The organism is Methanoregula sp. (genome assembly GCA_041645435.1).
Taxonomy (GTDB): domain Archaea; phylum Halobacteriota; class Methanomicrobia; order Methanomicrobiales; family Methanospirillaceae; genus Methanoregula.
Genome location: JBAZQB010000008.1, coordinates 1 through 57,671, shown reverse-complemented (window position 1 = coordinate 57,671; position 57,671 = coordinate 1). Strand labels below are relative to the sequence as shown.

The 57,671-nt window shown below is 52.6% G+C and carries 58 protein-coding genes and 1 tRNA gene (1 of these 59 running past the window's edge); 26 read left to right on the top strand and 33 right to left on the bottom strand.

The window, feature by feature from the left end:
- The 4 genes from WC593_14390 to WC593_14375 all read left to right on the top strand — a co-directional run.
- On the top strand, positions 1-402 hold the end of the coding sequence (locus WC593_14390) for a hypothetical protein (protein ID MFA4826337.1). Its footprint begins 606 nt before the window's first position; the window shows 402 of its 1,008 coding nt (coding positions 607-1,008); its start codon lies beyond the left edge, outside the window; the stop codon is at positions 400-402.
- 404 nt (positions 403-806) lie between these two features.
- A complete protein-coding gene (locus tag WC593_14385; protein MFA4826336.1) occupies positions 807-2,468 on the top strand; it encodes a PEGA domain-containing protein in 1,662 nt (553 codons plus the stop codon).
- A gap of 310 nt (positions 2,469-2,778) precedes the next feature.
- Positions 2,779-3,006, top strand: a complete 228-nt coding sequence (locus tag WC593_14380) for a hypothetical protein (GenBank protein ID MFA4826335.1) — start codon at positions 2,779-2,781, stop codon at positions 3,004-3,006.
- Between the two features lie 317 nt (positions 3,007-3,323).
- Positions 3,324-3,971, top strand: a complete 648-nt coding sequence (locus WC593_14375; GenBank protein ID MFA4826334.1) for a pre-peptidase C-terminal domain-containing protein — start codon at positions 3,324-3,326, stop codon at positions 3,969-3,971.
- Positions 3,972-5,161: 1,190 nt separating this feature from the next.
- On the opposite strand, the gene WC593_14370 is transcribed toward WC593_14375, so the two are convergent.
- Entirely contained in the window at positions 5,162-5,653 is a 492-nt protein-coding gene (locus tag WC593_14370; GenBank protein MFA4826333.1) for a hypothetical protein, read from the bottom strand.
- 211 nt (positions 5,654-5,864) lie between these two features.
- Between WC593_14370 and WC593_14365 the strand changes: the two genes are divergently transcribed.
- Positions 5,865-6,017, top strand: coding sequence for a hypothetical protein (locus WC593_14365; GenBank protein MFA4826332.1), 153 nt, complete (start codon positions 5,865-5,867; stop codon positions 6,015-6,017).
- 21 nt (positions 6,018-6,038) lie between these two features.
- Here WC593_14365 and WC593_14360 read toward each other — a convergent pair whose 3' ends face one another.
- The 3 genes from WC593_14360 to WC593_14350 all read right to left on the bottom strand — a co-directional run bounded on the left by WC593_14360 (position 6,039) and on the right by WC593_14350 (position 8,469).
- Positions 6,039-7,442, bottom strand: coding sequence for a hypothetical protein (locus tag WC593_14360; GenBank protein MFA4826331.1), 1,404 nt, complete (start codon positions 7,440-7,442; stop codon positions 6,039-6,041).
- Between the two features lie 12 nt (positions 7,443-7,454).
- Positions 7,455-7,955, bottom strand: coding sequence for a hypothetical protein (locus WC593_14355; GenBank protein MFA4826330.1), 501 nt, complete (start codon positions 7,953-7,955; stop codon positions 7,455-7,457).
- 106 nt (positions 7,956-8,061) lie between these two features.
- Positions 8,062-8,469: a hypothetical protein gene (locus WC593_14350; protein MFA4826329.1), complete on the bottom strand. Its 408-nt coding sequence runs from the start codon at positions 8,467-8,469 to the stop codon at positions 8,062-8,064.
- A 250-nt stretch (positions 8,470-8,719) separates the two neighbouring features.
- Between WC593_14350 and WC593_14345 the strand changes: the two genes are divergently transcribed.
- The 4 genes from WC593_14345 (at position 8,720) to WC593_14330 (ending at position 14,010) form a co-directional block, all read left to right on the top strand.
- A complete protein-coding gene (locus WC593_14345; protein MFA4826328.1) occupies positions 8,720-10,717 on the top strand; it encodes a zinc-ribbon domain-containing protein in 1,998 nt (665 codons plus the stop codon).
- Between the two features lie 178 nt (positions 10,718-10,895).
- Positions 10,896-12,008, top strand: a complete 1,113-nt coding sequence (locus WC593_14340) for a hypothetical protein (GenBank protein MFA4826327.1) — start codon at positions 10,896-10,898, stop codon at positions 12,006-12,008.
- Positions 12,009-12,391: 383 nt separating this feature from the next.
- A complete protein-coding gene (locus WC593_14335; protein ID MFA4826326.1) occupies positions 12,392-12,877 on the top strand; it encodes a TrkA C-terminal domain-containing protein in 486 nt (161 codons plus the stop codon).
- Complete coding sequence (locus WC593_14330; protein ID MFA4826325.1) at positions 12,877-14,010, top strand: cation:proton antiporter; 1,134 nt, start codon at positions 12,877-12,879, stop codon at positions 14,008-14,010. Before WC593_14335 ends, WC593_14330 begins: the two co-directional genes overlap by 1 nt.
- Positions 14,011-14,028: 18 nt before the next feature.
- On the opposite strand, the gene WC593_14325 is transcribed toward WC593_14330, so the two are convergent.
- From WC593_14325 to WC593_14285, 9 genes are all read right to left on the bottom strand, one after another.
- Positions 14,029-14,682 (bottom strand): DUF2284 domain-containing protein, encoded by a 654-nt coding sequence (locus tag WC593_14325; protein ID MFA4826324.1) that lies wholly within the window; start codon positions 14,680-14,682, stop codon positions 14,029-14,031.
- 107 nt (positions 14,683-14,789) lie between these two features.
- Entirely contained in the window at positions 14,790-15,230 is a 441-nt protein-coding gene (locus WC593_14320; protein MFA4826323.1) for an adenylyltransferase/cytidyltransferase family protein, read from the bottom strand.
- 2 nt (positions 15,231-15,232) lie between these two features.
- Positions 15,233-15,604 carry a Mov34/MPN/PAD-1 family protein gene (locus WC593_14315; GenBank protein ID MFA4826322.1) on the bottom strand — a complete coding sequence of 124 codons (372 nt, stop codon included), beginning with the start codon at positions 15,602-15,604 and terminating at the stop codon, positions 15,233-15,235.
- 90 nt (positions 15,605-15,694) lie between these two features.
- On the bottom strand, positions 15,695-16,513 hold the full coding sequence (gene budA, locus WC593_14310; protein ID MFA4826321.1) for an acetolactate decarboxylase: 819 nt from the start codon (positions 16,511-16,513) through the stop codon (positions 15,695-15,697).
- A 20-nt stretch (positions 16,514-16,533) separates the two neighbouring features.
- The gene (locus tag WC593_14305; protein ID MFA4826320.1) at positions 16,534-16,815 is read right to left on the bottom strand and encodes a peptidylprolyl isomerase; all 282 of its coding nucleotides are present in this window, start codon (positions 16,813-16,815) and stop codon (positions 16,534-16,536) included.
- 355 nt (positions 16,816-17,170) lie between these two features.
- The gene (locus tag WC593_14300; GenBank protein ID MFA4826319.1) at positions 17,171-18,613 is read right to left on the bottom strand and encodes an MATE family efflux transporter; all 1,443 of its coding nucleotides are present in this window, start codon (positions 18,611-18,613) and stop codon (positions 17,171-17,173) included.
- Positions 18,614-18,626: 13 nt separating this feature from the next.
- The gene (locus WC593_14295; GenBank protein MFA4826318.1) at positions 18,627-19,826 is read right to left on the bottom strand and encodes an ABC transporter permease; all 1,200 of its coding nucleotides are present in this window, start codon (positions 19,824-19,826) and stop codon (positions 18,627-18,629) included.
- Positions 19,823-20,488: an ABC transporter ATP-binding protein gene (locus WC593_14290; protein ID MFA4826317.1), complete on the bottom strand. Its 666-nt coding sequence runs from the start codon at positions 20,486-20,488 to the stop codon at positions 19,823-19,825. The genes WC593_14295 and WC593_14290 overlap by 4 nt, the downstream gene beginning before the upstream one ends.
- A 13-nt stretch (positions 20,489-20,501) precedes the next feature.
- Complete coding sequence (locus tag WC593_14285; protein MFA4826316.1) at positions 20,502-21,767, bottom strand: LPXTG cell wall anchor domain-containing protein; 1,266 nt, start codon at positions 21,765-21,767, stop codon at positions 20,502-20,504.
- Between the two features lie 132 nt (positions 21,768-21,899).
- Between WC593_14285 and WC593_14280 the strand changes: the two genes are divergently transcribed.
- On the top strand, positions 21,900-22,754 hold the full coding sequence (locus WC593_14280; protein MFA4826315.1) for a helix-turn-helix domain-containing protein: 855 nt from the start codon (positions 21,900-21,902) through the stop codon (positions 22,752-22,754).
- 99 nt (positions 22,755-22,853) lie between these two features.
- On the opposite strand, the gene WC593_14275 is transcribed toward WC593_14280, so the two are convergent.
- On the bottom strand, positions 22,854-24,266 hold the full coding sequence (locus tag WC593_14275) for a dihydropteroate synthase-like protein (protein ID MFA4826314.1): 1,413 nt from the start codon (positions 24,264-24,266) through the stop codon (positions 22,854-22,856).
- A 41-nt stretch (positions 24,267-24,307) separates the two neighbouring features.
- On the opposite strand from WC593_14275, the gene WC593_14270 reads away from it, so the two are divergent.
- Both WC593_14270 and truA read left to right on the top strand, forming a co-directional pair.
- Positions 24,308-24,985 carry a PHP domain-containing protein gene (locus tag WC593_14270; protein MFA4826313.1) on the top strand — a complete coding sequence of 226 codons (678 nt, stop codon included), beginning with the start codon at positions 24,308-24,310 and terminating at the stop codon, positions 24,983-24,985.
- Positions 24,940-25,776, top strand: coding sequence for a tRNA pseudouridine(38-40) synthase TruA (truA, locus tag WC593_14265; protein MFA4826312.1), 837 nt, complete (start codon positions 24,940-24,942; stop codon positions 25,774-25,776). Before WC593_14270 ends, truA begins: the two co-directional genes overlap by 46 nt.
- Positions 25,777-25,833: 57 nt before the next feature.
- Here truA and WC593_14260 read toward each other — a convergent pair whose 3' ends face one another.
- The 5 genes from WC593_14260 to WC593_14240 all read right to left on the bottom strand — a co-directional run bounded on the left by WC593_14260 (position 25,834) and on the right by WC593_14240 (position 29,251).
- Positions 25,834-27,045 (bottom strand): NADP-dependent malic enzyme, encoded by a 1,212-nt coding sequence (locus tag WC593_14260; protein ID MFA4826311.1) that lies wholly within the window; start codon positions 27,043-27,045, stop codon positions 25,834-25,836.
- A 68-nt stretch (positions 27,046-27,113) separates the two neighbouring features.
- Positions 27,114-27,542 carry an arsenate reductase ArsC gene (locus tag WC593_14255; GenBank protein MFA4826310.1) on the bottom strand — a complete coding sequence of 143 codons (429 nt, stop codon included), beginning with the start codon at positions 27,540-27,542 and terminating at the stop codon, positions 27,114-27,116.
- Entirely contained in the window at positions 27,539-27,877 is a 339-nt protein-coding gene (gene hgcB / locus WC593_14250; protein MFA4826309.1) for a mercury methylation ferredoxin HgcB, read from the bottom strand. Before hgcB ends, WC593_14255 begins: the two co-directional genes overlap by 4 nt.
- Positions 27,877-28,941 (bottom strand): mercury methylation corrinoid protein HgcA, encoded by a 1,065-nt coding sequence (gene hgcA, locus WC593_14245; GenBank protein MFA4826308.1) that lies wholly within the window; start codon positions 28,939-28,941, stop codon positions 27,877-27,879. Before hgcA ends, hgcB begins: the two co-directional genes overlap by 1 nt.
- Positions 28,942-28,957: 16 nt before the next feature.
- Positions 28,958-29,251: an HgcAB-associated protein gene (locus tag WC593_14240; protein ID MFA4826307.1), complete on the bottom strand. Its 294-nt coding sequence runs from the start codon at positions 29,249-29,251 to the stop codon at positions 28,958-28,960.
- A 172-nt stretch (positions 29,252-29,423) separates the two neighbouring features.
- Here WC593_14240 and WC593_14235 point away from each other — a divergent pair, with 172 nt between their 5' ends.
- On the top strand, positions 29,424-29,915 hold the full coding sequence (locus WC593_14235) for a YkgJ family cysteine cluster protein (protein MFA4826306.1): 492 nt from the start codon (positions 29,424-29,426) through the stop codon (positions 29,913-29,915).
- A gap of 10 nt (positions 29,916-29,925) precedes the next feature.
- Here WC593_14235 and WC593_14230 read toward each other — a convergent pair whose 3' ends face one another.
- Genes WC593_14230 through trpE form a run of 8 tightly spaced genes read right to left on the bottom strand, consistent with a single transcriptional unit; the run spans position 29,926 to position 37,090 of the window.
- Positions 29,926-30,597: a DUF333 domain-containing protein gene (locus tag WC593_14230; GenBank protein ID MFA4826305.1), complete on the bottom strand. Its 672-nt coding sequence runs from the start codon at positions 30,595-30,597 to the stop codon at positions 29,926-29,928.
- Positions 30,598-30,655: 58 nt separating this feature from the next.
- Positions 30,656-31,462 carry a tryptophan synthase subunit alpha gene (trpA, locus tag WC593_14225; GenBank protein MFA4826304.1) on the bottom strand — a complete coding sequence of 269 codons (807 nt, stop codon included), beginning with the start codon at positions 31,460-31,462 and terminating at the stop codon, positions 30,656-30,658.
- Positions 31,462-32,634 (bottom strand): tryptophan synthase subunit beta, encoded by a 1,173-nt coding sequence (gene trpB, locus WC593_14220; GenBank protein MFA4826303.1) that lies wholly within the window; start codon positions 32,632-32,634, stop codon positions 31,462-31,464. The genes trpA and trpB overlap by 1 nt, the downstream gene beginning before the upstream one ends.
- Positions 32,631-33,212 (bottom strand): phosphoribosylanthranilate isomerase, encoded by a 582-nt coding sequence (locus tag WC593_14215; protein MFA4826302.1) that lies wholly within the window; start codon positions 33,210-33,212, stop codon positions 32,631-32,633. The genes trpB and WC593_14215 overlap by 4 nt, the downstream gene beginning before the upstream one ends.
- A complete protein-coding gene (locus tag WC593_14210) occupies positions 33,203-33,958 on the bottom strand; it encodes an indole-3-glycerol phosphate synthase TrpC (protein MFA4826301.1) in 756 nt (251 codons plus the stop codon). Before WC593_14210 ends, WC593_14215 begins: the two co-directional genes overlap by 10 nt.
- Complete coding sequence (trpD, locus tag WC593_14205) at positions 33,955-34,974, bottom strand: anthranilate phosphoribosyltransferase (GenBank protein MFA4826300.1); 1,020 nt, start codon at positions 34,972-34,974, stop codon at positions 33,955-33,957. Before trpD ends, WC593_14210 begins: the two co-directional genes overlap by 4 nt.
- Positions 34,971-35,552: an aminodeoxychorismate/anthranilate synthase component II gene (locus WC593_14200; GenBank protein ID MFA4826299.1), complete on the bottom strand. Its 582-nt coding sequence runs from the start codon at positions 35,550-35,552 to the stop codon at positions 34,971-34,973. Before WC593_14200 ends, trpD begins: the two co-directional genes overlap by 4 nt.
- The gene (gene trpE / locus WC593_14195; GenBank protein ID MFA4826298.1) at positions 35,549-37,090 is read right to left on the bottom strand and encodes an anthranilate synthase component I; all 1,542 of its coding nucleotides are present in this window, start codon (positions 37,088-37,090) and stop codon (positions 35,549-35,551) included. The genes WC593_14200 and trpE overlap by 4 nt, the downstream gene beginning before the upstream one ends.
- Before the next feature lie 481 nt (positions 37,091-37,571).
- Between trpE and WC593_14190 the strand changes: the two genes are divergently transcribed.
- From WC593_14190 to WC593_14180, 3 genes are all read left to right on the top strand, one after another.
- On the top strand, positions 37,572-39,728 hold the full coding sequence (locus tag WC593_14190; protein ID MFA4826297.1) for a CHASE4 domain-containing protein: 2,157 nt from the start codon (positions 37,572-37,574) through the stop codon (positions 39,726-39,728).
- A gap of 485 nt (positions 39,729-40,213) precedes the next feature.
- Positions 40,214-40,735, top strand: a complete 522-nt coding sequence (locus tag WC593_14185) for a hypothetical protein (GenBank protein ID MFA4826296.1) — start codon at positions 40,214-40,216, stop codon at positions 40,733-40,735.
- Between the two features lie 128 nt (positions 40,736-40,863).
- The gene (locus tag WC593_14180) at positions 40,864-41,694 is read left to right on the top strand and encodes a hypothetical protein (protein MFA4826295.1); all 831 of its coding nucleotides are present in this window, start codon (positions 40,864-40,866) and stop codon (positions 41,692-41,694) included.
- Positions 41,695-41,779: 85 nt separating this feature from the next.
- Here WC593_14180 and WC593_14175 read toward each other — a convergent pair whose 3' ends face one another.
- A complete protein-coding gene (locus tag WC593_14175; GenBank protein MFA4826294.1) occupies positions 41,780-42,151 on the bottom strand; it encodes a hypothetical protein in 372 nt (123 codons plus the stop codon).
- A gap of 108 nt (positions 42,152-42,259) precedes the next feature.
- On the opposite strand from WC593_14175, the gene WC593_14170 reads away from it, so the two are divergent.
- A complete protein-coding gene (locus WC593_14170; GenBank protein MFA4826293.1) occupies positions 42,260-42,859 on the top strand; it encodes a hypothetical protein in 600 nt (199 codons plus the stop codon).
- A gap of 8 nt (positions 42,860-42,867) precedes the next feature.
- On the opposite strand, the gene WC593_14165 is transcribed toward WC593_14170, so the two are convergent.
- The gene (locus WC593_14165) at positions 42,868-43,101 is read right to left on the bottom strand and encodes a hypothetical protein (GenBank protein ID MFA4826292.1); all 234 of its coding nucleotides are present in this window, start codon (positions 43,099-43,101) and stop codon (positions 42,868-42,870) included.
- A gap of 138 nt (positions 43,102-43,239) precedes the next feature.
- The gene (locus tag WC593_14160; protein MFA4826291.1) at positions 43,240-44,370 is read right to left on the bottom strand and encodes a TIGR04084 family radical SAM/SPASM domain-containing protein; all 1,131 of its coding nucleotides are present in this window, start codon (positions 44,368-44,370) and stop codon (positions 43,240-43,242) included.
- 120 nt (positions 44,371-44,490) lie between these two features.
- Between WC593_14160 and WC593_14155 the strand changes: the two genes are divergently transcribed.
- From WC593_14155 to WC593_14120, 8 genes are all read left to right on the top strand, one after another.
- Positions 44,491-45,306 carry a methyltransferase domain-containing protein gene (locus tag WC593_14155; GenBank protein MFA4826290.1) on the top strand — a complete coding sequence of 272 codons (816 nt, stop codon included), beginning with the start codon at positions 44,491-44,493 and terminating at the stop codon, positions 45,304-45,306.
- Positions 45,307-45,359: 53 nt separating this feature from the next.
- The gene (gene ftsA, locus WC593_14150) at positions 45,360-46,721 is read left to right on the top strand and encodes a coenzyme F390 synthetase (GenBank protein ID MFA4826289.1); all 1,362 of its coding nucleotides are present in this window, start codon (positions 45,360-45,362) and stop codon (positions 46,719-46,721) included.
- A gap of 16 nt (positions 46,722-46,737) precedes the next feature.
- Complete coding sequence (locus WC593_14145) at positions 46,738-47,397, top strand: hypothetical protein (GenBank protein MFA4826288.1); 660 nt, start codon at positions 46,738-46,740, stop codon at positions 47,395-47,397.
- Positions 47,398-47,638: 241 nt separating this feature from the next.
- Complete coding sequence (locus tag WC593_14140) at positions 47,639-48,157, top strand: hypothetical protein (GenBank protein ID MFA4826287.1); 519 nt, start codon at positions 47,639-47,641, stop codon at positions 48,155-48,157.
- Positions 48,158-48,447: 290 nt separating this feature from the next.
- On the top strand, positions 48,448-48,663 hold the full coding sequence (locus WC593_14135) for a hypothetical protein (GenBank protein ID MFA4826286.1): 216 nt from the start codon (positions 48,448-48,450) through the stop codon (positions 48,661-48,663).
- A 183-nt stretch (positions 48,664-48,846) separates the two neighbouring features.
- A complete protein-coding gene (locus WC593_14130; GenBank protein MFA4826285.1) occupies positions 48,847-51,003 on the top strand; it encodes a tetratricopeptide repeat protein in 2,157 nt (718 codons plus the stop codon).
- A gap of 5 nt (positions 51,004-51,008) precedes the next feature.
- On the top strand, positions 51,009-51,707 hold the full coding sequence (locus WC593_14125) for a hypothetical protein (protein MFA4826284.1): 699 nt from the start codon (positions 51,009-51,011) through the stop codon (positions 51,705-51,707).
- Between the two features lie 82 nt (positions 51,708-51,789).
- Entirely contained in the window at positions 51,790-53,532 is a 1,743-nt protein-coding gene (locus tag WC593_14120) for a bifunctional metallophosphatase/5'-nucleotidase (protein MFA4826283.1), read from the top strand.
- Positions 53,533-53,582: 50 nt separating this feature from the next.
- Here WC593_14120 and WC593_14115 read toward each other — a convergent pair whose 3' ends face one another.
- Together WC593_14115 and WC593_14110 are read right to left on the bottom strand one after the other, a co-directional pair.
- The gene (locus WC593_14115; protein ID MFA4826282.1) at positions 53,583-54,362 is read right to left on the bottom strand and encodes a class I SAM-dependent methyltransferase; all 780 of its coding nucleotides are present in this window, start codon (positions 54,360-54,362) and stop codon (positions 53,583-53,585) included.
- Between the two features lie 154 nt (positions 54,363-54,516).
- Positions 54,517-55,398 (bottom strand): MBL fold metallo-hydrolase, encoded by an 882-nt coding sequence (locus WC593_14110; GenBank protein ID MFA4826281.1) that lies wholly within the window; start codon positions 55,396-55,398, stop codon positions 54,517-54,519.
- A 127-nt stretch (positions 55,399-55,525) separates the two neighbouring features.
- Here WC593_14110 and WC593_14105 point away from each other — a divergent pair, with 127 nt between their 5' ends.
- Complete coding sequence (locus WC593_14105; protein ID MFA4826280.1) at positions 55,526-57,229, top strand: solute carrier family 23 protein; 1,704 nt, start codon at positions 55,526-55,528, stop codon at positions 57,227-57,229.
- 335 nt (positions 57,230-57,564) lie between these two features.
- Here WC593_14105 and WC593_14100 read toward each other — a convergent pair.
- Positions 57,565-57,638, bottom strand: a tRNA-Val gene (locus WC593_14100).
- Positions 57,639-57,671 lie beyond the last annotated feature (33 nt).

Sequence of the window (57,671 nt, the reverse complement as noted above, 5' to 3'; positions counted from 1 at the left end):
ATCGTGATGTTTGCCGCACTTTTCGCTGCCTATGGGTCTGAGACCGGATGGAGCGGGATTTACTATACCTTCGGGGTCATGCCGGAATATATTTCGGGAAAGGTCACCCCATTTCCCACCTATGCGCCGGATTCCCCGCTTTCCTTTGCGGCAAATGCCATGGCAAGTGTTGCCGTCGTCCTGCCAACGCTGGTCTTTGCCATCGCCAGCCTGATCCGGCGCGGTTTGCGGACCCCGTTTGAAATTGTCCTCGGGCTCTTCTTAGTCCTGCTCTTAGGGACGCTTCTGATCCGGCAGTATCTCCACTACTGGATTCTTCTTCTGCCCTTTTTAGTCCTGTTTGCCTGCAGGGAATTTGCTGATGATAAAAACGGGAACCCGGGAGAGGGTTCAAAGATCTGATTCCTGCAGGCAGGCACTTTGCCGCAAAGAGGCTCTGTTGAAATCCTTTTTTCGTTTATTCTCCGCATCTGCTCGGAGGGTGACCCCCTCTCTCCCCCAAAGGGGGAGGCAGCCCAAGGGGAGTATCCCCTTGATCCCCCGGAGTCATCAACTTTATGGGGTTTATCGCAATATAGGGGGATGCCCGAGCGGCGGGGGCGGAAGCACGATGGGCAAAGAGCCCCCAAGAGCGAATGCTTGTCTGTCATTGGTGTTTCAACAAAGCCCGTAAAAGGTGTTTTTCCGATACCCGATGGCGTATGGCACAGGTAAACGACTTCGCAGCAAATTATCCAAAGATATAAGAATTGGTGTGCAAATGTCACATCTAACGGAGTGTTTGATACATGCAGGGTACATGGTTCATGAAGAATCCGGTGAAAACGGTTCTGTGCATTCTCCTGTTTCTCGTGATCGTCCAGGGAGTTCAGGCAGCAGAAACGTATCTGTATGTTGCGAAATGGGGATCCATGGGAACCGGGGATGGGCAGTTTTTAAGTCCCGAAGCAGTGGCAATCGATAGAAGCGGCAACATATATGTCACCGATCCACAGAACAACCGTGTTTCAAAGTTTACTCCTGAAGGACAGTATATTCTTGGCTGGGGTTCGAAAGGGCTCCTGGCTGGACAATTCAACGAGTCAAATGGTATTGCCGTGGATGCAAACGGTAATGTGTATGTCACGGACCGCTACAACCACCGGGTCCAGAAATTCTCCTCAACGGGCACATACCTGACGGCATGGGGATCGTATGGTACAGGAAATGGTCAGTTCAATGATCCATTCGCTGTGGCTGTGGATTCCCAGGGCAATGTATATGTGACCGATCACTACAACCACCGGGTCCAGAAATTCTCTCCGACCGGACAGTTCATCACTGCATGGGGCAGCTTTGGTACCGGCGATGGTCAGTTCAGTATTCCTCTTGGTATCGCAGTGGATGCGTCTGACAATGTGTATGTTGTGGACTACAATACCTACCGTGTCCAGAAATTCACGTCATCCGGCCAGTTCATTACCCGATGGGAAGGACCCGCTTATGGAGGACAGGGGCTGAAGGGATTCATCGGTATCGCCGTGGATGCAACCGGCAATGTGTATATATCAGAGATCTGGGATTCGCATGTGTACAAGTATTCTCCCGCAGGAGTCCTTCTGACCCGGTTTGGAACTCCCGGGAAAGGAGATGGACAATTTTCAAATCCGATCTCTGATATTGCCGTGGATTCGAGCGGCAATGTGTATCTGATTGACCGCAACAACGCCAGAGTCCAGAAGTTTTCCTCATCACCGCTTCCCGCTTCCCTGGCTATCTCATCCGATCCAACGGGTGCTCAGGTCTCGTCAGACGGAGTTTACAAGGGAATCACTCCGGTTACCGTGACAAATATCGTACCGGGTACGCATACCTACACGTTTTCGAAATCCGGGTATGTAACGCAAAGCACGGTGTATACGTCGGCCTCGGGAGAAGCCGGAAGTATGTCTACCCGGTTAAAAAAATCTGATGAAGTCCTGCCTGCACAGATCACTATCACTTCCGATCCTACCGGTGCTGCAGTGTTGCTGGATGACGTGTATAAGGGAATCACTCCGATAACTGTGACAAATATCGTACCGGGTACGTATACCTATACGTTCTCGAAATCCGGGTATGTAACGCAAAGCACGGTGTATACGTCGGCCTCGGGAGAATCTGCATCCATGCATACTACGCTCAAAGTGAATACTCCGCTTGATACTGTCGTATTCGTCAATTCTGTTCCCGATGGCGCGAACGTGTATATTGATGATGTGTATAAGGGAGTCACCCCCACCAGTTTACACTTGAAACAGGGCACCTATATTCTGAAGCTCACTAATGAGAATTATGCGGATGATGAATCGCTGCTACACATTGGTTCTGCCGATCCAATCCAGGTTACCAGGACACTTTCTGGTCCAGAACCGACTCCCGGGTTTGAAGGGTTCCTCGCGGTAATCTCGCTTATTGCCGTAGTGCTGTTTGCCAGAAAATTCAGGTAATCCTTTTCCCCATCCTTTTTTGATCTATACATGAACCGGTGAGTGTCCATACCCCCGTTGGTGTGAATCGATCGTATGAAAACGCGATCCCTGTTTTTAATTCCGGGTAAATCGTTAATTACTTGTATTGTATACAATTCAGTATCAGCGTGAGGGTATCCGGATGTATTGCGAGCACTGCGGTGAAAAGATTCCTGAATATTCCCGGTTCTGTGAGCAGTGTGGAAAACCCGTTACAAGCCGTAGCGCCCCGAGTCCGCAAAGTCCTGCCCCGTACCCAATGTATGGTTCTTACTCCCCGTCTTCAAAAATGGCAAAAACCGGAAAAAATTCCGACTACTCCCGCATCGCACTCTGGATCCGGGAGCGGTATGGATCACGCCTTGCACCCGGTATGGATGCCAGCCAGTTGCGGGGCGAACTTGAAACGGTATTTAAGAGCGAACAGGCACGCGGAATTCCGGTAAAGGCATTGAAGGGATTCCGTTCCTACATCGATCAGCAGCAATACGCGAACCTGATCCAGCCGCGTCGCTGATGTGCTGGTGTGTGTTCCGGGTCAGAAATACACGAGCACACACGGTCCCAATCTCTTTTACGATCGATATCTTCACCGTTAACGGTGAGTGTGGGGTTCAGGAACCCGGGGTAACGAAGGAACCCCGATATCGTGTTCTTTTAAAACCGGTTAGCATCGCGGGCCGTTTACGCACCGATGGAATACGGGCCATTGACCTGACCCGCATTGACAGATAAGGCACATAGAAGCGTTCTACCGGGGAGACTCATGTCCATTTATCGGCTGAATCAAAAGATTAATTATTATTGACAGGCTGTTAACTGTAATCACCGGGGGTGTACATTATCGTCGTATGCCAGAATTGCGGGAACATCACTCCGGAAGGGAAATTCTGTGAACATTGCGGGGCGTCACTTCAAATCGTACCGGTACAAGCGCCCCCTTACGGATATCCGCAGCCGGTAATTCAGCCACAGCCCCTGCCGGCAAAGCAGGGGATGTCGGCACTTAAAAAGATCCTTCTCATTGGCGTGATTTTATTTTGTATTTTCCTTATCCTTGGGGTTATCGGGTATCTGGAAAGTCCCGTCCCAGCCCCGCCCCCAAAACCCGTAACGGTTACCCCGACTCCGAAACTCACTGCGACCCCGGCCACAACGGGAACGTATTCTCACACCCCCTCTGAAACAATTAACGGGTATGTTGATTCCAAGGGGTCATACCGGATTACTACCAATATCCGTGATCCCTCCACCGTGTTGTATTCCATCAGGTTAGTTGGTCCAAAAAATGCAGATCTGGACCTGTATGTTAAAAAAACAACGCTCCCCTCCACAAGTGATTATGATTTCCGGTCAGCGGGTTCCGGTTCCAATGAACAGATCAGTATTTCTTACCCGGCTGTCGGGAGTTATAACATTTTAGTACATTCAACCAGTGGCGGCGGTAATTTTGTCCTTTATATTGATTACAAATATTCCTGATGTCGCCACTTCGCTGTTGTTATCCCCGGCGTCAAATTTTTTCAGGTAAGAGATAACGACGAGGAACAAACCGGAAAGGTGACAGGTGGCCCGAAAACGGGTATTTTAAAAACAGGGGGGGAAATCCGATTCACGGGGGACAGGTCATTGGAGTGCCGATCCTCGATCCAAAAGGTACCATTAGGGATCATTTTAAACCGATTTTCCGGGTTATTTTGTCCAAAATCGCTTAAAACTCGCTTATTTCTAAAACCCCGTGCCAGAACTCCTGTTTTTTGAGAATATATTCAGATTTTGGAGATCCGCTGAAAACTGAATGAGCCCATTTAAGGCGTCTTTTTGCAAAATGAGCCTGTTTTGAAACAGGGGGAGTCTCATGTCCTGCTCTGGTGTGAGAAGAGGTACGGACAGGTGACACCCTCTGGTACCGAAGGCCGGGATACCGGACCCTGCCGGGTGTGGGATATGCGGATCCGGTGAATTATCCCGACCGGTCACCGGAAAACAGGTTTTTTTAAAACCGTGATGTTCATTCGATTCACTGAGGATAGGTCACCTGATTGCCGATCCTCGATCCAAAAGGTACCATTAGGGATCATTTCAATCCGATTTAATGGGCTATTTTGTCAAAAATCTCTTAAAAATCGCACATTTCCAAAACCCCGTGCCAGAACTCCTGTTTTTTGAGAATATATTCAGATTTTGGAGATCCGCTGAAAATTGAATACGCTCATTTAAGGCGTATTTTTGCAAAATGAGCCTGTTTTGAAATAGGGGGAGTCTCATGTCCTGCTCTGGTGTGAGAAGAGGTACGGACAGGTGACACCCTCTGGTACCGAAGGCCGGGATACCGGACCCTGCCGGGTGTGGGATATGCGGATCCGGTGAATTATCCCGACCGGTCACCGGAAAACAGGTTTTTTTAAAACCGTGATGTTCATTCGATTCACTGAGGATAGGTCACCTGATTGCCGATCCTCGATCCAAAAGGTACCATTAGGGATCATTTCAATCCGATTTAATGGGCTATTTTGTCAAAAATCTCTTAAAAATCGCACATTTCCAAAACCCCGTGCCAGAACTCCTGTTTTTTGAGAATATATTCAGATTTTGGAGATCCGCTGAAAATTGAATACGCTCATTTAAGGCGTATTTTGGCAAACGGAGCCTGTTTCAAAAACGAGGGAGTCTCATGTCCTGCCCTGGTGTGAGGAGAGATACGGACAGATGATACCTCCTGGTACCGACGGAAGTACACCCCGCCAGGGACCCGGGATACCCGGCCCTGCCGGGTGTGGGATATGCGGATCCGGCGAATCTGTCACGGTACCGGGCAGGAGCGATCCATCGCGCCGGACTTCTGCGACAGCTTCAGCGGTGATCCGGAAGAACTGCCATGTGCCGTGCGGTGAGAGCGTCCAGAGTTCCCGTGCGGAAGCTGCACTCTCCGGCAGCGTGCGGAGCTCGCGGATTGTCGCACTGCACAGCTGCCGGATCTCCGGTGGTTCAGTCACGTTCGAACGGGTACGCCGGACTTTGACAAACCATGTGCAGAACCCGGAGAAGATTACAATGTCAAACGGGAGCCCGGCATTCTCCGGCACTTCCCATACCCCGCCCCGGCTCTTTGCCATCTCAATCGCTTCCTTCACCGCTTTTACCGGTGGCCGCCCCCGGGTCATGGGACCTCACCTGCCCGGTGGTCTTCTTTTCTGGAGTGTTTGTGGATCATTGCAGTATTGAAAGGAGGATCAGGCGGGTATTTAAAAAACCATGAACCCGCGGGTTATACGAATCGGTTTTTGAGGGAAATCTGGCTGGAGAATTGTTATTTTGGGAGGAAAATTTTGGGCGCGGCTGAAAATTTTTAAAATGGGAATACGGCAATAGGAAATGTGGAGTAATATCAAGAAGACTTTCCAAGTCTCGAGCAAGGATTCTGTTGTGCAGAGTACCAACCTGATGAGTTCCTGCGATGCCGATGGCAAATGCAGCGGGGATGTATCAATCGAAGATAGTGTTGTTATGCGATCGAATAGTGGATGAAAAAAGATTCAAACCTCCGGCTCACCGCATGAACACCATGCCGACCCCTTCAACAAACTTGATCCTGCCCACTTTCTCCCGCTCAAGTTCGTAAAACGCCAGCTGGATGATGAACCGCTCCTCTTTGGTCTTCTCAAACATCTTCTCGAATTCGAGATACTCGACAGACTCAAAGTCCGCCCGGATCACGGTTTTTATCGTATCGACCCGCTCCCGGTCAAACTCATGCCGGAAATAATCAATATAACTCAGGATCCGGTTATCGTTCTTGTTGTAGTAGACCTCCCCAAGAACTGAGTCAATGAGACAGATGGCAACATTCCTGCTGGCGTATGCAGCGCCCGTAACCCACGCGATCACGTCGTCAGCCCACCCCGTCGGGGATGCAATCCCGAGCACATGATAGTAATCCCCTGCCTCGGCCTCCTGGATGAAGGGATGGAGAACGCCCATAAGCGTTGTCAGCGTGACTGCACGGGTATCAAATCCCAGGTCAGCATAGTCACTGATGTTGCAGTACGAGAAGGCTTCTGCAACCACTTTCCTGTGTGACTTCCCAAGGTAGGCGAGATCCTTGTGCTCGATCGCGTACACTGAACCGGCATTTGCCGGAATTACCGTGTCAGCAGCATCTTTGACCGGCGCTGCTGTAGCCTGACCGGCGTCATAATGGTAATGATCCTTCCAGTCAGTCACCGTATAGGTCTTGCTCTCATGCGGGGAAAAGATCTTGACGGGAAATGCGTTCATCTTCATATCGAACCGTGCAAGAAAGTCAAGCTCGCTCGTCCGCGCGTTCTCTGCGGACACATACCGGGTTCTCTTCCGCCCGATCACATCTTCCACAAGGGAGAATGATTCAGCGAGCTCGGCTTTCTTGTTGAAGATGAGGGTTTTTTCTTCCACCAGCGAGTCGCGTTTCTTCTTTAAGCTCTCCCTGAGCCCCGCAATCTCTTTTAATTCCCCCTCGGCAAGCCACTTCACTTCCATGTGGAGTGCCGAGTGGTACTGGTCCCGCTGCCGGGTGAGGTCTGCCTCCCGGGTATTGAGGGTCTCGACTTCGGTATCGATATTTTTCATCTGCCCGTCCAGCAGCTCGACAAGACCGGCATATTTCTTCTGGAGCTCCTCGCGTTCAGCAGCAAGTGCGTCCAGTGCCTTTTTTGCTTCTTCGGGTGTTAACTCGCCTTTGAGCAATCTTACGCGCAGCTGGTGAATCCGTATCCGGTACTCGTTGTTCTGGGCATTGATCGTATCGTATTCGATAAATTTCCCGGTCAGCTGTTTGAGCCGTTCTTCGGTGATGGTTGCAACGCGCGACCGTTCATCCCGGGAGAGGCGCGTCTGCTCGATGATCTGTTTTGCCACTTCAAAGACATCGCCCATCGCCCCTTCATCCTTGAAAAACAGTGGTTCTTTTGCCATACCTCTTCCCCCTCACCGTTTCATGAAATAATCGAGCCGGTCAGAGAAGGTATTCTTCATGAGATCGAGCTCCTTTTTCAGCTTCCTCACCTGCATGACAATATCGGAGGTCTCCCCTTTGAGGACATGATCGTAGATGAGCTCCGATGTCTTGGTGATCACTTCGAGCTGGGTGACGAGCTGCCGGTCGAACTCGATCATGTGATCGATATCCTCGTCAGAGACCCCATCCTGCTTGAAGAGGGGTGACTGCCCGAACGGGGCGGCTTCGATCTCGACAACGAACAGGTCGATAGCCTTGAGAATATCCTTGATGTGGTCGACGACCTCCCGTCTCCCGTCCCGGTACGCGAGATCGCTCACTTCTTTTAAATTCACCGCAGCCTTTCTCAGCTCGCGTGCAAGTTTCTCCCGCACCGAGCGGTCAGTGTTCAGCCGGCTCTTCTTGGCACGATAATCATACCCGGGAACCAGCTTCCCCAAAAACTCAATAACCGATGTTGTAGTCACCATGCAGAATCATTCCCTCGCTAGTGGCGGAATATGTTTTTTCAAGTATTAAAATGGGATCGATTACGAAGAGGCGCAGGCGCACCAAAAAGGGAAAAAAGGGAAAAAATTAGTAATACATGGGAGAACTTCCCATGATCATTGCAAAAATAAAGAGGAAGAATACAATCACGAGAATGATCTCTACGACAATGAACCCGAGTACGGTACCCGTGCTCGATGCGATGTAGGGAATTTCGCCCGTGTTCATCTTCTGGGCAGTCGTGTAGGCGTCATATACTCCATAGATCCAGACGATGATTGGAAGGATGGGAATGAATGAAGTAATGACCAATCCGATAAGAAATCCGATGCCTTTGCCGATCTGGCCGTTATACACCTGCCCGGACCCTATGAAAAAGAACGACAGGATCGCAGCTGCAGTGGTATTCTTATCCTGTTTTACTACACCGGGTTGCTGGGTATACACCGGCTGCTGGGCCGGGGGAGCCTGCTGGAACGTCTGGGTGGTTCCCACGGATGCACCGCAGTGTTCACAGAATTTGCCTTCGGGAGTATTTTTTCCACAATTCGGACAGATGACGATAGTTCACACCACCTTTGGTTAACGTAAATCTACCCACAGGAATGTAATTAATCTTTTGATTCTGCCTGTTACAGAGGATTAACAAAAAATCTGACCCGATATTTTACCGGCTGGAACGATCCCGTCCTCATCTTTAAATAACAGTTCGTATTTAAGTAAGATACAGGGATGGGCATCTCATATGTTTGATACTATTAAATGCCGCTCATGCGGGGCAGAAAATAAAAAAAACAGCAAGTTCTGTGCACAATGCGGGCAGTTGATGGCCGGTCAGCTATGCAGCAAGTGCGGCCAGCCGGTGAGAGCCGGAGCTACATTCTGTTCCGGTTGCGGTGCTAAGGTTGAAGCGCCGGGCATATACGCAAGCGCCACGTATCCGGAAGAATTCCCTGACTTAAGCAAGTCCAATGTCTGGCAGAGGCGCCCGGGCGATCTGGCGCACCGGTTTGAAGCTGCCGACCTCAACTCCTACTTTGCCGGTTTAACAAAGAAGATCACGGTCATGCAGGGCACCAAGGCGATCTTCTTGCAGGGGGGAAAATACCAGGGAGACCTGCCCCCGGGAACCTATACTGCCGACAGCCTTTTGGAATTTTTAAAAACCCTGAACTTTTATGAAAAGACCACCATCATTCTTGTCGACGATGGGGATATACCGGTTGATTTCTCCATAGGGGGCCTCAGGACCTCGGAGAATTTTGACGCCGGGGTCAGGGGCAAGATGGTGGTCAAAGTCGACAAACCCATTCTTCTCTTTGACAACCTGATGAAATCCCGTCCGCACCTTGAGATTATCGATCTGCTCTCCAATATCAGAAATGAACTCCTGAATGTCCTGCAATCAAAGATTAAGGGCTATTCATTCGAGGACCTGTACGGGAATCTCGAACTTAAGAAAGAGCTGCAACAGGACTTCGAGTTCAACCTGACAACAACGCTCTCCCGCTGGGGTCTCCAGCTCGTCCATCTCCCCTACTTTGACTACGATGAATCCTACTGGCAGGATCTCATCCAGCAGCGCGGTGCGCTCTCACGGGAACTGATCGAGAAGCGGGAAAAGATCAAGCGTGAGGCGGATATCGGGCTCCTCGACTATGAACAATCCGTCGCCACCAAGGTAAAAGACACCGAGATCAAGCGTGCCGACCAGATGGTCGACCGTGAGCGGGAGATGATCGAACGCAAGCGGTTCGATGAGATCACAAAGATGATCCGGGAACGGCTCACCGATGACAAGATGAACGAGTTCAAGAATGCTGAAGATTTCGAAAAATATCTTTACAGCATCGACAAGGACCGGGTGATCCGCACCAACGACATGACGGATTTAAAGATCCTGTTCGAGAACAACCGGCAGGACAACGCCTATGCCCGGAAGCTCATGATCGAGAGTATCACCCAGCGACACGTGCTCGATATGAAAGGGGAAGTGATCGAGGAAGATGTCAAAGGACGCCGGGTTGTTGATGATTATGATCTGGAGAAGCGCGGGAAAGTCAGCGGGCAGGACATAAAAGAGGCTGAAGCAGGGATCGAACTTCTGCGCAAGATGAAAGCCACAAAGCGGGAAGATGTAACCGGCTACCAGGCACTCGAACTCGAAAAAGCACAGAAAGCTGCAGAGATCGAAGCACAACGCCTCAAAGCCCGTTCCGGAGCTACGGATGAGGCACAGATCTCCATGGCGGAGGGTAAACAGGCAGAGCAGCTCACCGAACTTGCAAGGATGAAACAGGCAAAAACCCTGACCGAAGAGCAGCTGATGGCCCTATCGGCCAAGGACAGTGCTGCGGTTGCCGCAGCCCTCAAGGAAAAATACGGTTCGGACCAGGTCAAGGCAATGTATGAGCAGCGGATGAAGGACCAGGAAGCCTATGTCCAGCGCATGCAGTCGATGGAGGAACGCGCCATGGATCGCATGGAGCGCGTGCATACCAAGTCGCTCGAAGAGATGGGACAGACCGCGTCAACCCGGGCCACATCGGGATCTTCCCAGGGCACAACCGTTGTTGCCGGTGGAGGATTTGGCGCACCGGTAATTGTTGGACCCGGAGCACCCGCCGCCCCTGCCCCAATTCCAAAGCCTGAAAAGAAGGTTATCCTGTGCAGAAAATGCAATGCCGAGCTCGAACCAACCGAGCGGTTCTGTAATACCTGCGGCGAGAAAGTTCAGCCTTAATTCTCCTCTTTTTTTTAAAGTTAAGGACCGTTCTCTTGATCGTACCTGATACCCTGCAGGTTCCGGTAATTTACGGAGTGAAACGAAAACCGGGAGCGTGAAAAAGAAAGGTATTATATTACTATAAAATGATAGACCAGTTAATCACGCTTTATCATCAGAGAATGGGTGAATGTGTATGAAATTACGAAGTATGAGTCTTGGAATCCTGCTGTTCCTCATTATCGGAATTCAGATCGCTGCTGCGGTCACGGTATCGGACCCTGTCATAAATCCGTCGGGAGATCTTACCGCAGGAGCAAATGTCAGCGCATCTTTTAAGATCGATATGACGCCTTCAGGAAGCGATACGTTTCCCAAGGATAACACGCTTCAGATCTTTACGGATCTGAACAATGCGGAATGGACCGTTACCATGATCAGGGATGGTGTCGAACAGACGATACCGCAGGAATTCGGGCGTAGTGTCTATCTCTCCGGCTGGGTCCTGTCCTATCCGTCAACCGTAAGAGAGTCTCTCCGGATATCCCTCGAAGGCTCTGTACCCTCGGTGACAAAATCGACGAACAAAGCCATTGTCCTCGTTCAGCAACTTGACGGGAACAACGCGATAATACCCGCATCAATAGTCACCCGCGAGCGGCTGATCGTCAATCCAACGGATTTGACCCAGAATATTGCCGTGCGGGAAGCAGATTTGAGGAATTACCGCACGCTTATCGATGCTCAGGCCTTTATGGGAATCAACACCACTGCCGCTGAACAGAAGTACTCAGCTGCACAGGCAGCCATCCAGTCAGCAAAGACTGCAGATTTTGCCACCGCCCAGGCATCTCTCAACACAGCAACAGGCCAGATAGATGAAGGAGAGAAACTCCTTGACAAGGCATCGGCTGAAAAAGAGCTGGAAAATGCACAGGCCCCCATCATAAAGACCAACGAACTTATCCTGTTCTTCACCGTCAACAAGAGTATTACGAGTGACCCACGCCTGGCGATTGTTATTGCAAAGAAGGAGAGTGCAGAGCAATATCTTTCATCGGCAAAAGATCTCCACCAGATGGGCAACTATGCGTTCTCCCGGGTGAAAGCAAAAGAGGCATTTGACAAAGGCAACGAGTCATTGAATGATGCCATCAACTTCAAACTTGCGCTGACAAAAACCGGCAGCGGTGGCGGTGCAGGCTGGCTGAATACGACAACCCTGATCATCGCAGGGGTAATCATTGTAATAATTGCAGTTGCCGGGTATATGATCCTGCGGAATAAAAACCGCTGGGAAGATTATTAAATTCATTTTTCACCCGGGGAAATTTTTTTTACATTTCCCCCGATAGATTTTTTTAGGGCGGGGGTGGTTCTTGTGCGGATTTCACTTTCACCCCGCCCGGTCCGGGGCTTATATGCACATTGTTTCAACTAGGTAAGTGGGAAGGACGAAATCCGCTAAAAAGTGTCAGGTGCCGGAAAACGGCTCGTACTTCGCACCTCCCAACCTCTCAGAACCTCAAAAGAAACCCCCTCCAATACCCGGAGGCGGATTATTAAAAAAACCCCTGGAATTAAAAAAATCCCCCTCTCTTTTCTTTTGATTTATCCGGGCGCATTCATCAAGCCAGGGCATTCCCTCACACAATCATAATATATTTTAGGAACGTTTTTCTAATGTCTGCTATGGCACTCCGCTCTCTGAATCTTCCCGGTGTTGGAACTAAATACGAATTTGAGACTGACAAGGGTGATACGGTCGCCATTTTTTTCACCAAAACCGGCGCTGTCCAGATGTACACCCTCCAGAAAGGCTGCAGGACTCCCAGTGCAGCGGAGATGTCACCGGTTGAAGCGCGGAGGCTGGGAAATATCCTTACGGGGGCGATTATTGAAGCTGACCAGGAGAGCGTTGAGATCGCCTTCTCCGCACTTGCCGATCTCCGGATTACCATCCACACGTTCTTTGTCACTGCCGCTGTGGTGGGAAAGACGATTGAAGATCTCCAGATCCGGGCAAAGACCGGTGCGACCGTGATCGCGGTCTGCCGGCATGACCGGAATATCATCAACCCGCCGCCCACGTTTGTGTTTGAAGAGGGCGATGCGGCACTGGTTATTGGTGAGAGTGACCAGATCAAAAAGTTCGAGCGCGAAATTATGGTGAATTAATGGAAAGTCTCATAGTTGCGCTCTTTGTCTGCCTGGTCCTTGCTCTCGTGACCAAGTATCTTTCGATCCCCGCCATTCCGTTCTATATCCTTGCGGGGGTCCTGTTAGGAAAGGCTGGCGGGGGGATGCTGACGAACAATGAGATCAGTCAGTTCTTCTCTGAGATGGGGCTGATCTTCTTATTGTTCTTCATGGGACTTGGCCTGAAACCGGAACGGATCGCATCGAACCGGACCGCGGTCCTGACCAGCGGGATCATCGATCTCAATGTCAACATGATCATCGGGTTTGCTGCAGCGTACCTGCTCGGCTTTTCGTTCACGGAATCGCTCATCATCGCGTCAGCTTTCTATATCTCGAGCACCGCGATGGCACTCACGTCATTGATCGAGAACCGGAAGCTGATGCTTCGTGAGTCCGACACCGTCATCTGGCTCATGGTGTTCGAAGATCTCGTGCTGATCATTTTCCTTGCGCTCCTCTCTGCCGGCAACCAGAACCTGATCATCTTCTTTGCAAAGATTCTCGCAGTCCTCGGCATACTCTATGCACTCGCCCATTATGGCAAGGAATTTCTCATCTCTATTCTCGACAGGGATGACGAACTCCCCATCCTCTTTACGTTTGCTGCGGTACTTACCACCGCTTCCTTCTCGATGTACCTGGGTGTGCCCGAGACAATGATGGTGATCGCGCTGGGGGTTGCATTCGCAACAACGGATCCGGATGCTTTCGAGCAGCATGCCCGCCCGTTCAAGGATGTATTTTTAGTGGTCTTCTTTGTCTTCTTCGGGGTTACCGTGGATTTCTCCGGCGGGGCCAACTGGTTTGTTATCGGGGCGATCAGCATTCTTGCCGTGGCCAGCAAGCTGATATCCGGCCTGCTCACGGGAATATTCATTCACGATTCCGCCCTCTCCGGTCTTGAAATATGGGCGAACACCATAGCGAGGGGAGAGTTTTCGATTGCGCTTGCGGTGCTCTATGGATCCCCGCTGGTGGGCACGACGATTGCAGCGATGGTGATCGTGACTTCCATTGTCGGATCATTCATGGCAAAATACAGCGGCATACTGCGTCGCGGGCTCGTGAGTCACAGCAGGCACAAGGCATTAACGCGGCGGCCGCACTGATCTTTTCTCTCCCTTCTCTCAGTCAAGGAGCAGAAGGGCGATCGAGTGGATTTTTCCGTGCATAATCTTCCCATACTCTTTATTTTTGCAGGGTATCGTCTCCAGCATCCAGCCCACATTTTTTGCCGTGCCAAACACGTCGATGCCCGCAGCCTCCATGCTCGGGCGCACGAGATCCATATGCCGGCACTTTCGCCTCAGGCTTTCGTCCACGATCCCCGGTGATTCTTCTGCCACACAGTGCTGGTGCTCGCACCAGATGCAGGGATACCCGCCAAACCCGAACGCCTTGTAAAAACCATCATAGAACGCAGTCTTCTCAAGATCATGGACCGTTCCGTTCACCCACAGGATGAGATCCCGGAACCAGTCATGGAAGTCGTCCGGAATATCATCGGGGCCGAAATCCCCGTGGCCGGGCACACCGTCAAACCTCAGGAGCAGTCCCTTTTTGTATTCATTGACCATGCACTGTGTCTGGTCGGGAGAGGGTGCGTACGGTGGGCAGCCAAAATGTTTCCCGTACCCCTTACACCCGTACCGGCACTTGAAGCGCACCCACTGTGCCACAACGATCTGTTCCGGGGAAATTTCGGTAACCTGCACTCCCTTTGCTGCGGCAAGATCCCTGAGTTTTTCTATCTCCTGTCCGACATCCGGTATCACCTGCATCACTCCATGGGAGTGAATCCCGGTGTGAGACCATAAACATTTGTGCCAGCTGGCTGTTGATGAAAAAGGATGATATCCGGCTTTTTTTTTAGCGGGACTACGAGGAATCACTTGCCGGGTGCCGGGGGATCTCCCCGTTTTGCAACAATCTGCTGCACAACGACCCGGGAACTGCAGAGAGCCCCGTCAGCATATTTTCCAATGCGCACAATTTCGGGAGCGAGGTTCCGTGCCGAAAGCTGCTCGCGGAGTTTTTCCTCGTCAAACATCTGGTCGTACCCGATCGTGATCACCGCCGGCTGGATCTCTTCAATCGGGCGGAACATATCCGTTTTGTCGCCAAGAATTGCATGATCGACCGGTTTTAAGGACGCCACCATCACACACCGCTGGTCATCCGGAAGGATCGGTTTTGGCTTGTGCTTCACGTTGATATCGCGGGCTACGATCACCCAGAGTTCGTCACCGAGTTTTTTTGATTCTTCTAAGTAGAACAGGTGTCCCGGGTGCAGGATGTCAAAGGTACCGGTGGCGACAACGCGGCGGATACTCATGCAATCACCTCGAGCTTGCACGGTTCACCGTCAGCACTGAAGCATTGCCAGTCGCTTGAGCGGTACGGGTGACCGATGATCAGGTGGAACCGCCCGGCCCGCGGGAAGAAATGAACGTCTGCATCAGAAGGGTGAAGCACGCCGTTCGGGTGGCTGTGGGCACTTCCCGCAAGGTGGGTGTCCAGCGGCATCATATCAAAGAAGACCGACGCAGAATCTTCACCGGTAATCGTGCCCGGAACCATGTTGAGTTCCTCGATCACCCCGTTGTTCTCCTTAAGAAGGGCCACGAACTCGTTGGGGTGGGAGTCACGTCCCAGTTCGAGGAGCAGTAAGAGAAGTTCTTTTTTGATTCCGCGTATGATCATGGTTGGTGCCTGGTGTGCCGGATGAGCGTTGTACCAATCATATGCGTGCTGCTGGTCAAAAAAATGCTCGTAAAAAAAAGAAGATCCGGACTACGATTCGATCTTTGCGAGCTCCTTACTCAGGTCCTGCGAGAGATCGACTCCGGTGAATGCACCGCTGGTCGGCAGCGGCATTGCAAATGCCGGGGTGACGTCATACTCCACCGTTGCGTTTACCGGTACCGAGAAATCCAGGATATGGCCGCCCGTGCGCCGGTCCCCGCTGATGAAATGCAGGTGGTAGCCCGCGACATTGAGACCTTTGAAAAATGCCGGGGTATAGAACCCGACTACCGTGCCTTTGGTATTTGCATACGTGTAGACCGACTGGTTCTTTGCCGCTTCCGTGAGCGTGGGGTAGGGTTTCTGCTGTGCAGGTATCGCCCGCACCTTTACGGAAGGAAATGTGCCCTCCATCCGTACCGCGTAGATCATGTTCTGTGTGGGTAACCGGGCGCTCATCTCCGTTGAGAATTCAGAGAAATTCATGGGCCGGCCGGTGCTCACGGAAAAGTCGCGGTTGAAGTGAGTCACCGTGGCAAAGGGTGTGGTGGCGTTGTCCATGACCGCGTATACCCCGCCGTCAGATTTGGCCTGGTATACCTTTCCGTCAATCACGATCATCTCACCATCAAGGGCATCGAACGTACCGATCCCGAAGTCCCCGTGCTTTTTCATCTCCCCGACCGGCTGGACGCCATCGTACACTCCCTGCATCAGGGCGTCAATGGTCGAGACCTGGTAGAGGGTTTCTTGATCTTCAGGTTTTCCTGAAGCGGCCGGCAGTTTGGAAAAGGTCGTGTAGACCGCTGCGCCGCAGAAAACGAGCACTATCGCAAGACCAATGCCCAGAAGAAATTTTGTGTCCATGACCGTATGCCTAAAAAAAATTATTTCTTGCCGGTCACTTTGATGACGTGGAAGCCGAACTGGGTCTTGACCGGGCCGACGACCTTGCCAACTTCCTCGGTAAACGCGATCTGTTCAAACTCGGGAACCATCATGCCCTTGCCGAACCAGCCGAGGTCTCCCCCTTTCTTTCCGGATGGGCAGGATGAGAACCGCTTGGCAACGGCAGCAAAATCTTCGCCGTCAGCGAGTCGTTTCATGATCTTGTTTGCTTCATCTTCGGTCTTTACAAGGATATGGGATGCACGTGCCTGTTGTGCCATACTTAGAAATGTGGGGGTAATGTGATAAAAGGGTTGATGATAATCTGAGTCAAGGAATTTCGTCCCCGGTACCGGCATATGACAGAGAGGGTAAAAACAGGTTCATTTGTTGTATTGTCAGACCCCACAAGGCAGGGTTTTAGCCAGGATTGCCCGCAGGAACAACGTGATCCGGTCGTCCTGCTGTCCCGGGCCGGGTGTTTGTTGTTCTTAACCTTGTGAGGGGTCCTCATCCTGATTCTATACCAGTTGCCAGTATCCCCGGGTATAACGTTCCAGAATCCTTTTTTTAGATTTAACGGTACTGTTTCATGTGTATTCCCTCAACATTTTTGATCCTGCGGGTCGTCTTTTTTCAAGTGGTTTCCGGTTCCCCCTTTTGGAGGGGAGTTTCTTCCCCATTCAAGCGGTCCAGTTGTGAAAGGTACATTCGCGCCCAGGCAAATGCCAGCAAACCTCCGAGTATTTCACCAGCAACCAGCCCCCACCAGACTCCCTGTTCTCCCATACCTAGAGGGATTGCGAGCATGTACGCAAAAACTGCGGCAAACACAAGACTCCTCATGAACGTGAGAAACAGGGAGGTTGGTCCTTTACCGACTCCCTGAAATACGGAAGACGAAATCAGACCCAGCGGGACAAATGGATAAAACAGGCACATGACACCGATGAATGCGGCAATACCCGGGTAGAGGTGGGCGCTTTCCTGTGAATAAGAGAAGATGGAGGCAATCGGATATGCAAACACCCAGGTTAAGAGACTGACGCAGAGAGCAAGAGCAATCCCAAGGAGGATCGAAAACGTGTGTGCAACCCGGATCTTCTCATAATGCCGGGCTCCATATGCCGCACCGACAACCGATACGACCGACATACCTATTGCAACAATGGGAACGATTCCGTATGATACAACCCTGAATCCGACGGAAAAGACCGCTACAGCGTCAGTGTTGGCTACAATAACGAGGATCAGATTGAGAATTATACACAGTACCGACATCAGCATGTACTCAACACTGGCCGGGATTCCCACGTTCAGGATATCTGAAACCATGCTTCGACACGGGGTGAAAACCTGCCTGGAGAAGCATACGTACATATTTTTTTCGATAAAGAACCAGTAAAGGAGGACAACAGTTACCGCTGCAAGGGAGATGATAGTGCCCCATGCGGCTCCTGAAATCCCGAGGCCCAGACCATAGATCAGGAGAGGGTCAAGGACCATATTCAGAAGAGTTGCAGCCACCATGGCATACATCGTTCTTTTTGCATCCCCTTCCGCACGGAGAATTCCGTACGCGATGTTGACAAAAAGGATGAAGAATGTACCGGCGAAAAGAACCTGCCCATATGCTGCAGCAAGAACCGCAGTTTCCCCGGCACCAAAAAGGATGGCTATCGGCTCTGCAAAGACAACAAGCGGCACGGTAATGATCGCTGACAGGATGAGGGAGATGAAGAGTGCATGTACTGCACCGTTACTTGCACCATTACGGTCGCCAGCGCCGATCCTCCGCGCAATAGCCGATGTCGCCCCTGCTCCGATACCGCACCCCAGACCAATGAGAACCATGAAGATGGGAGAAACGAACCCGATGGCAGCCAGAGCATCAGAACCAAGACCTACAACCCAGATCGCGTTCACGACGTTATAACTGGACATCAGGAGCATTGCGATGATCATCGGTCCTGATAAGGAGATAATTGCTTTTTTCGGATCACCGGTCAGGATAGTGACACCCTGAGTATTCTCTGCGGAGCAGACATTTTTTTGATCGCGAGAAGAAAAAAGTTTCATTGTGGCACTCTTCTCACTCGTGCCTCAGTGCATCGATGGGGTTTAAGTTCGCTGCCTGCCATGCCGGGTAGATACCGCAGGCGAGACAGATCACAATCCCAAAGCCGATCCCCTCCCCGACAGAGAGTGCATTCGCTGTCGTGAGAAGGTACTTGGTCGTCCCCAGCATCAGGGCACTGATGACATATCCCGCCAGGATGCTCAGTATGCCCCCGACAACACTACCGATAACCCCGATGATCGCCGCTTCATAGATGAACATGCTCATCACTTCCTTTTTCTGGGTGCCGATGCTGCGCATGATGCCGATCTCCTTGATCCGCTCGCTGACTGACATCATCATGATATTGAAGATCGAAACCCCGGCAACGACCATCGAAATTCCCCCTATGGCAGAGACAAATGTCGTGATGGTGCCAAACGTCTCGTATATGGAAGCCAGCGTTGCCTTGCTGTCCGTTACACTGACAATCTTGTCCCGCTTGTTCATCTGTTTTTCAATGGTGGTTTTAACCACTGCCGTATCCTGCCCCTCTTTTACCTTGACAACAACCTGATCGTAGTCATTCCGGTTGTAGGTATTATCGAACCATTCCTGGGTTGCCACAATCGCAGAATCCGTACTGAGATCGAAGGCCATTCCCCGCTCCTCGATGATGCCGGTGACGCGGAGCGTTCCCTTCTCACCATCACTACCGATGGAAATACGAGAGCCGACTTTGATATTATTGTCCTTGGCAAACGTGGAACCTACAAGACATCCTGAATTGGCATTGTTATAATCGCCTGCGGTCAGCTTCAGGTTGAGATCCGGGATATACTGGGGATCCACCCCATAGATGGTTGCAACAATATCATCACTGCCAACACCCACTTTCATACGTTCCGATGTCGAGAGCACCGGAATCGCCACATTGGGAGCTACGGCTCGTTTGATCTGCTGGTATTGTTGGTCGGAGAGTTTCAGGTTCACCGAACTCACCCCGCCCCCACCTCCCCCGGGTCCCATCCCGCCACCCCCGCCAGAATACGGGCTGACGATCACACTGTCTCCTACCGAGGAGAGACTTTCAGAGACGGTCGCAACCATACTGTTTCCCAGGATTCCCATTGATGCGATAGCAACGACCCCGATTACGATGCCGAGCATCGCAAGGGTTGACCGGAGCATATGGATCCGGAGATTGCGCTTTGCAATTTCCCAGAAGATCATGAGGCAATGCACCCGTCAACAATCCGTATTGTCCGGTTCGTGTAATTCGCAACATTGGGATCGTGCGTCACGACGATGATCGTGGCGCCGTTTTTGTTGAGTTCCGTCATGAGCTCCATGATACTGGCCCCCGTTTTTGAATCGAGGTTTCCCGTGGGTTCATCGCACAGGAGAATGTCGGGATCATTGATGAGGGCCCGGGCGACCGCTACCCGCTGCTGCTGGCCCCCGGACAATTCCATGGGTGTATGCGTGTAGAGTTTTTCGTCCAGCTGGACTGCCCGGAGCACTTCCCGCGCCCGTGCCTCGTTCACTCCGGACTTGAGCATCTGGGGAAAACTGACGTTCTCGATGATGTTCAAGAGCGGGAAGAGGTTGAAGTACTGGAAGATGAAACCGATCCGGTCCCTGCGCAGGGAGGTCAGTTCCATGTCGGACATATCCCGGATCGGGACCCCGCTCATAGAGATATTCCCGGAAGTAGGCTTGTCAAGACATCCCATGAGGGTGAGGAGGGTTGATTTACCTGATCCCGAGGGTCCCATGATCGAGATGAACTCCCCCCGCTGTACCTCAAATGAGATATGATTGAGTGCCGTCACATCCCCCGACTTGAGAGGGTAGATTTTCACCACATCCTCGAACTGGATGGCCGGTTGCATGATATCCCCCATCCTACTCGGCTTTTCGTTTTCGCAGGTAGAGGTACCCGCCACCAACAAGCGCAATGACGATGATTACTCCTATGATGGGAAGAATTGAGGGTTGAGCCGTATTCGTGTCGGACGATGTGGCAGTTGCGAGATTGATATTCTGTTGTGAAGTGATCACGTTGCCATCGGTATCCTTGTATGACATCTGGAGGGGGATGCTTGTTGTACTCTCGGTGGAAAACGATACTTCAAAACTGCCGAAGTCATCCGGTTTGAGCACACCGACAACATAGTTTTTGTACGGGTCCTGGGCAGTTGCCGGAGAGCCCGATGTAATCGTAACTGCATTTGCGGTTTCCAGTCCTGCATTTGTTACATCGCCGGTCACGTGATAGACCGTTCCTACCTTCGTGATCTTGATATTATTCACTTTAGGATCGGCCTGCTTCTTGTTCTCCCCAAATATGAGCGGAAGTGATTCTGACATCGTGTGGGTATTATCACCATTATCGTAGGTGACTTTCAGAGTGAGATCTGTCTGCTGTTGCGGAGTGACAGAGAAATTTACCAGGACATTTCCCCCCGCATTTATTGTACCGATAAATATCTCAGAGGGGTTGATCGTTGTACCCGTACCGGTTATATCAACTATGACATTCTCAACCGCATTACTGCGGGGATTGGATATTTTGGCATAAATTTTATCTTTTTTCCCTGCGGAGAACGTGTCAGGTTTTTCAATGAACGTCAGCTCGGGGAGAGAATTATCAATCTCAACAAAGGTCCGGTAATACAGGCTGTCAGATTCCAGGAAACTTAAGGAAAACGTCGGGTAGTAGTAACCCTCTTTTCCATCCGCAGTAACTTCGAAAATATAATCCCGCGTCTGGCCCGGTCCGATATTTGAGGATGTATCGTAGGGCCTGCTGACGATCCTGATGGTATCATCCGACAGTTGTGCATGATTGATAACAATTCCTGTATCGGTGTTTCCATTGGTAACTTGTATATCAACAATCGCCTTATCCCCATCGTAGAATGATCCGGGATCATAGGTAACATTCGAAACATACACTTTTGCGGATACTGCCATAGACTCTGTTGTCGCTATTGCGCTGGCTGTACCAACAAAGAGACAAATCGCCAGCAGGGTACCTGCAATTAACAGGATCCGTGCCGATCTGTTACCGATCTTATGCGTAATACCCCCGTAAGTGAAAACAGTTTTTTTGATTCCTTTTCTTACGGGAGTTCGGTTATTATCGTTGAAACGTTCAAAACTGAACATAAATTTCCTCAATGTGCTTAAGTAAGTAGTATATTTTTTTACTACTCTCTTTGTATAGTTTAACGTACATTGTTAAAAATGTAATTGATCTGGTAGTAAATTTCTTAACAACTGAATAGGTATATTATATGTATGGAGAGCATCCCCGCCGCCCTCATAAAATCGCTCAATGATCTCGGGTTATCCAACAATGAAGCGCGTGTATTTGCCGCGCTGGTACTCTACGATAATGCGGAAGCAAAAGAGATCATCGATTTCCTCTCCCTGTCAAAACCGAGCGTTTACGAGGCATTGGATCGTCTTGCCGAGATTGGTCTTGCCGTAAAGAGAATATCAAAACCGGCCCGGTACAGTGCAATCTCTCCGGACATGGCGATCAACCTCCTCATGGACAAACACCGGAATGCAGGAGATCATGCATTAGTGGAACTCAGACTCCTCGAGAAAAAGAAGGTACTGACCGAAAAAGAGGATGCTCTCTGGACCATCTACGGGGATGTCAACATTGAGTACAAAATTCGCGAGCTTTTCGGGAGAGCGAAACAACAGATAAGCTGCATGATCGGGGAACGGTACCTTCCGTTCATTGAAAACGTTAAAATCAAGGATGTTTCACTGAAACTCATTGTCATTTCGGATGATTACGCTCTTTTGGGGAAATTGCAGGAATTATTTCCGGGAAAAAATGCAGATCTCCATGTCATCTCCACAGAACAGTTCAAAGTTCCGCCACCATTCGCCCCACCGGAATTTGCTGAGATGAGTAAATTTATGAACTTCGAAAATACCCTTGAATTGATTGTTGACGATGAGGAACTTCTCATGGTCCCACCGTTTATTTCAAGCAGTGTTTCCGTTCTCAATACCCGGAACAAGGGAGCTATCCTCCATATAAAAATGTTCAACCAGCTCAACTGGAAACGATTTACCGATGGCGATGCGATGACATTTCCCCTGCCACCCGCTCAAAAGAAAAAGCGATCGTGATCTAATTTTTAAAGATCACCGTGCCGGGTTCAGAAAAAATAGTCATCCCGACACTAGGGGCTTATTGAGTCATGAGTTTTTCGTTGAATCATTCCCGGTTCAGAACTCCCCGTCCTGCTCGAAGCTCCGCCCGTACCGGATCGCGAGTTCTGCCTTATACAATTCCCTGCCAAGATACCCGGCATGGTCGAGCAGGGTGACATTGCCCTGCGACAGGATGGTGGAGAGCACATCCTGCCAGCGCCTGCCCCGCACCGCCTTGCCATTGATTGCGGCAATGATCTGGTCCCCCTCAATGCCGATCCGGAAGTTACCCCTGGGATCGTAGGTGATATCCTCCGGCATCTTTTTTGCCGGGGTTATGGTCTCGTATGCAACCGGGGGCTCGCGCCGGCGTCGCTTCTCCTTGAGCACGAGCAGGTCGATGCCCAGATCCTTGGGATAGGGGCGGTCGCGGGTGAGTACCATCATCTCGGTGGCCCGCCGCATCTCGCCGATTGACCCTTGCGTCTTGTCCGAGTGCTCACTCGAAAAGATGACGGAAGCACCGACCTCCTTTGCCATACCGGCCAGCAGCGCGTTTGCCCCTATTGAGTCGGCATCCAGCAGCTCGACTACATTGCCCGCCCCAAAAAAGAGGGGGTATTTCCCTTTTGTAAAGTTTTTCAGCGATGCCACCAGTCCTGAACCCACCGGCTGGAGGAGGGGATCGGTAATGATGCATGCGATACCCGCCCGTTTTGCAAGAGTAATATTCTTTGCAAGCGTACCGCAGCCTGGCACGATGACTGCCGCTGCGCCGGCCTCTGCCACTTCCTTTCCGATGACCGGAATATTTTGCTCCTGCAGGGAGAGGACAAGGTCCGCCCGATCCAGCGCAGCCCGGATCAGGAGCGGGTCCTGTGTATCCACCGCGAGCGGGTGATCGATGTCTGCCACCTGGGAAAATGCCCGCGCCACATCTTCAGGAGTAGCATCGAACCCGAACCCGAGATCCACGATATCAGCACCGGCAAAAAAGAATCGCTCTGCCTTTTCATACAGGTCTTCGCACCGGTGTGCATCCATGATCTCGGCAAGCACCTTCATCCGCGAGTCGCCGCCGATTTTCACATCCCGGATTATGAAATCAGCGCTGGCTTCCTGCTCCCGCAGGTCAACACGGTACATTGCATCGCCTGCTTTTTTTGCTGAAAGAAAATCATCGGCAGGAACGGTACGTGAAAGGGTGATCGTGTCAAGTAACGGGAGGATGAAGGCAAGATCCGCGGCATGGCGGGGACCGCGATAGACGGGCACACCCGTCTCCCGTTCCACATGATCGAACGAGGCCGTGCACATGCCAGAGACGATGACGAGATCGTACTTCCCTTTTTGTATCAGGGTGTGGAGTTTGTGGGGTGTGAGAAATGATGCAATCTCCCCGGTTACCACCACATCAGCATCGAACCCGGCCACCGCTTTTTGTACCATCTCCTCGGTGGCGGCACCGGTAGGCAGCAGGATGCGCATAAGTTCCCTTAATACCAGAGAGATAAAAACACTATGATCAGATGCTGATCTGCGATTTGCACGTGCACACGAATCACTCTAAAGACGGTGAAAGCAGCGTTGAGGAGATCATCAGGGCTGCCGAGGCGGCAGGACTCGACGCGATCGCAATAACCGACCACGATTCGGTCGACGGTGCAAAACAGGCCCTCTTGTGCGAGACTCCCGTACTGGTGATTCCCGGTATAGAAGTCACGACAAAACAGGGCCACCTGCTTGTGCTGGGTGTTACCGAGCTCATCCCTTCCGGCCTTGACGTGCTGGATACCGTAGCTCTCGCACGCCGGATGGGAGCGGTGCTCATCCTCCCGCACCCGTACCACGTCTGGAGACACGGGGTTGCCCGCAGGAAAAAAGCCGGCATGATCGCGGTAGATGCGGTTGAATCCTTCAACAGCCGGTATATTGTCGGGTCAGCGAACCGGAAGGCGGCACGGATCGCGCTGAAACTGGGCAAGCCCTGTGTCGGGGGAAGCGATGCCCACAATGCCCGGTTTGTCGGTTTTGGCAGGACGTACGTGGATGCGGAAAAATCCGTTCCTGCGATCCTTGATGCCATCCGGGCCGGAAATGTTACCTGCGGTGGAAAACAGACGCCGCTGCGCACCTATACCCACCAGTCACTCAACAACACATGGAGAAAGATCACACGGATCACCCGGCGCATGCACCTCCGGTAAGGCTCGCGTTCCGGGTCTCGTACCTTGGTAACCGGTTCTATGGCTCCCAGATGCAGGCAGCCCACCGCACGGTGGAAGGAGAATTTGTTGCTGCCTGCCAGCGGCTCAGCCTCTTTGATGACTGGAGAACTGCCGGTTTTTTGTCGGCAGGGAGGACGGACCGGGGTGTCCATGCCCTCGGGCAGGTGATCGCGTTTTCAACCGATGCGCCGGATCGGGCCCGGACGGTCATCAATACCCAGCTCCCCCCGGATCTCTGGTGCACTGCGTATGCAGATGTACCTCCGGAATTTCATCCCCGGTACGATGCAAAGTCCCGCACGTACCGGTATTACTTTTCGCAACATCCTGAAAATCCCGAAGCAATGAACCGGGCTGCACAGCAGTTTCTGGGCAGCCATAATTTTTCGAACTTCGCACGGGTAAAAGACAAGAACCCGTACCGGAACATTCTTGCAGTCCGGGTAGGAGAGGAAGACGGATTTGAATTCCTTGAGGTAACCGCAGAAAGTTTCCTCTGGCACCAGGTGCGGTGTATGGCCTCGGCACTGCTCCTCATCGGGGAGGGAAACGCGGATGAATGTTCAATTGCCCGGCTGCTGGAAGCCGGTGCCATCAGACCTCTCCAGCCCGCGCCTGCCGAAGGGCTGGTCCTTTGGGATACGGACTGCGGGATTGCGTGGACCCCGGTTATTGCTGAGGGGCAGAGCGGTGGATTTATCGATCACCTGGTACGGCATCATGCGCTGATGGAGAAAATGTGCCGGGTGCTCAAAACGCCACAGTCCTGATCAATCAGAGTGTCGGAAGAAAAACCTGAAGAACAGGGATATTTTTCGCTAATTTTTTCATTCAATCTGCCGGGCACAACCGCTTGCAACCGCTGCTTCACTGACCGCACGGGCTACTGCCTTTACCACGTTGCGGTTGAGCACCTCCGGAAGGATCCGGTCTTTCCGTGGCCGTTTGACATAATTGGCAAGCGCATGTGCTGCGGCAACCTTCATCTCGTCAGAGATGCGTGTCGCACAGACATCGAGAGCGCCGCGGAAGATCCCCGGAAATGCAAGGGCATAGTTGATCTGGTTGGGAAAATCGCTGCGCCCGGTACCCACGATCGCTGCTCCGGCCACGAGTGCATCATCGGGAAATATTTCCGGCATGGGATAGGCAAGGGCAAAGATGATGGGGTCCTTGTTCATCGATCTGACCATGGCCGGTGTGATTATCCCCGGCACTGAGACGCCGATGCAGACATCAGCGCCCCGCATGGCATCCTCCAGTGTTCCGGTCCGCCCGCTCCTGTTGGTCTTTTCGGCGATGATAAATTTGTATTTATTGGCATACAATCCCTCGCGGGCATGGTGGATGATACCTTTGCTGTCACATACGATGATGTCCTGTACGCTGCTGCAGAGCTTGGGATCATAGCCGATGCACCTGAGCATCCTTGTGATAGCAAACCCGGCAGCGCCGGCTCCGACTACAACAATTTTCAGATCTTCAAATCTCTTTTTTGTTACCTTGCAGGCATTAAGGAGGGCTGCAAGCACGACAACTGCGGTTCCATGCTGGTCGTCGTGCATTACCGGTATCCCGATATCCTGAAGTGCTTCTTCCATCTCGAAACATTTTGGTGCTGCGATGTCTTCGAGTGCGATCCCGCCAAAAACCGGTGCAATGTTCTTTACTTCATCGACAAAATCCGTATGATAACTCTCGAAACAGATGGGAAATGCATCGATGTCGGCGAGTTTCTTAAAAAGGAGCGCTTTTCCTTCCATCACCGGAATTGCTGCATAGCCCCCGATATTTCCTAAGGACAGTACGCGTGAACCGTCACTGACGATTGCGATGGTGTTGGCTTTGAGGGTGTATTTGTACGCGAGATTTTTGTTTTTGTGGATCTCCCGGCAGACTTCTGCTACCCCCGGGGTATAGGCAAGGGAGAGATCATGGCGGGTTGCCAGGGAAACTTTGGAATGGACCTCGATCTTTCCCCGGAATTCTTCATGAAGTTCAAGCGATTCCTGGTAGATATCTTTCTGCTCCCCGCTCATGGTTTCACGTGCCTGATAATTCTATGAATGCGACGGGATGGTATCAATCTTGTTGTTAAAAAAATGAATTATTTTTGGGGCACTGTCTTAAACTCCGTCTCGATCCAACCGGCAATATCGTCCCTCACCCTGCGGTATTCGTCAAGGATTGTCTCATCGGTGCCGGGTATCAGGTGGGGATCAGAAAACCCCTTGTGGATGGTCTTTTTTGCGCCGGATACAAGGGGGCAGATTGCATGGGCATTGTCGCAGAGAGTTACTGCAAGATCAAAGGATTTCCCCTCAAACTCTGCGAGAGTTTTTGAACGGTGGTGCGCGATGTCGATCCCGATCTCCTGCATCACCGTTATCGCCCTTGTACTCACTTTCGACTGGCGGGTGCCGGCACTGAACACTTCATACCGGTCGCCGTATTTTGCCCGGAGCAGCCCCTCTGCCATCTGCGAGCGGGCTGCGTTTGCCGTGCAGACAAAGATGACCCGTGTTTTGGGTATCATTTTTTATCACAGCAGGAGGTTTTCTCTTCCTGAACGCCACAGCAGGATCCATCAGCCCCGCCGCAGCTGCATTCCCCGCTGTCCATGTCCTTTCCTCTCAGAGCGGCACTGATCATTGCCCATGCACAGCCGACCCCGCTCTGAACCTCGATTGCCTGTACCGGGCAGTTCAGGGCACAGGCACCGCACTCCATGCAGGCAGCCGGGCTGGCAAGTTCCACATGATCAGGCCCCTCTGCAAACACCCCGTGGGGGCAGACCTGGGTGCAGTGTTTGCAGTTGATGCATCGCCCGGTATCCAGTTTTAGTGTGGTCTCCCTGTAGGAATCTAACATCAGATCACCCCGAGAAGGCGGCTCACGCCAAGCGCGATCCCCAGTACTACTCCGGTACCGGCCATGATGGTGATTACCGGTACGTACCGGAAAATTTCCTTTCTTACACCCGTCCGTGAGGTAAATGTGGTGGCACCGGTGAAGTTCAGTGCAAGATATGCGGTCACTGCCGGCATGATGAGAAGCGGTGTAACAGCCCCAGCTGTTACTGCCCAGCCGGGCAGGGTCCGGGTTGAAGCGAACGTAATGGCAAACGGGATTGCCACAACGCCACCCAGGAGAAGACCTTTTGTGGAGAAGTCCTTCGTCGGGATGAATGGCAGCAGGATAGGGAATAAAACGATCCCTGCAACCACTGCAGCGATGGCCGCAAGTGCAGCAACCGGTCCGGCAAGGAACCAGAGTGCAACAGCAGCGATAACGGCTGGCAGGGCAACGTGGACGAGTTCCACGGGGATAAGGATGATGCGGTCGCGGACCGGGAATTCCACCCTCCGCATTTCCGGAGTTGCCTTGTGTGTTATGAGATATTCCGGGAGATCGCGTGCCCGTACCGGGCCATACTCGACCTTAAAGCCGGAGCGGCGCAGTACGTCATGTGCGGATACTCCCGGTGCTCCCAGTTGCGGGACGATGATCTTCCGGTGGGTGACCATATCGGCAAGTCCGACGGCTTCGATGCGGCTCACCAGTTCATCGGTGCCGAACGTGCCTTTTCCGGCAGCGCACCAGACATTGATCCCTTTGGTATCCAGCACAAGGATATATGCATCGAATCCCGCAAGTGCAGAACGCAGGGCATCGAAGCTCAGCGTATAGTTTGCCGAGGCAAAGACCGGGGATTCTGGTGTCGGGTTGCCGAGCAGGCAGAGGCCGGGTTCTACCCGGTGCCCCATACGGTTCATCCCCCAGCGGGCAAGGAAATGGTCGAGCCGGTTGGCAAACGTGATAGTGCTGTCCGTTTTGCGGATTTCTGCATGTTGTAAAGTCCCTGGACTACAGCTGCACGGGGATACGTCTGCAACGGAAGAGCACGAGCAGCAGGATGGTTGGGTGGATGTCATACGATTTTCTTACTCCTCAGTGTTCCGTTTCGTGCATAAGCGGCCCGAGCACATCTTTTACCATTCCGCTCAGGTTCTCGACCTTCATAAGAGCAAGACAACAGATGCTGCCATCCTTCTCCCAGCTGATCAGGGCAAGTTTGTCACCGGTTCTGATGCCGGCTTTTTCCCGGATATCTTTGGGAAGAACCATCTGACCGCGCTCGTCAACACTCAATACCGCTTCCACTTTGCATCCGGTGACCGGGTTGCACCCGCAGGGTTCACTGCCGGGTGTGCATGGGGAATTATCTAGCTTCTTTTTGGGCATGCAAATCCTCAGGATATTGTAGAATCTCCTGCATATTTATACTTTTCAGAAAAATCAGAAAAATCAAATTTATTTGCGATTTATGCGAAGCACAAATCATGGTACACAAACCCGGGGCCGGGTACAGCCCCGTTCTTTTTATCACTCCTCCCGCCAACATCCAATCAACAGTATGGTGGCATTCGATTGTTCGTCGTGCGGGAAATGCTGCGCGAGTTTCGGGGCGTTTATTAAAATTGAGCGCCAGCTCACCAGCCGCGATTATTACTGCCGGTACGGGATAAAGAACGAGCTCTTCCTCGCCCATATAGAGGGAGAGTGTGCTGACACCTATCCGCCCGGTTTAAAAAATGGTGAGCCGGCGAAAGGCTGCCCGTTCATGCGGAAAAAACCGGACGGGAAGGGCTTTGCCTGTGCAATCTATGCCACCCGCCCGCGAATCTGCCGGGAGTTCCAATGCTACCGGTTGGTGATCTACACCAGCGATGGCCATGAATGCGGCAGGATTATGGGAACGGGCGAGCTTAAAACCGGGGACAAAACGCTGGCACAGATCTGGAAAGAAGAGATCCTGCCGATGCCCCATAACGATGATGCCCGATGGGAAAAATCCGTGATCGCGTGCCTGGCAGCACATGGCTACCGCGGGGAACCTGTTGAATAGAAAAGAAAAATTATTTTTTTGCCAGGGTGGCGGTTGGTGCCACATTCGGTTTGCAGCCTTCGCCACGGAAGAGTGCCCATTCCTCGCAGGAAGTCCCGTTGGGGAACTTGCACATGCCGTACTGGCTGCCGTCAGGATTATTCATAATCTCTGATGTAGCCCCGACTTTGCCGCAGTTCACGGAGGCCGGGTTTGCCATACCAACTGCTGCTGCGGTTGTGGTCACGGGGGTGAACGGTTTACATCCTTCATTACGGAAGAGTGCCCATTCATCACAGGTGGTGCCATTGGTAAACGTGCACATGCCGTACTCATTACCCTGTGCATCTTTCTTAATCTCGGTTTTTCCACCTACTTTACCACAGTTGACGGATGCCGGATTCGCGAGGCCGGCCATGGCCGGTGCGGTTGTGGTTACTGCAGCTCCAGCCTTACAACCTTCGCCACGGAAAAGTGCCCATTCCTCGCAGGAAGTTCCGTTCGGGAACTTGCACATGCCGTACTGGCTGCCGTCAGGGTTATTCATAATCTCTGATGTGGCCCCGACTTTACCGCAGTTGACGGATGCGGGATTCGCCATACCCGTCGCTGCGGGTGTCGTCGGCTGGGTGCAACCGGCAGCAAGAAGAACGGCAACAAGACATATGCCCATAATGATAAGGAAAGTGTTTTTTGACTTCATGATATACCGGCATAGTTTTGTCCGGCGCTAAATAAAAAGATGGTTTTTAAGAATTTTTTCACTGTTTAACCGAAGCTGCCCGTTTCATCGCCTTCACGTAATCCTGCAACTCCCGTTCCATCACGCCCGGGTTTTTTAAGTTGCGCTCGACAATCTCCACAATTGCGCTGCCCACGATCACCCCGTCAGCTCCGGCGCGGGCGCAGGTCTGTGCATGTGCGGGAGTCGAGATGCCAAAGCCGAGTGCCAGGGGAAGAGAAGTGTGCCTGCGGACCCGGTGCAGGAGATCGATTGCCCCGCCGGAAACCTGTTCACGCACACCGGTAACACCCAGCACCGCGACAAGGTACAGGTACCCGCGTGCCTTTGCTGCAATCTTTTTGAGCCGTTCATCAGAGGTCGTCTGGGTAATGAGGAAGATCGGGTCGATGCCGGTGCGTGCTGCAACAGCACAGACTTCCTCTGATTCTTCGACCGGCATATCGGCGATAAGGATGCCGTCAACGCCGGCATCATACGCTTCACGATAGAACCGCTCGATCCCGCGACGATGGACAATGTTGTAGTACGTGAGGAACACGATCGGGACATCAGAACCTTTGCGGATCTCCCTGACGATCTCAAACACGGTGTCCGGTGTCGTGCCTGCTGCAAGTGCCCGTTCATCGGCTTTCTGGATTGTCGGACCGTCCGCTACCGGGTCGGAGAAGGGAATCCCCAGTTCGAGGATGTCGGTTCCCCCGGCGATCAGTGCCCGGGCGATCCGGACACAGGCAGCCTTGTCCGGGTCTCCTGCAACGGTAAACCCGATGAAGGCTGGTTTTTTTAAGGAGGCTGCGGCAAATGCCGTTTCGATCCGTCCCATTATAAGCACCCCTGCATCTTTGCCACTTCAGCTACATCCTTGTCGCCCCGTCCCGAGAGGTTGATGATCACGATGTCATCCCTGTCAAACCGGTCCGCGTTCTGCATTACATATGCCACTGCATGGGCGGACTCCAGGGCCGGGATGATCCCCTCGGTTTTTGAAAGGAACCTGAAAGCGTCCAGCACTTCCGGATCATTCACTGCCGCATAGGTCACGCGGTGTTTGTCCTTGAGCATCGCATGTTCCGGGCCAACACCCGGATAATCGAGGCCTGCGGAGATACTGTGAGTGGGAAGTATCTGCCCGTGCGCATCCTGTAAGAGGTACGAGAGCGTTCCGTGCAGGACACCGGTATCACCGGCGCAGAGCGTGGCGGAATGTTTTCCTGTCTCGATCCCCTCGCCCCCTGCCTCTACACCGATCAGTTTCACATCATCGTTCAGGAACGGGTAGAAGATGCCAATTGCATTCGACCCGCCGCCCACGCACGCAACCACCGCGCTTGGAAGCCTGCCCTCTTTTCTCATCACCTGCTCCCGCGCCTCCCTGCCGATCACCGACTGGAAGTCCCTCACCATGAGCGGGTACGGGTGCGGACCAACTGCCGAACCGATCAGGTAGTAGGTGTCCCGGACGTTTGCCACCCAGTCGCGAAGCGCTTCGTTGATCGCGTCCTTGAGTGTCTTTGTCCCGGATTTAACCGGGATCACCTTTGCCCCCATCAGCTCCATGCGGAAGACATTGAGCGCCTGCCGCTGCGTGTCCACCTCGCCCATGTACACCTCAACGGGCATGCCCAGCGCAGCACCGACGATCGCTGTTGCAACCCCGTGCTGCCCGGCACCGGTCTCGGCGATCAGCCGTTTCTTGCCCATCTTTTTGGCGAGGAGTGCCTGTCCGAGAGTATTGTTCAGTTTATGCGAACCCCCGTGTACGAGATCCTCACGCTTGAGATAGATCTTGCACCCGAGTTCCTTCGAGGCATTCGGGCAGAAGGTAAGAGGTGTCTCGCGTCCCGCGTATTCAGTCTGTAATGCGGCAAGATCCCGGGCGAACTGGGGATCTTTCCTCACTTTTTCATATTCGCCTTCGAGCTCGATGAGTGCGCTCATCAGTGTCTCGGAAACGTACTGTCCGCCGTATTGTCCGTATCTTCCTTTTGTTGTCATGGTACGCTCTTTCGTGCTGCCGCAATGAATGCAGCTATTTTCTTATGGTCTTTGATTCCTGGTGCCGTCTCGATACCGCTTGCCACATCAACAGCATAGGGGTGCACCTGCCGGATAGCATCCGCCACATTTTCCGGGGTAAGTCCCCCGGCAAGGATGACCGGTAATGCGGATCGCTGCACCACGCTATGGGCATGCGAGAGATCAAAATTTTTCCCGCTGCCATGGCTCTCATCAACGATGATCGCATCGCAGTCAGTTGGAACCGGATCATCCCGCCCGATGACCCGGATCACTTTTGCAGCCGGTTTTTCCCGGAACACAAACGGATGCGAGATCTGGATTGCATCCATGTGCAGGGCAAGCATCTTTTCGAGGTCTTCCTGTGACGTGGTATGGCTCACCGCAACGGTTGTGGTAAACGGTCCGACCGCATCAAAAATCTCCCGTGCCTGTTCCGGTGTTACTGACCGTTTTGATGTCGGGGAAAACACCACAACACCAATTGCATCTGCCCCGCACGCCTCTGCGTACCGTGCATCTTCCGGTCTCGTGATTCCGCAGCACTTTATGCGCATACGAACTCCTCGAGTTTCTTCTCCGGGCGCTCGTGCATCATGATCGATGAACCGATCAGGAACGCATCGCAGTAGGGTTTCATCTCCCGGATATCATCGGCTGAGCGCATACCACTTTCTGATACGATCGTTCTTCCCGCGGAGCGGACACTCTCCGAGAGAAGCCGTGTGGTGGAGCGGTCTATGGTGAGCGTTACAAGATTGCGGTTGTTTATGCCGATCAGTTCTGCTCGGGTGGCAAGAGCAGTTTTAATTTCTTCTGCATTGTGAACCTCGACAAGCGGTTCAAGACCGTACTCCTGTGCGAGATCGACAAATGCCGGCAGGCGCTCTTTGAGCACCGCAGCAATCAGGAGCACCGCGTCAGCCCCGAGTGCCCGTGTCTCTGCGAGCTGATGTTCATCAATAATGAAGTCCTTCCTGAGAACCGGGATGCTGACCGCGGATTTCACCCGGGTGATATCCTGTCCCGAGCCCCCGAAGAAATATGGCTCGGTCAGCACCGAGAGTGCCACGCATCCCTTGCCCGCAAGCACACCTGCCATCATTGCCATGTCCACGTTGCGCCGGATGGTGCCACGGCTGGGGGATGCGCATTTGATCTCGGCAATTATCGCGTTCCTGCTGTCCCTGTTCCGTATCGCCCCGATCAGGCTTGCGGGAGGTCTGGTACCATTCTCTGGAAACGTTGCCGGTAACCGGGCAACCCGTTTTTCCGTGCGCCTGATGATCTCATCGAGGATCATGCCACACCCCGCGTTGCATCCACCAGCGCATCGAGCCGGGCAGAAGCACTGCCCGAATCTATGGAAACGGCAGCAAGCCGGATCCCTTCATGAAGATCCGAGGCAAGCCCGCCAACATATATCGCGGCTCCCGCGTTCATGAGCACAATGTCCCGTGCTGCCCCCCGCTCGCCCTGAAGGATATCGCGGATGATGCGGGCGTTCTGCTGTGCATCGCCGCCTGCGAGATCTGCCAGGTGTGCAGGTGCAATACCGAATGTCTCGCACCGGATCGTGTATGTGCGGATCGCTCCGTTACCGAGCTCAGCGATGACGGTATCTCCCGTAGTGGTGATCTCGTCAAGACCGGCACCATGGACCACCATCGCCCGCGAGAGTCCCAGCATCCTGAGCACATCGGCCAGGGTACCCGTAAGGTCCGGCCGGTAGACGCCAAGCACCTGTGCCTGTGCACCCGCAGGGTTTGCCAGCGGACCGAGGATGTTGAAGACCGTTCTGCAGCCGAGTTCCTGCCGGGCGGTCATCACATGTTTCATGGCCGGGTGGTAATTCGGGGCAAAGAAGAAAGCGATGCCGACTTCTTCCACGATTCGCGCCTGTATTTCCGGGGCAGGTGCGAGACTAACCCCCAGTGCCGCGAGGACATCTGCCGAACCGCACCTGCTGCTCACGCCCCGGTTGCCGTGTTTGACGACCGGGCAACCTGCTCCCGCAGCAACGAACGCTGAAGCGGTGCTGATGTTGAACGTCTGCGCCCCGTCTCCACCGGTACCGCAGGTGTCGACAAGCATCCGCCCGGTCACCGGCCTTACCGTGATCGCATGATCCCGCATCACCCGGGCAAAGGCAGCGATCTCGGCAGCGGTCTCACCTTTCATATGCAGCGCAAGGAGCAATGCACCGATCTGCGCCTGGGTGGCCTTTCCTTCCATGATCATGCTCATCATCCCTGCCGCTTCAGCAGGAGTAAGATCCTGCCGTGCTGCAAGTTTTGTGAGAATCTCTTTCACTATCATGATGCCCCTCCCGTTCCGGCAAGAAAATTCCGGATAATCCGGTCGCCTTCCTGCGACAGGACGCTCTCCGGGTGGAACTGGACACCTTCGATCGGGTATTGGGTATGCCGGACCCCCATCACGTAATGATCGTCAAGGCTTGTTGCCGAAACCTGCAGTTCCGCGGGCAGGGAATCTTCACGGGCAACCAGCGAGTGGTAGCGTGTCGCGGTAAAGGGTGCTGGCATACCGGTAAAAACACCCTGCCCGTCATGACGGATTGCCGAGGTCTTGCCATGCATCAGGTGCTGTGCCCTGATGACTTCGCCGCCGAAAGCGGTGCAGATCGCCTGGTGCCCGAGACAGACCCCCAGCGTGGGAATCGTTCTGCTCATCGTCTCTAACACTTCCATACAGACACCGGAATCGTGGGGTGTTCCCGGCCCGGGTGAGAGGATGATCCGGTCGCACCCGCACTTTTCCAGCTGTTCAAGCGGTGTATCGCAGGTCATGACTACCGGGTTGCCCCCGAGTTTTCCGACCTGCTGGTACAGGTTGAAGGTGAAACTGTCATAGCAGTCCACGATCAGGACTTTCATGGCGATACCCCTGCCCGCTCGATCGCCCGCAGCATCGCCGATGCCTTGCTCTCGGTCTCTTTCCATTCATTTGCCGGTACCGAATCCGCGACGATACCCGCACCCACCTGCACGTATGCCCGGCCATTGCGGACAATCACGGTCCGGATCGCAATTGCGAACTCGAGATTGCGGTCAAACCCGATATACCCGACAGCTCCGGCATAGATCCCGCGGTTCTGGGTCTCTTCCTCGCCGATGATCTGCATTGCACGGATCTTCGGTGCACCGGATACCGTTCCGGCAGGGAAACAGGATTTGAAGGCATCATAACAATCCAGGTTGTCCCGGAGCATGCCATTGACCGTAGAGACAATGTGCTGGACATGGGAGAACTTCTCAATACCCATGAATTCTCCGACTTCAACCGAACCGAACCGGCAGACCCGTCCGATATCGTTTCTTGCGAGATCGACAAGCATTGTGTGCTCAGCCCGCTCTTTGGGATCGTTGAGAAGCTCCTGCGCAAGCTGTGCGTCCTCACGGGCGTCGCGTCCCCGCGGACGGGTGCCGGCAATTGGCACGGTCGTTACCCGCCGCCGCTCAACCCGGACGAGCATTTCGGGACTCGCCCCGATCACCTGCTCGTCCCCAAAATCGAGATAATACATGTACGGGCTCGGGTTGATCTCCCGGAGCGCCGCATAGATCGAGAACGGATCGTTTTTCACCGCACACTCCATCCTGCGTGAGATCACTGCCTGGAAGATGTCCCCTGCGACAATGTGCTCCTTTACCCGTTCTACGGATCGCTCAAAGGCTTCTTGTGATACGGACGGGATATACTCCGGCTTTTTACCGCTTGCCTGCTTCAGTGTTCCACTCGCGTTCTTTCCCGATGCAAGGAATGCGATATGATCGCCCAGTGCCCTTATCTTTGCGATGCTCTGTTCATATTCTTCTTTCAGGTCGGATTCGTAGGTGAGGAACGGGCTGGAGAAGATGAAGAGTTTCCGTTCGGCGTGATCGAATACAATACAGTCCTTGGTGAGCATGAAACTTGCGTCATGATCTTCAGGAGCATGGTTCCCGAGATCAGGCGATACACCGTTGTGCCCCTCGCGTACTTTCTCAAAGAGCGAGTACACGCAGTCGTACGCAAAGTAACCGACCATGCCCCCGAAGAACCGGGGAGCCTTTACGTTCACATAACAGAACCGGGAGAGGATCGACTTGATTTTATCAACCGGTGTCTCGCCCTCAGGTTCTTTTGCAATCGCAGTAAATCGCTCATTGCCCCGTACGTGTACGGACGAACCGATGGTGACCACGAACTCGGGATCGATCCCGATATAGGAGTAGCGGGCGATCTTTTCGCTCCCCTCCATTGATTCGAGCAGGAACCCACAACCGTTCCGGGTCCCCGTATATACATCCAGCGGCGAGATATCCGGCAATGGAATCTCGGCGCAGAGTGGAATTATTAACGGTTTTGGCTGGTCTTTTACTGCGGTCAGGTATTCATTCAGTCCAAGATTAAATTTCAGTTGTTGTTTCATAGGAGCAGTTTCCATCCCATTGGCATCACCGTACCATCAGCTGCCGGTTCTCTGGCATCTGCATAAATATGGTCTACTTTGTACATATTTATACATTGTTGTAATTTATTGGTTATTGCTGCATTTTTTATTGCATTTTGCGGGGGGAAAACCAAGCCCCCGGAATAACATCCATGAGCTCCATTGAGCGCATTTGTCGGTCTCTGACGTATTTGGTCAGTAATAATCCTAGGAATTAAAACAACGTGAGCGCATGATCTGGTCTGGTACACCTATGACGATCAGTGTTTTTCGTGCAGATGTACGGAAACACGATAATGAAAACATGTGTGTTCTTCGTGTTCCCTGCACATCCTATTCCGGAGTAATGGGTAAATCCGGAAGTATTATTGGGGAAACGGTTTTGGGAGAAGGAACCTTTAATGCCATTATGTAACTCAAGGTTAGCTAAAGAAGTCATGGCTGCGGCAGGTGGTGACCCGTGGATATTCGAAAAAAGACTGTTGTGATCTTATGCGCTGCTATAGCCTGTCTGATCCTTGTCCTGCTGGTATTATCTCAAACGGTCGTACTGGATGGATTCTCCCGTGTCGAGGATCAGAGTGCACAAAAAGATACCAACCGGGTTCTTGTTGCTCTGGGGAACGACATCAATACTCTGGATGCTGTGGCGCATGACTGGGCATCGCGTGATGATACGCGAACGTTTCTGCTCACAACGACTTCTGCGAAATCCTGGTCCCGGCTTGATCCGGATACGTTTGAGCGGCTCCAGTTCAATTATATCCTTCTTACCGACACAAATGGGACCTTGATCTCCGGAAAAGGATACAACCTTGACAGCCATACGGAAAAACCGGTTCCCCCCGATCTCGCCTTGCTGCTCTCATCTCATCAACAGATTCCCACAAGGATAAAATCCGAATTCGGTACCATGGGAGTCCTCCAGTTTCCTGAAGGTCCGCTGATGCTTGCGATACGCCCGGTTTTTTCTGATCCGGATCAAGGACAGTTGATCGGGTATATCCTGATGGGAAGAAACCTCGATGCCATGGAACTGTCCCGGCTTTCATCGCTGGCCCAGCTCCCGCTTGAACTGCAACCGTACAGCAAAGAAGATCTCCCCGCGGACTTCAGAATGGCGATCTCGCAATTCCCCCAGTCATCCTCGCCGTTCATCCAGCGCGAGGGAAAAGAAGCACTCACGATAGACGCCCCAACCTACATCCTGCCGCTTGGGAGTAATACGCTTGGGACTTTCTCGCTGATTCGCGACCTGTCGGGTCAGCCAGTACTGATCCTTAAAGTCAGCATTGTCCGGGATATCTATGATCAGGGAAAATCAACAACCTTTTATTTCGTGAATCTTCTCATTCTCGCCGGTCTTGTTTTCGGACTTGCGATACTCCTGCTTCTGGAAAAGACAGTACTCTCAAGGATCCTTCACCTGAGTGGGCGATTGAATGATATTGGGAAAAAGCGTGACTTTTCCGCCCGTGTTGAAATGAGTGGCGATGATGAGATCGGGTCACTTGCTGACAATGTAAACGGAATGATCGGTGAGCTGGAGACCTCCCAGGAGCAGCTCCAGGGCCGATTAATCCAGAGCGAAGAAAAATACCGGCTTTTCTTCAACAGCATTACAGATCCGGTAATTATTTACCGGTCCGGCGAACCAGGCACCTATAACTCAATTATCGAAGCAAACGATGCCGCCTCAGATCTTTTAGGGTATTCACGGCAGGAGCTTCTCCTGATGTCACCTGAAGCGACCATGATGAGGGATGTTTGCGACGATAAACCTGAGCTGTGCCGTTTGGCCGGAACGGGGGACTTTATCCAGTATGAATCGTCCTACCGGGCGAAAAGCGGAAAGTTGATTCCGGTTGAGATTAATGCCCGGATATTTGATGAGTTCGGACAGAGAGCAGTACTAACAATTGCTCGTGATATTACGGATCGTAAAATGGCAGAAAAGGCCTTAATGCAGGCCCATAAAAAGCTCAACCTGTTGAATTTCGTGACATTCAACGACATCCAGAATACTCTTTTTACCCTCAGTGGATATATCAGTCTGCAAAAGGATCTGCCGACCGATACGAAGATGAACGAGTATCTGGAGAAAGAAGATGCAACCCTGAGGAGAATTTCTCACTCGCTTGACTTTGCCAAAAATTATCAGGATCTGGGGATAAAACCCCCGCAGTGGCATAATGTTAATCAGACATTCGTACTGGCAATTTCTCATCTGGATTTTTCCCAGATCACTCGCAGGGTCAGACTTGATGATCTGGAAATTTTTACGGATCCTCTGCTTGAACGCGTATTTTTCACGCTTACAGGCAACATCATTAAACACGGAAAAACCGCAACACAGGTGACTATTAGTTACCAGGAAACTGCGGAGAGCCTCCAGCTCATTTTTGAGGACAACGGTGCCGGCATACCGGATAACCTGAAAGAAAAAATTTTCCAGCGCGGGTTTGGTGCACAGAAAGGTATGAGTCTCTTTCTTGCGCGCGAAATTCTCGAAATTACCGGAATTACCATCCGGGAGACGGGAACCTATGGAAAAGGCGCCCGTTTTGAAATTACTGTTCCAAAAGAAGCGTTCCGGTTCCCGGGAAAAAAGGGGTAAACGTTCAATTACTGCCCCTGCTTTTTTTTAAAAATTACATGAATTTCTGCTCCACACATCATTTCATACTCTATGGGGAATTTTGAAATTTTTAAATGCGTTCCCCCCTCAAGAAAAAAGGAAAAACCTCAGAAAAATGAGCCCCGTTTTCTCTTTAAACAAAAAAAATGGAAATTCCCATTAATAGATATATTTATTATCTAAATAATCCTAATAACCCGCTACTGACATCTCATTGAACTGAATATCTGCATTCGGGTAATCTTGTCAGGATTCAGGGAAAAATAACAAGGGATAGATTTGTATGACAACGAATCGACCTTTAGCAAGGTCTTTAAAAAAAATTATTGCGATGCTGATAGTATTGAGCATTGTTCCGGTGGTTGCAGCTTATGGATGGTTCTCTTCTTCCACACCGGTGATCGAGTTCTCTAAAGCTGGTGATTTGCCTTCCCCCCTGATGGCCAAATCGGATAACTCCGGTGGTGGCAACTCCGGAGGCAATTCCGGAGGCAATTCCGGAGGTGGAAACTCTGGCGGAGGCGGTGACTCCGGTGGTGGCAACTCCGGAGGCAATTCCGGAGGTGGAAACTCTGGCGGAGGCAGTGACTCCGGTGGTGGCAACTCCGGAGGCAATTCCGGAGGTGGAAACTCCGGCGGAGGCAGTGACTCCGGTGGCAGCAACTCCGGAGGTAATTCCGGTGGCAGTGACTCCGGTGGTAGCAATTCCGGAGGCAATTCCGGTGGCAGTGACTCCGGTGGCAGCAACTCCGGAGGTAATTCCGGTGGCAGTGACTCCGGTGGTGGCAATTCCGGAGGCAATTCCGGTGGCAGTGACTCCGGTGGTGGCAATTCCGGAGGCAATTCCGGTGGCAGTGACTCCGGTGGCAGCAACTCCGGAGGTAATTCCGGTGGTGGTAACTCTGCTGGAAGCGGTGACTCCGGTGGCGGCAACTCCGGAGGGAGTAATACTGGAGGAAATAATGCCGATAGCAGTAAATCGGTAGAGAATTCCGGAACTGATAAAGGAAAAAGTGATACTGAATCTGGAAATGCTGGAGCAAAAACCGATAACACACAAGACAAAGGGAACTCAGGAGGAACAGCTGCCGGGGCAGTCGTTGCTCCTGAAACAATGGCCGATCAGGGAACTGGCACTTCCCTCGGTGTCAGCAGTTCACAGATCAGCAGCAGGGAAAATGCCCGGGAGATCGCAATCGATATGCAAAAGGCAAAGGATTCCGGTGAAAAGGTATCTGTTGAAGGATCCACCATCACTTTTTCCAAAGGACCGATGACCGTCGGTGTCATAACAGAAACAGGTCCCAAGGAGACGAATGGCATACTCACTGCTGATGTAAAATCAATTTCAATGGAACATCAACCCGTGACTGCCCAGATAAAAGATACCGGGACTGTATCCGCCTCATTTAAAGCAGATCTTATGAGCCTTCCCCCGTCGGATGCAACTATCACTGCTGTTATTGCTGAAAAACCCGATCCCGCAACACAAGTGGCCATTGACAAGGCGGCATCTCAAATGGGATATCAGCTGGATGCTGTTGCATACACCATGGATGTGGCAAAAACCCATTTGAATGACGGGAAGGATATCGGCCCGGCAACCATAACGATGAGTGTATCTCCTTCATGGGTCGTTGGACACGGGGGTATTTCCGGGGTAAAAATTGCCCGATTCGCTGACGACGGAACATCCCAGCTGCTCGAAACCCGGTTTGTGGGACTCGACAGTTCGGTAAACATGGTGTTTGAAGGAACATCCCCCGGCGGACTGTCGATTTTCGCTCTGATCTCAGTAAAAGCACACGAGGAAGCGATCGAACAACCATCACAACCCATGCCTGCAGCATCTGGATCCATGCCATTGAATAGCGCAGTAGAAACACTACGTTTAACAGCACCCCTTATCGTTCTGGGTATTTTTTTAATGATAAGGAAGAGATAATTTTTAAAGAAGCAGTTTCTTCATTCCCATCATTTTTGTTACTGGACCATTATTATAGGGGAATTGACATCGTCTCCGGATAATCTCAATGGACCGTTACCCCTCTTTCTTTAAGCTCCACGGTCTTTTTCTGTGAGCACTCCTCGCACCGGAACTCCGGTTCATGGTCATGCGTCCTGTCGTAATCCCCCGATCGTACCAGACGGTACCCGCGGGCGACTCTGCCGCAGTCCACACAGGTGATGTTTTCCTTAACCTCCCACTGCGCAGCGAGACTCTGGGATGTGAAGATGAACTGGTCCACCCAGAAAAAGATCAATCCCCCGATCAGGTTTGCGACAATGGCTGCAACCCACTGGCCCATGGACGCGAGAACAATACCGACCCCGGCGAGTATCGGAGTGCTCGCCTGCCACCTGAGCAGGTAGAGCCCGTAGCGTTTGTAATTGACCTGCATACCGATGAATCGTGTGCCCGGGTGATAGGTGTTGCGATGGTGTCAGTCCCGGGGCGGGTATCTTTATAGCGCCCTGACCAATCTTATTCAGCATCACCGGGGCAGGAAATGTGGCAGTATCAGAATAAATCCTTAAGCTCGGTGTTTGTCTCGCGGATGATCGGGATCATCATATTCCTGATCGTAGTCGTGCTGGCAAACATCCTTACATATTACATATCAAACCCGATCTACCGTGCCAGCGTACTGTTTCTGAATGAGCACTTCTGGTTCCTGTTGCTCATCTCGTTCATCCTGCTGGCCGCTGATATCTTCTTTACATTCCCGTTCCCGCTCAATCTTCCTGCGCCTATCATCAGGGCTATTGGCAGTGTTTTTGTCATTGCATTCATGCTCCTCGTCTTCCAGTGGGTTGATTCTGTTGCGGCAACCAGCCTCTATCCGTTAGTCTGGCTCGTATCTTTCGTAATTGTCCCGATTGTCTTCCTCATCGTCCTTGTCAGCGGCTATTTCAAGATAATGCGTAATCTCTGCTGGGGAGAACCGTCAGAAAAGGAAGGGGAGTGCCAGGTTGTGCATGAAATAAAAAAAATCCCTCTCGATGAACCGGTTGCTGATGTAAAATCCTGGGAAGATATCGGCGCTGAGTTCCGGCTGATGATGTACGATATCATGCACCGGTTCCGTCATGAAGTCCGGAAAAAATGATCGCGTTGTCACCAGTCAGGGTTCTCTGACAGAAATTTCTTCTCTTTTGCCTCAAGTTCTTCAGGGCTCAGGTCTGAAGGCATACAAAGACAGCGATGTTCCGTAAAGACCCCGCCTTTGAATGATCCCTGCCGCTCCCCGGGATTGCACGCCCCGTAGGTATTCGCGTCGCAGTCATGATAGACCTGCGGGAGTGCTTCTTTCTGCGCACAGTCTTTTGCCTCTTTCCATGATCCAGCCATGGTTTTTAGTATTAGTGCAATCCCGTGATGAAGGTTCCCCGGATGCTGGATCTGAATATGTACCTGTCGGGGGATTCTCTGGTACTATAGATCATACGGTAAAACGTTCAGGGTCCGGCACAATCCCGCAGGTAATCCTTACGGGATGATCTCGCATCCGTTGAACTTTTCATGGGCAAAAGCCTCGGGAGCGATCGTACCGTTCTCGATTAAACGCCGGACACGGGGGACTTCATCCTTAAGTGTCGTGTAGAGGTTATCTACCGTTCCGCAGACTGTTTTTCGCTCCGCCCTGTTCCATGGTTTGGTGATATTGGAGTACAGGCACCGCCCCCCGCAGAAATCGTAGATCCCGCACCCGGTGCACTCTCCCCCGACAAAAATCCTGTCAAGGTGTTGCGGGTCGGCAGTCCGGATATGTCCTACGTAATACTCCTTCATCCCGATCATCACCGGGCAGGGCGCGATATGCCCGTCGGTCATGATACTGTAGTTCGCGTGTCCGGATCCGCACCGGAGCTGGCTTTTTTTACCCAGCAGCAAATCTTCCATTGGGTCGAGGAAGGGGTACAGTTTCGTCACTTTCCCCGTAGATTCCATATGTTCAATCCAGTCTGAAACGAGAGTCCGGATCCCGGGATTGTAGCTGGCATTCACCCAGTCAGCAAAGTGACGCCGTGAAAAATCCCCGGCGAAATTCGCATCCAGCTGCCAGTGGATAGAGGAGAACGAATAGTCCGGGTTCTGAAAAAGCCAGTGGACGGCTGGTGCAATGTCGGTTCTCTCGGTTACTGCCATCCGTGCGATGAGTTCTCCCGTATAACCCCTTTCCCGGATTTTCCTGACGTTTTCCATCACCTTCCGGTACACTCCCGTCCCCCGGTTGCTGTCTGTCAGAGCTTCGTTTCCGTCCAGTGAGACAAGGATCGTGGAAAAACGGTTCACAATCTCCGGCGCGAGCCGGTCCAGCAGCACCCCGTTGGTCTGGATCATGAACTGCTGTACCGGTGCCTCCCGCACAATCCGATCGACCAGATCCGCACGCATGAGGGGTTCTCCCCCGTAAAACGTGAGTGTGGGTGCGGGATCTTTTCGCAGGAATGTATAGAGAAGGTCAAGATCGAAATCCAGATCCCGGGGAAGATCGGGATCGATGTCAATCCGTGGTGCAGTTTCATCATCGCTCTCTTCCAGTACCTCAAATGCCTTGGCCCGGCAGTACCGGCAGCAGAGATTACATTCGTCGGTGAGGATGAGATGGAAGTACATGCAATGCTCATTATCATGGGTGGTTGCAGACGATAAATATAGGGAAGCATGCAGCAGGTCGCTCGGCCCCCTCTAACATTTAATCTGTGCAGCCCCTACTATTTTCTTGAGATACTAAGCATGGCGCAACCTGATTCATCCCCCTCGTTTACCTGGAATCCCGCAGACTATTCCCGGAGTTCCCCCGCCCAGAATCTCTGGGCGCAGGAACTGATTGCAAAACTCAAACTCTCCGGGAATGAACGGATTCTTGATATTGGTTGCGGAGACGGGAGGGTGACTGCCGCTATCGCAGCATGCGTCCCGCAGGGCTCGGTAACCGGAATTGACAGTTCACCGGAGATGATCCGGTTTGCACGCAAACAGTACCCTCACGGAACTCACCAGAATCTTGCCTTTGTCCGGATGGATGCAGGTCATCTGGAGTTTCCTGAAAAATTCGATATCGTATTTTCGAATGCCGTGCTTCACTGGATCGCCGATCATAAGCCCCTGCTTGCAGGGATTGCACGCAGCATCTGCCCGGGTGGCAGGCTGCTCGTCCAGATGGGTGGAAAAGGCAATGCAGCACAGGCATTCGAAGCACTTGCGGTCCTGCTGAAAACCCCCCGCTGGGCAGGGTACTTTGAAGGCTTCTCATTCACCTTTGGCTTTTTTGGTCCTGAAGAATACCTACAATGGCTGGCAGGTGCGGGACTTGAGCCGGTCCGGGTGGAGCTGATCCCAAAGGATATGGTGTACGCTGACAGGGAGGCATTTGCCGGTTGGATCCGCACAACATGGCTCCCGTGGCTGGCGCGGTTGCCAGAGAAGGGGCAACCGGTATTTATCCGGGCGTTTATTGATGAGTACCTGTCAATGTATCCGGCTAAGGCAGATGGAACAATTCACATTGGTATGGTGCGACTGGAAGTTGAAGCAATAAAACGTGCCTGAGTCTGCCGGAGACTTCGCAATCTATAAACCATCCCTCTTAATAATTCTCTGTCATGGCAACGGGATCGTACTTTTCTCCGGAAGTTGAAACGCTGGGTCGTAGCGATCTCGACGCTCTTATCGATGAACGGGTACGCTACACCGTCCTGTATGTCGCTGAACATTCCCCCTTCTACCGGCACTGGTTCAGGGAGAACAAAATCAATCCTGCAGAAGTGCGGGAACACGAAGACCTTCTCAATCTGCCCGTTGTATCCGGAAAGACTATACGGGAGCACCAGCCCCCCATCACACCGGAATTTGAGTTCCTGTCCTCAGACTGGAACAATGTTTTCTCCATACAGGAGACGAGCGGCACGAGTGGTATACCCAAGGGTTTTTTCCTGACATGGGATGACTGGAAACGGTACGCGGAGAAGTATGCCCGGAGTTTTGTATCGCAGGGTTTTACGAACAGGGATCGGATCGTGGTCTGTGCCTCGTATGGGATGAACGTAGGTGCAAACACCATGACGATCGCAGCACGGCGCATCGGTATGGGTATCATTCCCATTGGCAAATGCACCTTCGAATCCCGAATCCTGAAATGTTACAAACCCACTGCCATTGTGGGAAGCGTGTTCAAACTGCTCAGGCTCGCACGACGTCTTGCTGCCGAGGGAATAAAAACATCTGATACGTCTATAAACAAACTTGTTGCCGGTGGCGAGAGTTTTGCCGATGAATCCCGCGCCTACCTGTCTGAATTGTGGGGTGTGCCGGTGTACAATACCTATGGCAGTACAGAAGGGACGATGTGCGGCGAATGTACGGAGCTTTCAGGCCTTCATGTGCCTGAAGACCTTGTCCACCTCGATGTATACGATCCCCATATGCAGTCATTTGTGAGCGATGGTGAGTGCGGGAGGGGGGTGCTCACCACGCTGCTGCCGGTTGGCGGGAAGAGTGGAATGCTGCTGATCAATTACGACACCGAGGATACAACGGTAGTCATCTCCCGTGAACGGTGTGGGTGCGGGAGGACCCATATGCGGATTGCCAATCCCCAGCGGGAGGCAGAAACCCTCTGGGCGTTCGGGAACCCTTTCAACCGTGTTGACATAGAAGCAGCAGTCTTCCAAACGGAGAGCATGGCATATATTACCGGCGAATACGAAGCATCTGTATATGACGGGGATATACCCGATGAGACTATTTTGCGGGTGAACCTGGAGTGCTATGATCCGGATCACTGTGATCGCAAACTGGTAAAAGACCAGTTCGTTTCACGATTTATCAGGTACAAATCACTGATTGCGGAGCACTACGACGAGGGTTTATTCCAGATAGAATTGAATTTTGCCGGCCCCCGCGGGCTCGATATCTATACTATGAAGGGTCGCCCGAAACGACTGGTCGATCGGAGGGTGCACTGATGGGGAGAACAGGCACATGAAAAAATGCAAAGGACAATTGTGCGGCAATGAAAATGCGTTGACCGGGCTTGAAATCGTCATACTGCTGGTGGTTGCAGTACTGGTCACCGGGTATCTCGGGTACGGGGAGATATCTCACGGAAAAACACCGCCTGTGGGTGCGCAACAGAACCCGAAACAGGGATTGATCTCGAATGACGTAATAGCAACAACCGATCTTCTCACGGATCCCGGTGGCATTTTCGGGTACCCTGCGGTTGACGGGATAATCGATGGTGTTCAGGTCCGTTTTAAAACACAAAACCCGGCTATGCTGGGTGCGTATGAACTGACGATCCAGCCGTTCATGATGAATTCGGGGGATATCGATATGGGTCATGCATCGGTGCTCTGGGTGAGCGGGAATGACCAGGAAAAACTCTCCCTTGTGCAGACTCCCATATTGATCTGCCCGAACTGGACGATCACGAATAAGGCAAATTTTGTCCCGCTGAAAGGTGCGGACCAGGATATCTTCCTGGAAACCGATGAACAGTTCACGCTCCTTGTCTGTCCTGCAGGGAATGCAGCGCCTTACCAGCAGTTCACCATGACTGTTGCGCCGGAGAACGGGCAGATTCTTCCGCTGACCCGGACGGTTCCCCCTGGAATTACCCCGGTGACAAACCTAGGATAACGGTGCAGATGTCCAAGGCTGATTCCTGTACAAAGAGCAGTAATTACTCCGGGCTGATATGGCTGGCAGGCATACTAAGAGTAAACGGGAAAAATGGTGAGGGGATCTGCGTATTCACGATCGGCGTATAACATGCAATGATGATGCGTTTACCGGTCTTGAACTGGTCATTGTCATTGCGGTACTTATCGGGGGGGCGACACTCCTGCTCATATTCCTTAGTGGTGGGGAGACCCCCGGATTGATCAGAACATTTCCCGAAGGGGCGGTGGCGCAGAGTGCGTATATTGCCGGCGATCATCTCCAACCTGTGGGAAGTGTTTTTGGTTTTCCCGCAGTGAGTGGACCCCTCAATAAAGCCGAGGTGAGGTTTGCACGCCCGGATCCCGGGAAGCTCGGGGCTGTGCGGATGACACTATCACTCTTTATGGGAGATACCGGGGCGATCGATATGGATCGTATCAATGTGAGTTGGGCAGACCGCGGATCCTACGAACCGATCGGACAAACCTCAACTCTGCTTCTTGTCTGCCCAAACTGGACGATAACCGGGAAGTATAATATGCTCCCCGGGCATTCAGCGGATTCGGACAACTGGTTAGAGCCTAAAGAACAGTTTGAGATCATGGTATGCCCCTCGGTTGGCGTGCAATCGTATGGAACCTTCACTCTTACCATCAGCCCGGATGGTTCTGCCATGCCGCTCACGGTCACCCGCACGATCCCGCCCGCCATGCACCCGGTTATGAATCTCGGGTAATCTGCCGCACCCTGCCGTCAGGCACCCCCGGTTCACCCCTCTGACTGCGCTTCGGCGTTCGGTTTTTGCTACGCCGGAGACCCGGAATATGCCCGTTATAGCCGCGAATTTGCCTAAATAACCTCATTTTGGGGTTTGTTTAAACGGGGTGATTAGTGTGCCTCAATGCCAAAAATACGCGCAAATATATGGTAAAAATCCAGACTTCGACGGGCTCCGACGGAAACCTTTTATATTATCAGGCGTCACCTTTCATTATCAAAACCCAATTGTGGTTTTGAGGTGTTTAAATGGGAACCAAAATTGGAAAGGAAAAAATCGTGCGCGAAAAGGGTTACCTGTACTTCATCGGCAAGGATGGGTACGTATGGGCAGCACCTATGAAGCACAACAAGACCGGCAAGAAGAAGAAAGTCGGCACTGAAAAGATCGCAAAAGAGAAAGGCCACATGTACTACATTGGCAAAGACGGCTTTGTAGCAAAAGCCAAGATGAAGAACGCATAACTTCATCCATATTTTTTGCACGCGGTCACCTGCTGTCGGGAGTGATCCCGATGGCAGAACTGCACACTTTTTTCCCTGACGGGATAGTTTCTCGCTACCGATCTATAGCGTTCACCATTTCCCGACTATTATATAGGGCAATGTACCTATTACAGACATAATGACATCTCCGGAGTCTTGCTGTTGAGCCTCTTTGATAAAATTTTCCCCACTCACGAAAAGGCAAAGGATAAGGAGGCGATACATCAGGAGAGAGAGTCCCATCCTCATGTCATGGGTTCTTCGTCCGGGGCTGAAGAATTTGATCCTCAGTCGGCAAAGTTCTGGATACGCAAGGGGCACAACCACTGGTCTGTGGGAGAATGTGACAAGGCTCTCGACAGTTTCGAAAGAGGGCTTGAAGTTGATCCGGAAAATGCGGAGCTCTGGGTCCATCACGGAATCGCACGGGGAAACCTTGGGAGATATCCGGATGCTCTTTCATCATTTGAAAGAGCGCTGGTACTCGATCCTGACAATCCTGATGCAGCAATCAACAAGGGATTAGCTCTTTGTGCAATGGGGAAATGCGAGGAGGCCCTTTCAGTTTTTAACATCATAATAGGGTTCAATCCTTCAGACTCACTTGCATGGTACAATAAAGGAGTTTCCCTGCAGATCCTCGGAAAAAATGATGAGGCAACCGGTGCTTATGAAAAAGCATTCGAAATCAGACCCGAACTACCGGTTATTCCTCATAACATCCTCACCCTGCTAAATAAAAGTGCAGTTCTTGAAAACATCGGAAAGAATGATGAGGCATTGCAATCGCTCACCCGGGCGCTTTCCATCAACCCAAAATACACTGAAGCGTGGGTCCGCAAAGGCAGGATCTTTCGGAAACTCGGGAATTTTCAGGAATCCATTTTTATGATCGAACGTGCGATCGAGTTTAACCATACTGATCCCGCGATCAGTGAAGAGCTGAGAATCAGTCTCATATCCCTGGGAAAACACGAAGGAGCGATCTGGGCGTTTGAGAAAGCAATAAAGCTCAACCCAAAGAATCCTGAGGCGTGGTGTGGCATAGGAGATACGTATTTACGGCTTGCAAAATTTACCGAGGCGCTTGAAGCCTTTGAAACTGCCCGGAAGATCGATCCACAGAATCTTGTTATACGTTCGAGTATTGCTGACACCTACCGAAAGATGGGATATCATGAAGAAGCGGTTGAGAAATATGATGATATCCTTGACCGGGATCCGGCAAATGCCGCATGCTGGTACCATCGCGGACTTTCACTGCAGGCTCTCGGGGATTATGATGAATCTCTGTCCTCTTTTAAAAAGGCACTTTCTCACAATATGGATGATGCGAAAGTGTATTTCAACGAAGGGATAGTACTCACCAGCCTTCAGCGGTATGCCGAAGCAGACGTCGCGTTCACTAACGGCCTGGAGAAAAACCCCAGAGATGCAGTGGCATGGTACAATAAGGGATTTGTACTTCAGATCCTTAAAAAGTTCAAAGAGGCGCTTGCCGCGTACGATCGGGCGATATCTGAAGATCCTGCGAGCATCCCCTCCTGGATAAACCGGGGGATTGTTCTTGAAAAGATGGGAAAAACCGAAGATGCATTAGCAGCATTTAACCATGTCATCTCGTTCAATCCAGACGATGAAAAGACGCTGTATCACAAGGGTGTTGTTCTTCAGGATCTTAACAGGAACACTGAGGCGCTGCATGCGTATAACCAGGCGCTTGACCTCGATTCTTCGGATAAAGATGCGCTATTTGCAAAAGGCACAATACTCGAAAAGCTCGGAAAAGAATCAGAATCCCTGCAATGCTATGACCAGGCACTGGCATTAGACCCGAAAAATACCGGTGCCTGGGTACGAAAAGCGGGAATTTTTGAAAAAGAGAACAATTTTTTTGATGCATATGATTGTTATACCCGCGTCCTGGAAATTGATCCGGATCACGCGGAGGTTAAGGAACGGCTGAGCCAGCTTGAACCTTCTCTTGTTGTTACCTGTAAAAAGATCCAGATATCTCAAAAGGACTGGTTTATGGTAGAATTGGTTCTGAAAAACACCGGAAAATCTTTTGCCTACAATGTCTCGTTTACGGTTCACAACAGTAAAGATGCAGGAATTCCCAAGCCCTTTGTTGTTCCTTACGGGGAAGAAAAAAGTGTGGTCATCCATATACTCAAGGTTGCGGGCAGCAAAGACCCCGTCATGGTCCATACACACTTTTTTACTAAACATGAACAGGAGTTCGTGGTTGAACTCCCGATCCTGCTGAATGAGCAGGATCCTGAAATTCACATCCATCAACCTCAGCAACAGGAGTAACTACGATGGCCCCCTCACTTGTCCATGAGAAATTTCTGGAATGGACGCGGGGTCTTGATACCCGGGAGAGTATGATCTCGATCTTCTCCCATATCCGCGACATCCCGTACTCGCTTGTCGTTCCTACGAGTAGTTCAACAACCCCGCAGGAACAGCTTCTCATGGCCAGGAAAGGATCCTGTGGCGCCAAGCACTACCTGCTCGCAGAGATGTTCCGGAACCTGAACCTCCCGGTTGTATATGCTACGTTTCCCTTTCTCTGGAACGATCCCGATCTCCATTATCCTCCGGAACTCCGGAAACTTGCTGCTACGCTCCCGGTTGCGCACCACCTCGCCTGCCGGGTCCAGATTGGATGCCACTGGATACTGGTGGATGCGACGTGGGATCTCCCCCTTGCAAAGGCCGGGTTTCCGGTCAACGGGCACTGGGACGGGTATTCTGAAACGAAATGTGCAGTCAAACCGCTGAAGTCCCCGGTGCGGACGGCGTTCTGCCGCACGGCCACAAACGAGCCATGCCGGGGGAAGGATGAGGCAGCACTTAAGCCCCTTGATGGCGAGAAGAATCACTGGAATGAAGAGGATCGGTCACGGTATTATTCCGAAAAGGTTTCCCTGCGTTCCTCAGACGAGGCAGAGCGAACACGACTGTTCAGCAGGGAATTCAGCAGCTGGTTAGAAACCGTGCGAATGTCAGCGTGATCAACAACGATATCCCGTGTCTCTTTGTTTTTTCACCGGGAAACTCAACAATTAATTGATTGGATACCAAACATCCAGTAGTATGGCACCCGATCTACGGCTGGACAGGATCCCGGTCGTTCTGCAGATCTTTTGCGGATGCTGCATTATCTTAATTCTCATACTGGCACCGATTGTGCTCTCCTGGTATTTTCCCGGGCCTGTCCCGGCATCGCACACAAATGCCCCCGTTCATGTGAAGATTCTCGCGATAAATGATTTTCACGGGCAGCTGCCCCCGGGACAGGCCGTGAACAAGCGCCCGACAGGGAGTGCACCGGTGCTGGCATCTTACCTGAAATCGGCAATGGTGTCAGGGAATGCAGATGGCACATTCATCGCCCTGCCCGGGGATATCGTGGGGGCGTCACCGCCACAGTCCGGGCTGCTGGCCGATGAACCGACCCTGCTCTTCTTCAATGAATTTGCGAATCTTTCCTGCCCGGGAAGGATCGGAAGTGCAGATTCCGGGTGTAATATGGTTGCGACCGTGGGTAACCACGAGTTTGACCGGGGTACCGGCGAACTTTTACGGCAGGTGTACGGGGGCAACGGTACCTCTTCGGTCCCCCATCTTACCGATCCCTATCCCGGTTCGCGGTCATCTTATACCTGCGCCAATGTTGTCTGGAAAGAGAATGGTACGCCGATCTTTCCTCCCTATATCATACGGAACATCAGCGGGGTGCCCATCGCATTCATCGGGGCCGATACGATGACTACCCCTGAACGGCTGGCGCCGCACCGCGCAGATGAAGTCCGGTTCCTCAATGAGACGGAGTCTATCAACCGGTACGTTGCCGAAGTCCAAAAGGACGGGATGCATGCCATTGTTATTTTGCTCCACGAAGGCGGGGATCAGCAGGCCTATGAGGGTACAACCCGTGACGGGGTGAATGTGACCGGTCGGGTCACGGGCATCGTAGCCGGTCTTGACGGGGATGTGGATGTGGTGCTCTCGGGTCATACCCACGCGTTTTCAAACGCCTGGCTCCCCAATGCAGCCGGAAAACCGGTGCTTGTCACGCAGGCCTGGAGTTACAGTAAGGGGTATGCAGACGTGGATCTGATCCTTGATCCCGCCAGCCGGGATATCGTGAACAAATCCGCCCGTATCATTGTTGCCTATGCTGACAGCCCGCCCGGCACCATCCCGGACCCGGAAACGGCAGCGTTCCTGGCAGAAGACGGGCAGGCAGTCGCCCCCGTAATCGGGAGGCAGATCGCCGTGATCGCCCGGGATATCACCCGGGACATGGATGCTGCCGGTGAATCAGCACTCGGGGATCTTCTGGCCGATGCCCAACGCTCGGTGATGGAGACCGATGTTGCGTTTATCACAACGGGAACCATGCGGTCCGATCTTAAACAAGGGAATGCGACGTGGAGCGACGTCTTTACCATCCAGCCGTTTTCAGGAACGGTCGTCTCGATGAAACTGACCGGGCAGCAGATCCGGGATGCGCTCGAACGGCAGTGGCAGGAACCGCTGCCCCCGCATCCTCTTGGCGTGTCCGGGCTGTCCTATACCTATGATACAAAACAACCGTCCGGCAGCCGGGTACAGGAAGTCCGTGTCAGGGGCGTTTCGCTCGACCCGGCAGCGACCTATACAGCTGCCATGATGGATTATCTCTCCATCGGGGGTGACGGGTATACGGTATTTACGAACGGGACCCTGATCACCACCGGGTCGTCCGATGTCGATACCCTTGCCTCATACCTGGGATCGCTGCCCCAGCCGGTGAACGTGACAACGGATGGGAGGATCCGGCGGATCAACTGAAGCGGGTTTTTCCTCCCCGTCCCGGATCAGCCGAAGAAGATAACGGTATTCTATCGCTCGGCTGTACCGATATAGCCCGGCAATTTCCTGATCACCAGCAGGATCTCGTCCTGCCTGATGAGGTAACCGCCGTTCACCTTATGGTGCATCCGGAAATACTCAGCAATTTCACTCTTACGGGCCTTGAACCTTTGATCAAGGAGTAAAAACAGCCCGATCTCCACAATATCATCAAGAGATTCTGAATAGATCTCGTTCTGGAAGTACTGGAGCAGGACTGCGTCGTCACCGTACAGGGCGATAACATCCCGTGCCAGATCGAGGATGGGGACGTCATACGTGGTAAAGGTGTTGAAGAAATCCGCGACTTCCCCGAGTGGTGACTGCATCACGATAATAAGACACCCGCCCGGTGAAAGGTAGCGGTACATCTTTTCAACGGTCTGCATCCAGCTCCCTTCCGGGATATAATAGAGGACATGGGAGCACAGGATCAGGTCAAAACGTTCATCACCCAGATCAATATCCATCCAGCTGTCGTTATAGATCCGGAAATCAGGACAACGGCGCTTAAATATTTCCGCCTGGCAGGGATTTGGCTCAACAATCGTGGTCATCCCGAACTGCTGTGCTATGGGAATCGTCAGGTGCCCGCCACCCGCCCCGATGTCCAGAAACCGCTCCCTCCGGGAGAGCGTTTCAATTACCATCCCGGTTTTAATAAGTTCAATACCCTTTTCCGTTGAACATTTCGAGAAGAGAGAGAGCTGGCGCTGGTATTCTGTATCGTCTGCAGCATCAATATGGATATCAGGAGATAACGGGTCCAATTTTAGAAATCTTCTCCGGATTACTGATTGGATATAAACCGTAAAAATGTACGCTCAACCGGGGAATACAAAAAATGTTTCTGAAGATGATCTCCTCTAGGCTATAGCGGATCAACTGATAGTGGATCAACCGCCCGTCACGGCCCCAGCGTCGTTATTGGCGGGAACCCGCCGTAAAGTCTTCGTTCCGGGCCCGGAGGTTTGCTGCAAAGGTGCGGGCGAGCAGCGGGTTGACCGCTTGTGGCGGGAGCCCGAGCATTGCGACTGTTTTCCGGGTGAGTTCCATCGGGTCGGATTCGCCATCGCCGGCAGATGTGAGTACAGCATCGTGGATCTTCTGGAGATAGTCAAGTGCCCTGTCCATCTGCCCGTACGCGGCTTCACCGAACCGGGGCTCGTCCCAGGCCGAAAGGAGGACGCGGATGCCCCGTACCGACCGGAGGAGTCGTATCGATCGTACGGATCCTAAAGCATCATCATACACGGGGAGATCGCCGGCCACCGGGATTACATCCCCTGAGAAGAGCGCCCCCTCGCCCGGCAGGAACAGCGCGATCGAACCGGCTGAATGGCCCGGCGCGTGTATCACCTCGAGCTCGTATTCGCGTGTCCCGTCAGTATCGATGGTACAGCCTCCATCGAGCTCGTAATCGATCGGCACCGACCCACCGACCAGCGCGGTAAATCCCGGCACCGGGCGCTCCCGGTTCTGGCGTTCCACATCTTCGATCCACGCCCGTTCGGCAGGGTGTGCCGCCACGCTGCACCCGATGGCTTCCCGGATTGCCCGGGCTGCCCCGATATGGTCGGGGTGGGAGTGGGTCAGGACGACAAGCGAGATCTCCGCAGGGTCGCGGCCGATGGACCGGATATAGTCAAAGATCCGTGTCTCGCAGCCTGCTACCCCCGTGTCGATGAGGGTGATCGTCTCACCTGCTATGAGGTACGAGTACACGAAACGGTCGAGGGTGATGCCGGGCGCAACCGGGACTTGGAACGGGTGCCTGAGTGCATGGATAGCGGGGGTGACCTGCATGGGGATCTCCTGTGTGCCGGAATATTGGATGGGGGATCGTATATTTATCGCGGGCAGATCAGCTTGGATTTTCCCCAGGTGTCTTTCGAACCGCTTTAATATTTACACGACCTCGTTTCGTAATATAATGCGACCGCCGGATCTCGAATTTGGTGCTGATGACAAGCCCCCGCTTACCACCACGTTCCTGCTCGGCCTGCAGCATACGGGGATTGTAGCGACTGCGTTTGTCTTCCCGATCCTTGTGGCCCGGGCCGCGGGCATCGAGGCCGGGGCTGCTGCCTTCTTCGTCTCGATGTCGATGCTCGCCAATGGCATCTCCACGATCTTCCAGGCGATAAAACACCCGGAGTTCGGTTCAGGGTATCTCGTTCCACGGGTTGCCGGGCCCAATTACATCTCGGCCTCTATCCTTGCCCTCCAGTCAGGGGGCCTCTCGCTGCTCTGCGGTATGACCGTCTTTTCCGGCGCATTGCAGACCGCGCTCTCCCGGGTGGTCCAGCGGCTCCGGGTTCTCTTCCCGGTCGAAGTGACGGGCCTCGTGATCATGATGCTCGGAGTCGCGGTGGTACCCTTTGCCCTGCCGCAGTTCTTCGGTATGACCGGGGGGGCCACGTCCCCTGATGCGACGGTCACCGCGATCTCGATCATCACCCTCGCGGTCACGGTGGGAGTCACGGTCTGGGGCCGGGGGCAGATCCGGCTCTTTCCGCTCATTGTCGGTATGGCGGTCGGGTACGCGCTCTGCATCGCGACTGGGCTCGCGGGTGCCGACCCGCTGGGCCAGATCGCCGCCTCACCAATTATCGCGCTGCCCGACCCCCGCTACTTCGGGCTCTCGTTCCAGCCGGTACTCATGATCCCGTTCGGGATTGCGGCGATTGTCACCTTCGTGAAGAGTTTCGGCGAGTTCTCGATCTGCCAGCGGATCAACAACACAGAATGGAAACGGCCCGATATGAAGAATATCCAGTCGGGGCTCTTTGCCGATGGGATCGCGTCGGGTCTCGGGGGCCTGTTCGGAGGGATGGGGCAGACCGGGTCATCGTCAAATATCGGCCTCTCGATTGCCACCCGCTCGACCAGCCGGTACATCGGGTTCATGACGGGAGCGATCCTGATCGTGCTCGCCTTCCTCCCGTTCCTTGCCACGGTCTTTCTCATCATGCCGGGCCCGGTCATCGGTGGGACGCTCATCTACGTTGCCGGGTTCATCATCGTGGGAGGTTTCCAGACCATCACGAGCCGGATGCTGGACTCCCGGAAGATCTTCGTGATCGGGATCTCCTTCATCTTCGGCATCAGCGTGTACCTCATCCCCGGGGCGTATGCGGGTGTCCCGCCGCTGGTCCGCCCGCTCTTTGATTCGGCACTCTCCTTAACAACGGTTATCGCGATTATTCTGAACCTTGTGATGCGGATTGGCGTGAAGCAGCGCATCACCGCGACCATCGATCCGGCAGCCCGGATCTCGGACCAGGTCTTCACCCTCATGGAACGGCAGGGCGAGGCCTGGGCCGCGAGAGGTGAGGTGATCCACCGGATGGCAATGGCCCTGACCCAGGCCTGCGAACTTGTCGCAGGCGAGGCGCGGACCTCCGGCCCGGTGACCGTCTCGGTCTCGTTCGATGAGTACAACCTTGATGCCGAAGTCTCGTACACCGGCACTCCCCTCCCACTTCCCGAGAAGCGCCCTAGCGAGGAGGAGATCCTCAACGATCCCTCCGCGATGCTCCTGCTCGGGGGATATCTCATCCGTACCCAAGCGGACCGGGCGAGCTCTTCGGCATCGGGCGGGGTGGCGGTGCTGAAGATTCATATGGAGCACTGAAAAATAGTCTGCCTAACGTGGGGGGTACCCCCACCCCCACTCTTGGGAAAGACAGGGTACCACCCCCCCTTCCCCTGAGTGGACCCCATCATCAGCCATTGTTCCAAGGCTGTCCCCGCATACTATTGCACAAAATTGTATTGCAAGTGCAATGGATGGGCAATCTATTGAGAGAATATATCTCTCTATATTGACCCCTTCATTTCCTGTGGAAAAACGAGAAAGAAGCGGTAAATGGCTTAATTACTCAAGAAATCCCCGTTTTTCATGCAATGCCTGCGGACCGGGGCCAACCAATAAACGCAGGCGTACACAGAAAAATATCACAAAATACATGGGCCCGCTGAGATTCGAACTCAGGACCTCCGCCGTGTGAAGGCGACGTCATAGCCAACTAGACCACGAGCCCGATGCATCGACCGGGAATTGAACCCGGGCTATA

Excerpts from the sequence above, each read along its gene's own strand:
- WC593_14300 (MFA4826319.1), bottom strand. The coding sequence starts at position 18,613 with ATGAAACTTTTTTCTTCTCGCGATCAAAAAAATGTCTGCTCCGCAGAG.
- WC593_14180 (MFA4826295.1), top strand. The coding sequence starts at position 40,864 with ATGGCCGATCAGGGAACTGGCACTTCCCTCGGTGTCAGCAGTTCACAG.
- WC593_14255 (MFA4826310.1), bottom strand. The coding sequence starts at position 27,542 with ATGATACCCAAAACACGGGTCATCTTTGTCTGCACGGCAAACGCAGCC.
- WC593_14135 (MFA4826286.1), top strand. The coding sequence starts at position 48,448 with ATGGGAACCAAAATTGGAAAGGAAAAAATCGTGCGCGAAAAGGGTTAC.
- WC593_14315 (MFA4826322.1), bottom strand. The coding sequence starts at position 15,604 with ATGATCATACGCGGAATCAAAAAAGAACTTCTCTTACTGCTCCTCGAA.
- WC593_14125 (MFA4826284.1), top strand. The coding sequence starts at position 51,009 with ATGGCCCCCTCACTTGTCCATGAGAAATTTCTGGAATGGACGCGGGGT.
- WC593_14260 (MFA4826311.1), bottom strand. The coding sequence starts at position 27,045 with ATGAGCGGGGAGCAGAAAGATATCTACCAGGAATCGCTTGAACTTCAT.
- hgcA (MFA4826308.1), bottom strand. The coding sequence starts at position 28,941 with ATGACATCCACCCAACCATCCTGCTGCTCGTGCTCTTCCGTTGCAGAC.
- WC593_14120 (MFA4826283.1), top strand. The coding sequence starts at position 51,790 with ATGGCACCCGATCTACGGCTGGACAGGATCCCGGTCGTTCTGCAGATC.
- WC593_14280 (MFA4826315.1), top strand. The coding sequence starts at position 21,900 with ATGGAGAGCATCCCCGCCGCCCTCATAAAATCGCTCAATGATCTCGGG.
- budA (MFA4826321.1), bottom strand. The coding sequence starts at position 16,513 with ATGGACACAAAATTTCTTCTGGGCATTGGTCTTGCGATAGTGCTCGTT.
- WC593_14165 (MFA4826292.1), bottom strand. The coding sequence starts at position 43,101 with ATGGCTGGATCATGGAAAGAGGCAAAAGACTGTGCGCAGAAAGAAGCA.
- WC593_14160 (MFA4826291.1), bottom strand. The coding sequence starts at position 44,370 with ATGTACTTCCATCTCATCCTCACCGACGAATGTAATCTCTGCTGCCGG.
- WC593_14365 (MFA4826332.1), top strand. The coding sequence starts at position 5,865 with ATGTGGAGTAATATCAAGAAGACTTTCCAAGTCTCGAGCAAGGATTCT.
- WC593_14175 (MFA4826294.1), bottom strand. The coding sequence starts at position 42,151 with ATGCAGGTCAATTACAAACGCTACGGGCTCTACCTGCTCAGGTGGCAG.
- WC593_14360 (MFA4826331.1), bottom strand. The coding sequence starts at position 7,442 with ATGGCAAAAGAACCACTGTTTTTCAAGGATGAAGGGGCGATGGGCGAT.
- WC593_14285 (MFA4826316.1), bottom strand. The coding sequence starts at position 21,767 with ATGTTCAGTTTTGAACGTTTCAACGATAATAACCGAACTCCCGTAAGA.
- hgcB (MFA4826309.1), bottom strand. The coding sequence starts at position 27,877 with ATGTTAGATTCCTACAGGGAGACCACACTAAAACTGGATACCGGGCGA.
- WC593_14330 (MFA4826325.1), top strand. The coding sequence starts at position 12,877 with ATGGAAAGTCTCATAGTTGCGCTCTTTGTCTGCCTGGTCCTTGCTCTC.
- trpB (MFA4826303.1), bottom strand. The coding sequence starts at position 32,634 with ATGACAACAAAAGGAAGATACGGACAATACGGCGGACAGTACGTTTCC.
- WC593_14275 (MFA4826314.1), bottom strand. The coding sequence starts at position 24,266 with ATGCGCATCCTGCTGCCTACCGGTGCCGCCACCGAGGAGATGGTACAA.
- WC593_14210 (MFA4826301.1), bottom strand. The coding sequence starts at position 33,958 with ATGATCCTCGATGAGATCATCAGGCGCACGGAAAAACGGGTTGCCCGG.
- WC593_14290 (MFA4826317.1), bottom strand. The coding sequence starts at position 20,488 with ATGCAACCGGCCATCCAGTTCGAGGATGTGGTGAAAATCTACCCTCTC.
- trpE (MFA4826298.1), bottom strand. The coding sequence starts at position 37,090 with ATGAAACAACAACTGAAATTTAATCTTGGACTGAATGAATACCTGACC.
- WC593_14145 (MFA4826288.1), top strand. The coding sequence starts at position 46,738 with ATGAAAAAATGCAAAGGACAATTGTGCGGCAATGAAAATGCGTTGACC.
- WC593_14230 (MFA4826305.1), bottom strand. The coding sequence starts at position 30,597 with ATGAAGTCAAAAAACACTTTCCTTATCATTATGGGCATATGTCTTGTT.
- ftsA (MFA4826289.1), top strand. The coding sequence starts at position 45,360 with ATGGCAACGGGATCGTACTTTTCTCCGGAAGTTGAAACGCTGGGTCGT.
- trpD (MFA4826300.1), bottom strand. The coding sequence starts at position 34,974 with ATGATAGTGAAAGAGATTCTCACAAAACTTGCAGCACGGCAGGATCTT.
- WC593_14335 (MFA4826326.1), top strand. The coding sequence starts at position 12,392 with ATGGCACTCCGCTCTCTGAATCTTCCCGGTGTTGGAACTAAATACGAA.
- WC593_14385 (MFA4826336.1), top strand. The coding sequence starts at position 807 with ATGAAGAATCCGGTGAAAACGGTTCTGTGCATTCTCCTGTTTCTCGTG.
- WC593_14155 (MFA4826290.1), top strand. The coding sequence starts at position 44,491 with ATGGCGCAACCTGATTCATCCCCCTCGTTTACCTGGAATCCCGCAGAC.
- WC593_14345 (MFA4826328.1), top strand. The coding sequence starts at position 8,720 with ATGTTTGATACTATTAAATGCCGCTCATGCGGGGCAGAAAATAAAAAA.
- WC593_14355 (MFA4826330.1), bottom strand. The coding sequence starts at position 7,955 with ATGGTGACTACAACATCGGTTATTGAGTTTTTGGGGAAGCTGGTTCCC.
- WC593_14105 (MFA4826280.1), top strand. The coding sequence starts at position 55,526 with ATGCGACCGCCGGATCTCGAATTTGGTGCTGATGACAAGCCCCCGCTT.
- WC593_14170 (MFA4826293.1), top strand. The coding sequence starts at position 42,260 with ATGTGGCAGTATCAGAATAAATCCTTAAGCTCGGTGTTTGTCTCGCGG.
- WC593_14215 (MFA4826302.1), bottom strand. The coding sequence starts at position 33,212 with ATGCGCATAAAGTGCTGCGGAATCACGAGACCGGAAGATGCACGGTAC.
- WC593_14305 (MFA4826320.1), bottom strand. The coding sequence starts at position 16,815 with ATGGCACAACAGGCACGTGCATCCCATATCCTTGTAAAGACCGAAGAT.
- WC593_14370 (MFA4826333.1), bottom strand. The coding sequence starts at position 5,653 with ATGACCCGGGGGCGGCCACCGGTAAAAGCGGTGAAGGAAGCGATTGAG.
- truA (MFA4826312.1), top strand. The coding sequence starts at position 24,940 with ATGGAGAAAGATCACACGGATCACCCGGCGCATGCACCTCCGGTAAGG.
- WC593_14295 (MFA4826318.1), bottom strand. The coding sequence starts at position 19,826 with ATGATCTTCTGGGAAATTGCAAAGCGCAATCTCCGGATCCATATGCTC.
- WC593_14325 (MFA4826324.1), bottom strand. The coding sequence starts at position 14,682 with ATGCAGGTGATACCGGATGTCGGACAGGAGATAGAAAAACTCAGGGAT.
- WC593_14270 (MFA4826313.1), top strand. The coding sequence starts at position 24,308 with ATGCTGATCTGCGATTTGCACGTGCACACGAATCACTCTAAAGACGGT.
- WC593_14235 (MFA4826306.1), top strand. The coding sequence starts at position 29,424 with ATGGTGGCATTCGATTGTTCGTCGTGCGGGAAATGCTGCGCGAGTTTC.
- WC593_14200 (MFA4826299.1), bottom strand. The coding sequence starts at position 35,552 with ATGAAAGTCCTGATCGTGGACTGCTATGACAGTTTCACCTTCAACCTG.
- WC593_14340 (MFA4826327.1), top strand. The coding sequence starts at position 10,896 with ATGAAATTACGAAGTATGAGTCTTGGAATCCTGCTGTTCCTCATTATC.
- trpA (MFA4826304.1), bottom strand. The coding sequence starts at position 31,462 with ATGGGACGGATCGAAACGGCATTTGCCGCAGCCTCCTTAAAAAAACCA.
- WC593_14110 (MFA4826281.1), bottom strand. The coding sequence starts at position 55,398 with ATGCAGGTCACCCCCGCTATCCATGCACTCAGGCACCCGTTCCAAGTC.
- WC593_14240 (MFA4826307.1), bottom strand. The coding sequence starts at position 29,251 with ATGCCCAAAAAGAAGCTAGATAATTCCCCATGCACACCCGGCAGTGAA.
- WC593_14380 (MFA4826335.1), top strand. The coding sequence starts at position 2,779 with ATGGCAAAAACCGGAAAAAATTCCGACTACTCCCGCATCGCACTCTGG.